At 61.7% G+C, this 53,867-nt stretch carries 66 protein-coding genes, 1 tRNA gene and 1 pseudogene (1 of these 68 running past the window's edge); 18 read left to right on the forward strand and 50 right to left on the reverse strand.

All coding sequences use genetic code 11. The features are described from left to right. Positions 1-230 precede the first annotated feature (230 nt). Positions 231-929, forward strand: a complete 699-nt coding sequence (locus tag AC2FMD_RS03290; RefSeq protein WP_496794656.1) for a cyclic nucleotide-binding domain-containing protein — start codon at positions 231-233, stop codon at positions 927-929. An 11-nt stretch (positions 930-940) separates the two neighbouring features. After that, positions 941-1,252 carry a carboxymuconolactone decarboxylase family protein gene (locus tag AC2FMD_RS03295; protein ID WP_496794657.1) on the forward strand — a complete coding sequence of 104 codons (312 nt, stop codon included), beginning with the start codon at positions 941-943 and terminating at the stop codon, positions 1,250-1,252. Between the two features lie 3 nt (positions 1,253-1,255). On the opposite strand, the gene AC2FMD_RS03300 is transcribed toward AC2FMD_RS03295, so the two are convergent. The 4 genes from AC2FMD_RS03300 to AC2FMD_RS03315 are packed head-to-tail and all read right to left on the reverse strand — an operon-like array spanning position 1,256 to position 4,312. Next, a complete protein-coding gene (locus AC2FMD_RS03300; protein ID WP_496794658.1) occupies positions 1,256-1,921 on the reverse strand; it encodes an NnrU family protein in 666 nt (221 codons plus the stop codon). 11 nt (positions 1,922-1,932) lie between these two features. Then, positions 1,933-3,138 (reverse strand): NnrS family protein, encoded by a 1,206-nt coding sequence (locus AC2FMD_RS03305; RefSeq protein WP_496794659.1) that lies wholly within the window; start codon positions 3,136-3,138, stop codon positions 1,933-1,935. Continuing rightward, positions 3,135-3,830, reverse strand: coding sequence for a 5-formyltetrahydrofolate cyclo-ligase (locus AC2FMD_RS03310; RefSeq protein ID WP_496794660.1), 696 nt, complete (start codon positions 3,828-3,830; stop codon positions 3,135-3,137). Before AC2FMD_RS03310 ends, AC2FMD_RS03305 begins: the two co-directional genes overlap by 4 nt. Further along, positions 3,827-4,312, reverse strand: coding sequence for a hemerythrin domain-containing protein (locus tag AC2FMD_RS03315; protein ID WP_496794661.1), 486 nt, complete (start codon positions 4,310-4,312; stop codon positions 3,827-3,829). Before AC2FMD_RS03315 ends, AC2FMD_RS03310 begins: the two co-directional genes overlap by 4 nt. 107 nt (positions 4,313-4,419) lie before the next feature. Between AC2FMD_RS03315 and AC2FMD_RS03320 the strand changes: the two genes are divergently transcribed. Next, positions 4,420-4,833, forward strand: coding sequence for an Rrf2 family transcriptional regulator (locus AC2FMD_RS03320; protein ID WP_496794662.1), 414 nt, complete (start codon positions 4,420-4,422; stop codon positions 4,831-4,833). A gap of 720 nt (positions 4,834-5,553) precedes the next feature. Here AC2FMD_RS03320 and AC2FMD_RS03325 read toward each other — a convergent pair. From AC2FMD_RS03325 to AC2FMD_RS03365, 9 genes are all read right to left on the reverse strand, one after another. After that, entirely contained in the window at positions 5,554-6,180 is a 627-nt protein-coding gene (locus AC2FMD_RS03325; RefSeq protein WP_496713459.1) for a hypothetical protein, read from the reverse strand. Between the two features lie 31 nt (positions 6,181-6,211). Further along, complete coding sequence (locus tag AC2FMD_RS03330) at positions 6,212-6,670, reverse strand: helix-turn-helix domain-containing protein (protein ID WP_496727647.1); 459 nt, start codon at positions 6,668-6,670, stop codon at positions 6,212-6,214. Positions 6,671-7,256: 586 nt separating this feature from the next. Beyond that, the gene (locus AC2FMD_RS03335) at positions 7,257-7,466 is read right to left on the reverse strand and encodes a MerR family transcriptional regulator (protein WP_496713463.1); all 210 of its coding nucleotides are present in this window, start codon (positions 7,464-7,466) and stop codon (positions 7,257-7,259) included. Between the two features lie 111 nt (positions 7,467-7,577). Then, positions 7,578-8,678: a hypothetical protein gene (locus AC2FMD_RS03340; RefSeq protein WP_496713465.1), complete on the reverse strand. Its 1,101-nt coding sequence runs from the start codon at positions 8,676-8,678 to the stop codon at positions 7,578-7,580. A gap of 26 nt (positions 8,679-8,704) precedes the next feature. Next, positions 8,705-9,871, reverse strand: a complete 1,167-nt coding sequence (locus AC2FMD_RS03345) for a tyrosine-type recombinase/integrase (protein ID WP_496794663.1) — start codon at positions 9,869-9,871, stop codon at positions 8,705-8,707. Between the two features lie 148 nt (positions 9,872-10,019). Continuing rightward, positions 10,020-10,096, reverse strand: a tRNA-Arg gene (locus AC2FMD_RS03350). A 64-nt stretch (positions 10,097-10,160) separates the two neighbouring features. After that, on the reverse strand, positions 10,161-11,495 hold the full coding sequence (locus tag AC2FMD_RS03355; RefSeq protein WP_496686955.1) for a sensor histidine kinase: 1,335 nt from the start codon (positions 11,493-11,495) through the stop codon (positions 10,161-10,163). A gap of 66 nt (positions 11,496-11,561) precedes the next feature. Further along, positions 11,562-12,980: a dihydrolipoyl dehydrogenase family protein gene (locus tag AC2FMD_RS03360; RefSeq protein ID WP_496742864.1), complete on the reverse strand. Its 1,419-nt coding sequence runs from the start codon at positions 12,978-12,980 to the stop codon at positions 11,562-11,564. Positions 12,981-12,983: 3 nt separating this feature from the next. Beyond that, positions 12,984-13,742, reverse strand: a complete 759-nt coding sequence (locus AC2FMD_RS03365; protein WP_496742862.1) for a TVP38/TMEM64 family protein — start codon at positions 13,740-13,742, stop codon at positions 12,984-12,986. A 268-nt stretch (positions 13,743-14,010) separates the two neighbouring features. On the opposite strand from AC2FMD_RS03365, the gene rpmH reads away from it, so the two are divergent. From rpmH to AC2FMD_RS03440, 15 genes and pseudogenes are all read left to right on the forward strand, one after another. Next, complete coding sequence (gene rpmH / locus AC2FMD_RS03370; protein ID WP_005980833.1) at positions 14,011-14,145, forward strand: 50S ribosomal protein L34; 135 nt, start codon at positions 14,011-14,013, stop codon at positions 14,143-14,145. Positions 14,146-14,171: 26 nt separating this feature from the next. Further along, positions 14,172-14,594 carry a ribonuclease P protein component gene (gene rnpA / locus AC2FMD_RS03375; protein ID WP_496686700.1) on the forward strand — a complete coding sequence of 141 codons (423 nt, stop codon included), beginning with the start codon at positions 14,172-14,174 and terminating at the stop codon, positions 14,592-14,594. Continuing rightward, a complete protein-coding gene (gene yidD, locus AC2FMD_RS03380) occupies positions 14,591-14,830 on the forward strand; it encodes a membrane protein insertion efficiency factor YidD (RefSeq protein WP_093965416.1) in 240 nt (79 codons plus the stop codon). The genes rnpA and yidD overlap by 4 nt, the downstream gene beginning before the upstream one ends. Positions 14,831-14,907: 77 nt before the next feature. Then, on the forward strand, positions 14,908-16,530 hold the full coding sequence (locus tag AC2FMD_RS03385) for an acyl-CoA dehydrogenase family protein (protein WP_496742861.1): 1,623 nt from the start codon (positions 14,908-14,910) through the stop codon (positions 16,528-16,530). Positions 16,531-16,572: 42 nt separating this feature from the next. Then, positions 16,573-17,466: a tRNA 2-thiocytidine(32) synthetase TtcA gene (gene ttcA, locus AC2FMD_RS03390; RefSeq protein ID WP_496742860.1), complete on the forward strand. Its 894-nt coding sequence runs from the start codon at positions 16,573-16,575 to the stop codon at positions 17,464-17,466. Positions 17,467-17,534: 68 nt separating this feature from the next. After that, positions 17,535-19,076, forward strand: coding sequence for a putative bifunctional diguanylate cyclase/phosphodiesterase (locus AC2FMD_RS03395; protein ID WP_496742858.1), 1,542 nt, complete (start codon positions 17,535-17,537; stop codon positions 19,074-19,076). A gap of 116 nt (positions 19,077-19,192) precedes the next feature. After that, positions 19,193-21,022, forward strand: a complete 1,830-nt coding sequence (yidC, locus tag AC2FMD_RS03400) for a membrane protein insertase YidC (protein ID WP_496679156.1) — start codon at positions 19,193-19,195, stop codon at positions 21,020-21,022. Then, positions 21,019-21,756: an MOSC domain-containing protein gene (locus AC2FMD_RS03405; RefSeq protein ID WP_496712275.1), complete on the forward strand. Its 738-nt coding sequence runs from the start codon at positions 21,019-21,021 to the stop codon at positions 21,754-21,756. Before yidC ends, AC2FMD_RS03405 begins: the two co-directional genes overlap by 4 nt. Beyond that, complete coding sequence (gene yihA, locus AC2FMD_RS03410) at positions 21,753-22,406, forward strand: ribosome biogenesis GTP-binding protein YihA/YsxC (protein ID WP_496679161.1); 654 nt, start codon at positions 21,753-21,755, stop codon at positions 22,404-22,406. Before AC2FMD_RS03405 ends, yihA begins: the two co-directional genes overlap by 4 nt. A gap of 70 nt (positions 22,407-22,476) precedes the next feature. Beyond that, positions 22,477-22,767, forward strand: a complete 291-nt coding sequence (locus AC2FMD_RS03415; protein WP_496794664.1) for a DUF2946 domain-containing protein — start codon at positions 22,477-22,479, stop codon at positions 22,765-22,767. 66 nt (positions 22,768-22,833) lie between these two features. Further along, positions 22,834-23,550: pseudogene (locus AC2FMD_RS03420) on the forward strand (PepSY-associated TM helix domain-containing protein); the annotation flags it as partial. Between the two features lie 299 nt (positions 23,551-23,849). Next, positions 23,850-24,713, forward strand: a complete 864-nt coding sequence (argB, locus tag AC2FMD_RS03425; protein WP_496794665.1) for an acetylglutamate kinase — start codon at positions 23,850-23,852, stop codon at positions 24,711-24,713. A gap of 57 nt (positions 24,714-24,770) precedes the next feature. Next, positions 24,771-25,565: a sterol desaturase family protein gene (locus AC2FMD_RS03430; RefSeq protein ID WP_496794666.1), complete on the forward strand. Its 795-nt coding sequence runs from the start codon at positions 24,771-24,773 to the stop codon at positions 25,563-25,565. Beyond that, a complete protein-coding gene (locus AC2FMD_RS03435; RefSeq protein WP_496794671.1) occupies positions 25,562-26,227 on the forward strand; it encodes a ferredoxin in 666 nt (221 codons plus the stop codon). Before AC2FMD_RS03430 ends, AC2FMD_RS03435 begins: the two co-directional genes overlap by 4 nt. Continuing rightward, a complete protein-coding gene (locus AC2FMD_RS03440; protein ID WP_496742851.1) occupies positions 26,212-26,709 on the forward strand; it encodes a SixA phosphatase family protein in 498 nt (165 codons plus the stop codon). Before AC2FMD_RS03435 ends, AC2FMD_RS03440 begins: the two co-directional genes overlap by 16 nt. A gap of 48 nt (positions 26,710-26,757) precedes the next feature. On the opposite strand, the gene AC2FMD_RS03445 is transcribed toward AC2FMD_RS03440, so the two are convergent. From AC2FMD_RS03445 to AC2FMD_RS03625, 37 genes are all read right to left on the reverse strand, one after another. Then, positions 26,758-27,549 (reverse strand): amino acid ABC transporter ATP-binding protein, encoded by a 792-nt coding sequence (locus tag AC2FMD_RS03445; protein ID WP_496679171.1) that lies wholly within the window; start codon positions 27,547-27,549, stop codon positions 26,758-26,760. A gap of 12 nt (positions 27,550-27,561) precedes the next feature. After that, positions 27,562-28,860, reverse strand: coding sequence for an amino acid ABC transporter permease (locus AC2FMD_RS03450; protein ID WP_496742850.1), 1,299 nt, complete (start codon positions 28,858-28,860; stop codon positions 27,562-27,564). 3 nt (positions 28,861-28,863) lie between these two features. Then, entirely contained in the window at positions 28,864-30,096 is a 1,233-nt protein-coding gene (locus tag AC2FMD_RS03455) for an amino acid ABC transporter permease (protein ID WP_496679174.1), read from the reverse strand. A 121-nt stretch (positions 30,097-30,217) separates the two neighbouring features. Continuing rightward, on the reverse strand, positions 30,218-31,234 hold the full coding sequence (locus AC2FMD_RS03460; RefSeq protein ID WP_496679175.1) for an amino acid ABC transporter substrate-binding protein: 1,017 nt from the start codon (positions 31,232-31,234) through the stop codon (positions 30,218-30,220). A 209-nt stretch (positions 31,235-31,443) separates the two neighbouring features. Next, positions 31,444-32,151, reverse strand: coding sequence for an ATP12 family chaperone protein (locus AC2FMD_RS03465; RefSeq protein ID WP_496742849.1), 708 nt, complete (start codon positions 32,149-32,151; stop codon positions 31,444-31,446). Then, positions 32,144-32,827, reverse strand: coding sequence for an HAD-IA family hydrolase (locus AC2FMD_RS03470; RefSeq protein ID WP_496679178.1), 684 nt, complete (start codon positions 32,825-32,827; stop codon positions 32,144-32,146). Before AC2FMD_RS03470 ends, AC2FMD_RS03465 begins: the two co-directional genes overlap by 8 nt. Next, positions 32,824-33,867, reverse strand: a complete 1,044-nt coding sequence (locus tag AC2FMD_RS03475; protein WP_496794667.1) for an RluA family pseudouridine synthase — start codon at positions 33,865-33,867, stop codon at positions 32,824-32,826. Before AC2FMD_RS03475 ends, AC2FMD_RS03470 begins: the two co-directional genes overlap by 4 nt. Positions 33,868-34,000: 133 nt before the next feature. Beyond that, positions 34,001-34,807, reverse strand: a complete 807-nt coding sequence (locus tag AC2FMD_RS03480; RefSeq protein WP_496743328.1) for a crotonase/enoyl-CoA hydratase family protein — start codon at positions 34,805-34,807, stop codon at positions 34,001-34,003. A gap of 96 nt (positions 34,808-34,903) precedes the next feature. After that, the gene (locus tag AC2FMD_RS03485; RefSeq protein WP_496743329.1) at positions 34,904-36,217 is read right to left on the reverse strand and encodes a replication-associated recombination protein A; all 1,314 of its coding nucleotides are present in this window, start codon (positions 36,215-36,217) and stop codon (positions 34,904-34,906) included. Positions 36,218-36,221: 4 nt separating this feature from the next. Next, the gene (locus AC2FMD_RS03490; RefSeq protein ID WP_496686670.1) at positions 36,222-37,607 is read right to left on the reverse strand and encodes a trypsin-like peptidase domain-containing protein; all 1,386 of its coding nucleotides are present in this window, start codon (positions 37,605-37,607) and stop codon (positions 36,222-36,224) included. Positions 37,608-37,775: 168 nt separating this feature from the next. Continuing rightward, positions 37,776-38,201, reverse strand: a complete 426-nt coding sequence (gene rplQ / locus AC2FMD_RS03495) for a 50S ribosomal protein L17 (RefSeq protein ID WP_496679187.1) — start codon at positions 38,199-38,201, stop codon at positions 37,776-37,778. Positions 38,202-38,319: 118 nt separating this feature from the next. Beyond that, entirely contained in the window at positions 38,320-39,336 is a 1,017-nt protein-coding gene (locus AC2FMD_RS03500) for a DNA-directed RNA polymerase subunit alpha (RefSeq protein ID WP_149775087.1), read from the reverse strand. Between the two features lie 114 nt (positions 39,337-39,450). Then, the gene (rpsK, locus tag AC2FMD_RS03505; protein WP_068344878.1) at positions 39,451-39,840 is read right to left on the reverse strand and encodes a 30S ribosomal protein S11; all 390 of its coding nucleotides are present in this window, start codon (positions 39,838-39,840) and stop codon (positions 39,451-39,453) included. Between the two features lie 14 nt (positions 39,841-39,854). Continuing rightward, the gene (rpsM, locus tag AC2FMD_RS03510) at positions 39,855-40,223 is read right to left on the reverse strand and encodes a 30S ribosomal protein S13 (protein WP_068344877.1); all 369 of its coding nucleotides are present in this window, start codon (positions 40,221-40,223) and stop codon (positions 39,855-39,857) included. Between the two features lie 199 nt (positions 40,224-40,422). After that, positions 40,423-41,064, reverse strand: coding sequence for an adenylate kinase (locus AC2FMD_RS03515; RefSeq protein WP_496679191.1), 642 nt, complete (start codon positions 41,062-41,064; stop codon positions 40,423-40,425). After that, a complete protein-coding gene (gene secY, locus AC2FMD_RS03520; RefSeq protein WP_149775089.1) occupies positions 41,061-42,425 on the reverse strand; it encodes a preprotein translocase subunit SecY in 1,365 nt (454 codons plus the stop codon). Before secY ends, AC2FMD_RS03515 begins: the two co-directional genes overlap by 4 nt. Before the next feature lie 109 nt (positions 42,426-42,534). Further along, positions 42,535-43,008 (reverse strand): 50S ribosomal protein L15, encoded by a 474-nt coding sequence (gene rplO, locus AC2FMD_RS03525; RefSeq protein WP_496679192.1) that lies wholly within the window; start codon positions 43,006-43,008, stop codon positions 42,535-42,537. Between the two features lie 149 nt (positions 43,009-43,157). Next, a complete protein-coding gene (locus tag AC2FMD_RS03530; RefSeq protein ID WP_496743330.1) occupies positions 43,158-43,985 on the reverse strand; it encodes a hypothetical protein in 828 nt (275 codons plus the stop codon). 171 nt (positions 43,986-44,156) lie between these two features. Beyond that, positions 44,157-44,372, reverse strand: coding sequence for a DUF1127 domain-containing protein (locus AC2FMD_RS03535; RefSeq protein ID WP_496679196.1), 216 nt, complete (start codon positions 44,370-44,372; stop codon positions 44,157-44,159). 212 nt (positions 44,373-44,584) lie between these two features. After that, positions 44,585-44,773, reverse strand: a complete 189-nt coding sequence (gene rpmD, locus AC2FMD_RS03540; protein ID WP_149775093.1) for a 50S ribosomal protein L30 — start codon at positions 44,771-44,773, stop codon at positions 44,585-44,587. Positions 44,774-44,785: 12 nt separating this feature from the next. Beyond that, positions 44,786-45,364 carry a 30S ribosomal protein S5 gene (rpsE, locus tag AC2FMD_RS03545; RefSeq protein WP_496679198.1) on the reverse strand — a complete coding sequence of 193 codons (579 nt, stop codon included), beginning with the start codon at positions 45,362-45,364 and terminating at the stop codon, positions 44,786-44,788. Between the two features lie 116 nt (positions 45,365-45,480). Beyond that, entirely contained in the window at positions 45,481-45,840 is a 360-nt protein-coding gene (gene rplR / locus AC2FMD_RS03550; RefSeq protein ID WP_005980751.1) for a 50S ribosomal protein L18, read from the reverse strand. An 11-nt stretch (positions 45,841-45,851) separates the two neighbouring features. Beyond that, entirely contained in the window at positions 45,852-46,385 is a 534-nt protein-coding gene (gene rplF / locus AC2FMD_RS03555; RefSeq protein WP_490361834.1) for a 50S ribosomal protein L6, read from the reverse strand. A gap of 11 nt (positions 46,386-46,396) precedes the next feature. After that, positions 46,397-46,789: a 30S ribosomal protein S8 gene (rpsH, locus tag AC2FMD_RS03560; protein ID WP_490361835.1), complete on the reverse strand. Its 393-nt coding sequence runs from the start codon at positions 46,787-46,789 to the stop codon at positions 46,397-46,399. 13 nt (positions 46,790-46,802) lie between these two features. Next, the gene (rpsN, locus tag AC2FMD_RS03565) at positions 46,803-47,108 is read right to left on the reverse strand and encodes a 30S ribosomal protein S14 (protein WP_005980746.1); all 306 of its coding nucleotides are present in this window, start codon (positions 47,106-47,108) and stop codon (positions 46,803-46,805) included. Positions 47,109-47,127: 19 nt separating this feature from the next. Continuing rightward, positions 47,128-47,688, reverse strand: coding sequence for a 50S ribosomal protein L5 (gene rplE, locus AC2FMD_RS03570; protein ID WP_496686665.1), 561 nt, complete (start codon positions 47,686-47,688; stop codon positions 47,128-47,130). Beyond that, positions 47,681-47,992 (reverse strand): 50S ribosomal protein L24, encoded by a 312-nt coding sequence (gene rplX, locus AC2FMD_RS03575; protein WP_149775099.1) that lies wholly within the window; start codon positions 47,990-47,992, stop codon positions 47,681-47,683. Before rplX ends, rplE begins: the two co-directional genes overlap by 8 nt. Before the next feature lie 2 nt (positions 47,993-47,994). After that, the gene (gene rplN / locus AC2FMD_RS03580; RefSeq protein WP_005621870.1) at positions 47,995-48,363 is read right to left on the reverse strand and encodes a 50S ribosomal protein L14; all 369 of its coding nucleotides are present in this window, start codon (positions 48,361-48,363) and stop codon (positions 47,995-47,997) included. 75 nt (positions 48,364-48,438) lie between these two features. Continuing rightward, positions 48,439-48,669, reverse strand: a complete 231-nt coding sequence (gene rpsQ / locus AC2FMD_RS03585; RefSeq protein ID WP_068344864.1) for a 30S ribosomal protein S17 — start codon at positions 48,667-48,669, stop codon at positions 48,439-48,441. Between the two features lie 12 nt (positions 48,670-48,681). Continuing rightward, positions 48,682-48,882 carry a 50S ribosomal protein L29 gene (rpmC, locus tag AC2FMD_RS03590; protein ID WP_149775100.1) on the reverse strand — a complete coding sequence of 67 codons (201 nt, stop codon included), beginning with the start codon at positions 48,880-48,882 and terminating at the stop codon, positions 48,682-48,684. A gap of 350 nt (positions 48,883-49,232) precedes the next feature. Continuing rightward, on the reverse strand, positions 49,233-49,853 hold the full coding sequence (locus AC2FMD_RS03595) for a 2OG-Fe(II) oxygenase family protein (RefSeq protein ID WP_496743332.1): 621 nt from the start codon (positions 49,851-49,853) through the stop codon (positions 49,233-49,235). 248 nt (positions 49,854-50,101) lie between these two features. After that, complete coding sequence (rplP, locus tag AC2FMD_RS03600; protein WP_005980704.1) at positions 50,102-50,515, reverse strand: 50S ribosomal protein L16; 414 nt, start codon at positions 50,513-50,515, stop codon at positions 50,102-50,104. A 12-nt stretch (positions 50,516-50,527) separates the two neighbouring features. Continuing rightward, positions 50,528-51,235, reverse strand: a complete 708-nt coding sequence (gene rpsC, locus AC2FMD_RS03605; RefSeq protein ID WP_149775103.1) for a 30S ribosomal protein S3 — start codon at positions 51,233-51,235, stop codon at positions 50,528-50,530. After that, positions 51,235-51,615, reverse strand: coding sequence for a 50S ribosomal protein L22 (rplV, locus tag AC2FMD_RS03610; protein WP_005980700.1), 381 nt, complete (start codon positions 51,613-51,615; stop codon positions 51,235-51,237). The genes rpsC and rplV overlap by 1 nt, the downstream gene beginning before the upstream one ends. Positions 51,616-51,618: 3 nt before the next feature. Further along, positions 51,619-51,897, reverse strand: a complete 279-nt coding sequence (gene rpsS, locus AC2FMD_RS03615) for a 30S ribosomal protein S19 (protein ID WP_496679210.1) — start codon at positions 51,895-51,897, stop codon at positions 51,619-51,621. 3 nt (positions 51,898-51,900) lie between these two features. Next, complete coding sequence (gene rplB, locus AC2FMD_RS03620) at positions 51,901-52,743, reverse strand: 50S ribosomal protein L2 (RefSeq protein ID WP_093965344.1); 843 nt, start codon at positions 52,741-52,743, stop codon at positions 51,901-51,903. Positions 52,744-53,020: 277 nt separating this feature from the next. Continuing rightward, a protein-coding gene (locus tag AC2FMD_RS03625) for a DUF3604 domain-containing protein (protein WP_496743335.1) crosses the window boundary here: on the reverse strand, positions 53,021-53,867 show its final stretch. It continues 1,070 nt past the right edge of the window; the window shows 847 of its 1,917 coding nt (coding positions 1,071-1,917); the start codon falls outside the window, past its right edge — the gene reads right to left on this strand; the stop codon is at positions 53,021-53,023.

Here is a 53,867-nt window from a genome sequence, read left to right on the forward strand (position 1 = left end):
TGTCACCCCTGCGAGGGGTTCAGTGCCAGACCTGACGCCGGAACGACACTCATGACTTGATCTAGATCATGAAACGACGAAAACGATAACGAAATAAATGGGTTAGAGAAATATATCATCTGGCGCGCGGTGGCGGATCAAGGCTGCTGCCGCGAAGGTCAACTGCCAGGTTGACTTTTATCAATTGATTTGGTGGCAATTGTTAAGCGCACAAAGTCGAGGGGGACGACATGCCCGATTCAGAATACCGCGAGATTCGAAAACTCGATCTCTTTGCGCAGATGGCGGATGAGAATTTCACGTCCTTGATGCGTGGCGCGTATGTGCAGAATTTCCCTGCGCAGATCGAATTGGTCACTGAAGGAGAGCCAAGCGATTTTCTTCACATCGTCATTTCGGGTTCGGTGGATCTGTTTTCGACTTGGAATGGCCGAGAGACCAGCATGGCGACTGTCCGCCCGATCTCGACCTTCATTCTTGCCGCGACCATCAAGGATGCGCCCTACCTGATGTCGGCCCGCACGTTGGAGAAAAGCCGGATCGCGCTGATCCCCAGTCAGGACGTTCGCGCGATCTTTGATGCCGACGGCAATTTTGCCCGTGCGATCGTCACGGAACTGGCGCAGTGCTATCGCTCTGTCATCAAGGCGCAGAAGGATCTGAAACTCAGAACCTCGCTCGAGCGGCTTGCGAACTACTTGCTCAGGCAACAAAGGCACGCCGGCGGCAGAGCCGTGTTCGAACTGGATTTCGAAAAGCGGCGCCTGGCCTCTGTGCTGGGCATGACCCCTGAAAACCTCAGCCGCGCCTTCAAGGGTCTGCAGCCCTATGGCGTTGCCGTGACCGGTACTCGCATCTCCATCGACAACCAGGCGGACCTTGAGCGCTTTGCGAAACCAAATCCACTGATTGATGACTTTTCAACCTGAGGGACTGACAGATGGCCAAATCCATGCCCGGCGCCGCCGGAAATCTCGCCGAGGAACACCCCGATGTCTGGAAAGCCTATGCTGCCTTGGGCAAGGCAACGGCCGATTGCGGCCCGCTGACGGACCGCGAGAAGCGTCTCGTCAAGCTCGCCCTCGCGATTGGCGCTGGCTCCGAAGGCGCGGTCCATTCCCACACCCGGCGGGCCAAGGCGGACGGGATAGAGGCTGAGGCGATCATGCAGGTCGCGATGCTGGCCATAGGCCCGCTTGGCCTGCCTCGTGCCGTCGCCGCGAAGACCTGGATCGAAGACATCAAGGATTGACGTTCAGGGAAGCGGGCTGATCCCAAAAAGAAATGGATGCGCCCAGAGCAGCGCCCCGTAAAGTGCAATGCCTGCCGCAAGCCGCAGGAGACTGCCCCCCGACAGGGACGCCGAGCGGAGCGGCGCCTCCGCCACGCGATTACGCATCCGATGCCACTCTGGCCCCATCTCGCGGCGCTTGCGCCGGTAGACCAGTCGGCTTCCCAGCAGCGCGAAGGCGGCGAAAGTGCCGAACAGGATCACATGGGCCAGATCTCCGTTGGGCACGACATAGGCCGCCGCCCAAAGCGCCAACGCCAGAAGCAGCGGATGACGCGACAAGCGAATGATGCCGGGCCGTGCCGGGTCGAACTGGTCGTTGCGTGCACCCCCGAACGAGAAAAGGTTGGGCCGGCCGATGGAGAGCGCAAGGATCAGGCAGACAGGCCCCATGACCGTCAGTGGGACATGGACCTGCCATGGCGCCCAGTCCCAAACGGCCAAATGCGGCGCGCGGCCTGCCGCACCGATCAACCAAGCCAGAACGACGAGCGACAGGGCGGCATAGGCCAGTGTGAAACCGGAAGTTCCAAGCCGCGCCTGAAGCCAGGGCCGCAGTGGCGGTCGCACGGGCAAGGAATGCGACAGAAAGAACACGGCATAAGCCGCGACGAATTCGAACCATCCCATCGGTGCGCGCCTCAGACCCGTTTGGCGGCGGGCAGGCGCAACAAGAGCGCACCGTAGACGATAGAAAAACCCCCGAAGCCCACGATCCACAACAGACCTGCCGCCGTGGTCAGCGGGCCGGAGACTTCGGGCCAGACCCCGCCAGCGACCCGCGCGAACACGGACAGGATCAGGGCTAGGTAGATTATAACCGTCCCCGCGCCGGCGGTGAGGTTCTGCCCTGTATGACCCAGCGTGGCGCGTGTCATCACGGCAAGCGTCATCAGCCCGATTGCGCCAGCCATCCAGAAATGTTGCGCGCCTGCCATTCCGAACGACCCCGGAGCAAGAATTTCCACAGCCAATGCCAGAGCCCCCAGTGGGACGAAGGCGTAGCCGGCATGCAGCACCGTCACCAGCGGTTCGGCAAAGGTCCGGTGTCCGGCCCAGCGGGCCAGGCGCAGGGCATGCAACACGCCTGCCAGCACAAGGGCCAGCCCGGTCGGCGTCTCGAGAGGCAGCACGACCCACAGCACAAGCGCCACCAGAAGAGCCGCCAGCGCCAGCTTGTCGAAGGACTGCATCGGCGGGACGGGCAAGGCTGTGCTGCGCCGTTTGACAAGCCAGTTGCGGGTGAAGGAGGGCACGATCCGCCCGCCGATCACGGCGATCATCATGATGCCCGCGCCAAGACCCAGCCGCAGGCCGTAGCCCTGGGCCGCGTAATCGTCCTTTGCCGCCTCCCAGTGGAACAGCGCGTTGCCGAGGATGAAGACCCCCAGCATCGCCAGCACGATCAGGTTGCGCCAGTTCTTGCCCGCCGCGATCTCGCGCGCGATCAGAAGCGCAAAGACAGCGTGAAAGGCAAGGTCTGCGAAGGCGACCAGCACGGCAGGGACGCTTCCCGAGATCGCGACCGCCACGCGGCCCATCAGCCACAAACCCGCGAGCATCCCGAGCCGCCAGCCGACGATCGGCAAGCGCCCGGTCCAGTTGGGGACCGCGGTCAGCAGAAACCCCGCGATTGCAGCACCGAGATACCCGAAGAGAAACTCATGGGCGTGCCAGGACACGGGATCGAAAGCGGTGGGCACCATCAGGTGCCCCGACAGCATCGGCACCCAGAGTGCCATCGCCAGCGCGGCCCAGACCGCTGCGGTGAAGAAGAACGGGCGGAACCCGAAGGTGAGGATCGCGGGTCCGGTCCACGCGCGCATCTGTTCGGTTGTTGTGGTCATCTTTGTGTCCTTGAGTCCCGCCTTCTTGCCGCGACGCCGTCCTCGGTCAGGATCAGGTCGAACGGGATGTCATGGGGCTGCGGATAAATCGTCGGCAGGCGGGCGGCGCTCAGCGCGATACCGATGGTGATGGGGCGTGGCGTCAGAGCGGCCAGCGTCCGGTCGAAATAGCCGCCACTGCAGCCCAGCCGATAGCAATCGTCGGTCCAACCGAGGCAGGGGGCAAGCGCGATATCGGGCAGTAGCAAATCGGCCTCGGGCGGGGGAACGGGGATACTCCAGCCACCGCGCGCCAGTTTCGTCTTTGGCGTCCAGCGGCGAAAGATCAGTGGTGCTGCGGGCTTTTCAACCACCGGAAGCGCGATGGTCACGCCCGCGCGGTGCAAGTCAGCCAAGACCGGGCGCAGGTCGGGTTCCCCCTTGATCGGCCAGTAGCCGGACAGGACGCATCCGCGCCCCACGCCGCCTTCGGTCAGCACCCTCCCCAGATGCCCCGCGACCCTGTCCAAGACCTGCGCCCGCCCGGCCTGGCCCAGGCCCTCCCTAAGCCCGGCCAGCCTTGCCCGTTCCGCCCGGCGCCAGCGCGCCACATCGCGCGCCTGCCCAAGGTCAACGCCGAGCGGGTCGAAATACGCGGGATCGACCTCGGCCGCCATGCAAGGTGGCGAGGCATATGTCCCGTCCTTGATCATCTTGCGGGCTCGAACCGGGGGAAAAGCACATCGTTCTCCAGCGCGATGTGATCAGCCAACTCGTCCAGCAGCGTTGCCGTACCCCCATAGAGCGACCGCCAGGACCCGCAGGCATGCTCTGGTGGCGTCAGGTCGCCCGTCCGCTTCCGGATCAACGCGATGGTCTCGGCGTGATCGTCATGGTCGGCGCGCATGACCGCAATGGGATGTTCGATGCCCGCCCCGCTGCCCGCCCGCATGGCCGGGAACAGGATCGTCTCTTCCTTGGCCATGTGATCCCCCATCTCACGCGATAGCCGGTTAAGGGCAAGGGCGAGACCTTTGGGGGCGTCGGGATCATCGGCGTGAACCTGTTCGACGCGCTCGGCGAGCGGCATGAGCGAGGCGAGATCCGCCCGGTGCATCTGGTGATAGTTGGTCAGGATGTGGTCGATCAGGGCGCCGGTTTCCTGCGGCACTACGGCGGTGGCATCGTCGTGCATGGCACGTCCCTTTTGCGGCGAATCGTCGGAACAAGATGAATAGGCATTTGATTTACCGATTAGACCGCAGTAATACGCATTGCAAATACCAAATCAGGAGCGCGGCCATGCGCCTCACGTCCTTCACAGATTACGGGCTTCGCGTGCTGATGCGCATGGCGGGCAAGCCTGACCGCGCCTTCACGGCTGCCGCCCTTGCCGCCGAGTTCCGCGTCTCGCGCAACCACCTGGCCAAGGTGATTTCGGCGCTTGCCGCGGCAGGTCTCCTGGAAACCCGACGCGGCGGCGGTGGCGGTGCGATCCTGGCCCGCTCGCCCGAGGACATTCGGCTGGGCGATGTGGTGGCGGTGCTCGAGGCCGATCAGGCGCTGGTCGAGTGCTTTGGCGCCGGGGCCAACGCGTGCACATTGACGCAGCGTTGCCGGTTGAAAGCGCGACTGGCCCATGCGGAGGCGGCCTTTCTGGCCGATCTGAACCAAAGCACGCTCGCTGATTGCGCCTACCGGCCCGAGAGTGCCTGAGGTGCCAACGGCGCTCTCAGCCCCCAGGCGGCGATGCGTAACGCAATCGCGACAGCCACGCGCATCTCGAAGACATCGCCGACATCAGTAGACTGGCGAAATCTACAGGGCCGACATCGCAGCGTAGTCCGCCTGCCGCTTGCAGATCCCGGATCGATGTACACGGCAGTTCTGAACCGAGCCGCAGGGAGCAGGACACAATACGCAATCCTGCGATTGAAACATGAACATCTACTGCACACGGCACTGTTTAAGACACTGAAATCGTTTCTAAATCACCACCATCCATCATTGGACGGACATAAAAACTATCCTTGAATGTCTGCTTAGCGGCTGTTCGCTGACCTTAGTTCGTATTGCAGCACTGGTGAGTTTGGGTTCGGTGCAGACATCCGACTAGTTCTGTCGAATGACTACTTTGTGTCGGTTACCAGCCCCTGCCCAATCAATGGATCAGCTTCTGCAGCGTCTTGTTTGTTCGGATCAATTCAGAGATGGCCTTTCGCGCGCGCTCGGATTCACTCGATCTTTCTCCGTGCCTCCAGGACGGATGGCTTGGCCCAGCAACGTGCCCACCTCTAGCCCCATGCATGCGACAGACACTCCAGCCTTGAACGGCGGGTGCCCGGCACCGCTTGCCAGTGGATTTCGCCGTAGCGGTGCATCTGGGCGCATCATTGAGCCGTTTGGTGGGGCTTATGAGGTTGTCGTTGTTTTTTTTCATTCACCCCGCCCCCTGTTTTGGACGTTGCCAACGATTGCCTGCCCACCTTCATTGACTTCCACGCGTTCGACCCGGACGGTTTGATCTGCCTTGGATCGATATCGTTTCAGGGTTTCAACCTGGCTGGTGAAGGTCCGCGCAAGTTTGTTGAGCGCTCGTTCCGCAGAATCTTGCTGCGGGAGAGTTCTTACATGGTTCAGGCGCCGTGCCATCATCATCGTGGCCTGATGGATCGCGCCCATCTGGATCGCAAGCATGGCTTCGATCTCGTCTTGCGGCTTAACCCCAGCGACAACCGACATCACAAAGTTCGATGCCGTCTCGGAGACAGAGCTGTCCTGTTGCCCAAGAGTCGCGACTTGATCCATGACGCCTTCGAAGAACCGGTAGTCTGCTGTGCCAAGCTCATGCATTGCCAAAGCAGAGGCCGCCGTCGGATCTTTTCCTTTGTGCCCAACCGTGAGCCGGCGTGTATCTTCATCGAAGTCCAACTTGATGTCCGGTGCCCGGACGCGTGATCTCTTCCGGTCCCTCAAATCGGCAACAGCAATGGTCTCCGCTTCGGTAAGCTCGGAGTTCTTTGTCTGCAGATCGTTGCCTTCGTCTTTCGGTGCCTTGGTCATTTCCGCCTCGCATAGCAGGGAGTGGTTAGTATTAGTGTTCCGTTTCGGAACCGAGGGACCTGATAGATACCGGCCTGACGGGTTCTGATTTGGAACCATGGGAGGTCTTTGGGTTCTCAAACGGAACCACAGAGGATGGTGACGGGTCCGTCCCAGAACCGCGTTTTGTTTTTTCGGGCTGCCAAAAGCGCCAGTCGTTTGTGGCGGCTTTCTTGCCGGACCGGGCCTGCGTCGCCTTGGTCGTCAACCGCCATTCATGCGCTCGCCGATGATACCAGTTGCCTTCCTGCTCCAGCACAAGGAAGCCTTTGTCCTGCAGATCCTCGAAAGCGCGTTGAACGGTGGCCTTGCCCAACCCCAAGGTTTCTGCCGCCTCGTTCATCGACAGAAACACCTTGCCGTTGTTGCCGCCATTGAAGCGGGTGTGAAGCTCCAGCCAGAGCTTCACCGCAGGTCCGGACAGAGCCCGCCACGCCGGGGACTTGATCATTGCGTAGGGCAGAGGGACGTATTGACCCTCATCTGATCGTTTACCCGCCGGAGATCTCCGCCTACTCATCGCGAGACCTCCGCGGGAAATGCTCGGGCAAAGCATCCAGTTCGGGTATGTCACAGCCGACATGTGCCCGGACGAGCCTAGTTAGGCCGGATTTGGACACACAGTAGCCGAGCGTGTCCCAGGCCGCTCCCCCGGCCGGAAAATGGGGTCTTTGACGCTGAAACAGCCATTGGACGCCATCTCGGCATACGGCAACTCGGTAAATGCTGACGCGAAAAAGCTCGCCGTTATAGTTCTCGGCGGTTTCCCGATGATCAATTTGTGGAAGAGGGCCTGTTTCGGCCCCTCTTGCGTGACTGGCATTGGTCGATTTGGAAAAGGACATATCAGCCATGCTCGATCCGTCCTTTCCGTACGATCACCCGTTCGACCGAGTGGCTCAGGGGCGACCAGTAGTACCGGCGCTCGTTTTGACTTGTCGGCGCGGGGCATCCTGTGGCATCAACTGTATTTGCTAGGGTGGCAGTCGATGTCACTGGAAAAGCCCCATCTCCGCGCTTGGAGTTGGGGTTTTTCATTATGCAGCCTCGTTGTTGGGATCGGTGCGCTGCGCCGCCAGCCAGGCGTTCAGATCGGCGCCGTGATAGGCGATCCGCCGACCGATGCGGATAAAAGCCGGACCACACATGCGGTGGCGCCATTGAGCGAGCTTCTCGCGGTTTCCCAGCAATTGCATTTCAGGGTCTCCTGGGAAATAGACCCGATCGTCATTGAAGACGTTTGCCATCGTTAGAATCCTCTTGGATCAGTTGCGATGGCTCCCGATTATGGGCAGCTTTGCCGAAGTGTCACCAGACTTTTTCCAGCGCTTAAGCGTCTTCCCGAAGTGAGAAAATGCTTAAGCGTTTTTCCTGAACACCGCTTCGTACCTTGATTTGAAAGGCTCTTCAGATCTCAGAGTAGTGAGGTAGTTTTCCGCCGTTTTATTGGACTGAGGCATTTGAGGGTTTTGTTTGCGCGCACGTTCAAAAGCCTCGGCCACAATGCGATCTTCGCTAATGAGACCAGCGGCACTTCCCAGTTTCTCGATCTCTTGCAACAGCACTTCCAGGTTGGCCAACCTGCGTTCCCGGGACGCACGCGCACCTGCGTCACCTGCCCTTTTTCGAATATTGGCCGACTGCATTCCTGCTATTGCTGCATCCTCGTAGCTGAACTTCCAGCGGTAATGTTCAACCATCCGACCCAATGCCATGAGTTCGCCGTACATATAGTGTCGCAATTGCCCAGCTAAGGTTTTGCTCAGCTCGCTATCCCTTGAACCATCATGAACGTAACTTTTAAACCCCGCTAACTCGTCTAGTATTTTGAACTCAAACCAGCGCTTGCTGAATACTGAATCGAGCTTCTTGAGCTCGAATGCCAACGCTTCTCTTAGTTTGTCTAGCGGACTCCTCGAACGCTGTGGAACTTCTTCGTAGTCGCTGAAGTCAAGAGGGTAGCTTCTATCAAAAACTGCGAGCGCGGCATCTATCTGCTCTTGGGAGTATTTGGTTTTGTTTAGTTTACTAACTCGAAGGATATGCCGAGCCTCTTCCAACTCATCTAGCGATGCAATGAGAAAGTCAAAATACTCTCTCATGTGGTCGATTTCATAGTTTTTTCGACATTGCTCCACGAAAAAATCCCAGAGGTCATCTATGGAAAACTGAAAGAAATTCATCTCCCACCATTTGGGCGCTGAACTAACCTGTCTTTCTTCCAAAATCTCGTTCAAAATTTGGATACGAACTTGATCTGGCAGCTCGTCAAAACCAATCCGGTCGAGCTCGGCATTCGCATCGGAAGGTAAATTCATTCGAGTTTCGAATAACCAGTCCTTCGATTTCCTGCCAATTGGAACTGGTTTCTTTTTGCCCTCGCCATGAACGAATGGGTTTAGTTCATAGGAAAGAACTCTGTTTAACCGTTCAATTTCTTCTTCCGAAAAACGTTCCAATAAACTCGTTTCCTCCGATCATGTCGTTAGCAAATGAACCTGCACCAGCGCTCAATCAATTCGCGCCGCCTTTCCAACAAATCCGACCGTGCATAGGCCCGCTCCACATCCGACCCGATCTGATGAGCCAAGGCCGCCTCTGCCAGCTCGCGCGGTGCGTTTGCAGCCTCCGCCGCCCAATCCCGAAACGAACTGCGGAAGCCATGCACAGTAACGCCATCCTGCCGCATCCGGCGCAGCAACATTAGCATTGACATGTTTGACAGGGGCTGATGCAGCTTTTGCCCCTCGAACACATAGTCAGAGGCCAACGCGCGCAGCGGTTCCAGAATGGCCAGCATTTCGTTGGTGAGGGGGACACGATGGACCTGCCCGCCCTTCATGCGCTCCGCTGGTATGGTCCACAGACGTGCGTCGACATCGACCTCCGGCCATTTCATCTCTAGGACCTCTGAAGTCCGACAGGCGGTCAGAATGGTGAACTGCAGCGCCTTGGCGGCCATGGCCGAGCGGGTCTGCAACTCGGCATAGAACGCGGGCACCTCTTGCCAAGGCATTGCGTCGTGGTGCTGGACCTTGGCTTTGACGGTGGGCAGCACCTTGCCTTCGCGGATCGCGGTCACCGGGTTCTCGCCCGAGCGGAAGCCCTTGGACTTTGCCACGTCGAGCACCGTTTTAATCCGCTGCGACAGCCGCTTTGCGGTTTCGTGTTTCTCAGTCCAGATGGGCGATAGGCACATCAGCACTTCGGGCTGATCGACGCTATCCACAGGCATTCGTCCGATCTTGGGGAACGCATAGTCGCGCAAAGTGTTGAGCCACTGCTGACCGTGTTTGGCATTCTTCCACGTCGGCAACCGGTCGATGTGAACCTGACGGCTGAGTTCTTCGAAAGTAGGAATTTCACGCTGGGCATTAAAACGAGGGTTCAACCCAGCTTTCGCCATTCGCCTGTATTCGAGCGCTCTTTCTCGGGCCTGGTTCAATGTGACGACGTCGGCGCCGCCCAAACCGAAGTCCGTTCTCAGCGGAGCGCCCTTGCGATTCTTCTGTCCTTTGACCGTTACGCGTACGATCCAACGCCGTGCACCTGATGGATCAACAACAAGGTACAAGCCAGAACCGTCGCCATGCCGGCCCGGGCCCAGATTCTCTACCAGCTTCTTTGTCAGCTTCCCGCTGAGCGCAGACATGAAAATACCACAAAATATACCACTCAATGGAAGTATACGAGTATGACTGGATAAAATCCAACAAAACCCAGAAGCACGACTATAGTCATAAAACACACAGTCTCAGGCGACTTAGTGTATCTCGTCGAAATCAGGGAGAATTACCAAGTGGCGGACCGAGGAGGATTCGAACCCCCGACCCCTTGATTCGTAGTCAAGTACTCTATCCAGCTGAGCTATCGGTCCGCGTTGGTGAGGCGCTATTTAGACCCGCCGCCCGAGACGTGCAACCCGATTCTTCAAAAATATTTCAAAAACCCGCATCGCCGCGCGGAAGCCTTATTTCAAAGGCCGTGCCATCGGGTCCGGTGCGGCTCAGCACCAGTTCGCCGCCATGTCCGCGCACCAATTCCTGCGAAATCGCCAGCCCCAGCCCCGACCCGCCCTTGCGCACGCCGCCCTGAAATGGCGTGAACAGATTCTCCTGCGCGCGGAGCGGCAGTCCCGGACCGGTGTCTTCGATGTCTATGAGCCAGGCGTCGTCGTCCTCGCGCGCGGACACGGTGATCCGGCCCGGCTGCCCTGACGCCACCAGCGCCTGTCGGGCGTTGCGTACGAGGTTCATCAGAACCCGGAACATCTGTTCGGGGTCAGCGCGAATGACCATGTCTTCGGGAACTTCGTTACGAATCTCGATACGCGCGTCGTCTACGGCCAGCGCCTCGCTGCCGACCACATCCGCCGCCACGTTGCGCAGGCGCACCATGGTCAGCGTCGGCGCCGGCTCTTCGGCGCGGCCGAAGGCCAGCGTGCTTTCACACAGGGAAACGGCGCGGGTGATCGAGTTGACCAGCTTGGGCGCCATGCGACGCACCAACGGGTCTTCGCTGGACTCGAGCCGGTCGGTAAACAGCTGGGCCGAGGTCAGGATGTTGCGAAGATCGTGGCTGACCTTGGCCACCGCACCACCAAGTTGCGCAAGCCTCTCGCGCTGTTTCAGGGCCTGGGTCAGGTCGGTCTGCAACATCTGCAGGGCTTCCTCGGCCTCGCGCAGTTCGGTCACCTTTGACTGGGGCGAAATGATCCCGCGCGCGTCTTCGGGCGCACGCGCATAGCGCTGCATGTAGCCCACCACGCCCTTGATCGGGCGAACAAGGACCACCCGCACAGCCAGAAACAGGAAAAACGCGGTGATGATCGAGATGACGAAGGACAGGCCGAGGATACGCAGACCGTAATCGATCATCGCCATCCGCAGGGGCGCCGTATCCATCGTGACCTCGATCAGCAGGCCGGCGTCTCGGACCGGCTGGCCGATCACGCGGATGATCTCGTTTTCGGGGGTGAACAGCCGCAGCATCGCATCGCGGATCAGAACCCACGGCCCCGCCTCGCGCAGATCAAAGGTTTTGGACACGTCGCCGGGAATGGGCGAGGACAGCATCAGCTGGCGCACCTCGTCCCGGCGCAGCACCACGTTGTAGACCCCGGCATTGGCTAGAAGCTCGGCCTCTAGCTCTTCGGCCAGCATGTCGTCGGCCAGCAGCGCCAGCGAGGCGATCTGGGCGCGTTCTAGCCGGTTCAGAAGGAAATCCTCGCGGAAGCGCGCGATCGACGGCACGAAGATCAGCACCTCGGCCAACATCACGAAGACCGTCGTCAAGATCAGGAAACGACCCGACAGCGAGTTCAAGTGGCGCTCCTTTCCCGATCAGGGGAGCCAACGCTGGACCAGCCTGACCACCCGTTCAACCATCTGATTTTCAAACAGTCTTGGCGAGAAATAGGCGCCCGCCACCCGTTTGTTAAGCTCTCCGATCGTGGGATAGGGCGACACCATCGCCGCGATCTGGCTCATCTTCAGGTTATTGGCCAGCGCCAGAGACCACAAGTTGATCAATTCGCCCGCCTGATGCCCCACGATTGTGGCCCCCACCGGGCGCCCCTTGACGACCATGACCTTGATGAACCCGGTCGTTTTGCGTTCGGCCACGGCACGATCGTTGTGGGCATAGTCGAACCGGGCGATCTCGACCTTGTCGCCGTGGCGGTCGCGCGCCTGCGCCTCGGTCAGACCAACCTGAGCCAGTTCGGGGTTGGTATAGGTCGCCCAGGGGATATGCGACGTCCTGGCCTTGGACGGCAGCCCGAACAGAGCCGACCGGATGATGACCCCGGCATGATACCCCGCCACATGGGTGAACTGCAGCCCGCCCGCGACGTCGCCGATCGCGTAGACCCTGCGGTTGGTGGTGCGCAGGCTGTCATCCACCTTGATGCCCGTGCGCGTCTGGTCGATGCCGGCAGCCTGCAGGTTCAGGCGGTCGACGTTGGCCTTGCGTCCCACCGCCAGCAGCAGGTGTGAGCCCGCGTGGACCGCGCCATCCTCGGTGACGACCTCGACCGCGCCGGCCTTCCCGCGCACCCGGGCCACCATCGCGTGTTCCAGAATTTCGACCCCTTCGGCGCGCAGAGCCTCCAATACCACTGCGGCCGCCTCGGGGTCATCATTGCCCAGCGCCCGCGCGCCTTCGATCACCGTCACCTTGCAGCCCAGCCGGGCATGCGCCTGCGCCATTTCCATGCCGATAGGTCCCCCGCCGATGATCAGCAGGTGGTCGGGCTTGTCGCGCAGGTCGAAGATGGTCTCGTTGGTCTCATACGGCACCTCATCCAGCCCCGGGATCGGCGGCACCAGCGGCGACGAGCCCGTGGCCAGCACCACGCGACGGGGGGTGATGACGAAATGGCCGGCCTGAACCTGCGTGGGCGACAGAAAGCTCCCCCAGTCACGAATGACGCGCACGCCGAAACCTTCGAACCGTTCCTGGCTGTCCATGGGCTCGATCTGCGCGATCACGTCCCGCACATGGTCTTTGGCGGCGGCATAGTCCACCTGTGGCGCGTGTTCGGCAACGCCGAACGGCGCGGTATGGCTCTGCGCATGGGCCAGCTTGGCGCTGGCCAGCAGGGCCTTGGACGGGACGCAGCCATAATTCAGGCAGTCGCCACCCATCTTGTGCCCTTCCAGCAGGATCACGTCGGCGCCCATCTGGCTGGCCCCAGCGGCCACCGACAGGCCGCCCGACCCGGCCCCGATCACCAGGATGTCGGTCTTGAGGTTTTGCATGGATCAAAGGCCCCTTCGGCCGCGAATGGTTTTGAGGAAAATCGGCAGAGCCGCCAGCGCGCACAGCCCCAGGATCGGGCCGATCACGAAGGGTTCGGTCAGCAGCGACAGGTCTGGCGTCTCGCCCCGGTCGAACACGCCGCCCAGGCCGACGCCGATCCAAGTATAGACGATGCCGCCCGGAATGATGCCCAGCGCCGTGGTCAGCAGAAAGTTCCGGAACCTCACCCCCACCAGCGCCGGGATCAGATTGGCAACGAAAAACGGCACCACCGGCACCAGCCGCATCAGGAACAGCACCGGGATCTCGTTCTCGCGCAACCCGTCCTTGATTCGCTTGACGGTGCCTTCCGAGGCCTCCAGCCGCGCCGTCAACGCCTCGCCCAAACCCCAGCGGGCCGCCAGAAAGATCGCCGAGGCACCCAAGGTTGCGGCAAATACGTTGAACACGGTGCCCGCGAACAGCCCGAACAGGAACCCGCCCGTCATCGAGGCCACGGCCGCACCGGGCAAAGAAAAGGTGACGATCAGGACATAGACCAGGATGAAAACCCCCGCCAACGACCAGTAGTTGGCATCACGCCAGGCCAACAGCGCCTCGCGATTGTCGCGCAGGGTTTCAAAAGTCAGGTAGTCGCCCAGCGCAAAGAACCCGACGACGGCAACCGTCAGGATCACGATCAGGGGAATATGTCGCGCCAGCCCATTGCGCGGCACCTGGGTGGTTTCGGTCATTTCGTGGTCCGGGTTCGAATGCTTCATCTGACCCACAAGATGCGCGCTTGGCCTCCTGTGCAACAGGGTCTTCACGCCGGGTTGAACACGCACCGGTTCAATGTGAGAAATCCGCCATCCACGGGCTGATTCTGAAACTTTTTCCCGGTCGCCCGACAGAATTGTTGCAAAAGGCGCGAAAACCGTTGCGATGGGGTTTGACTTGCCCGCCGGTTCCCAGTACAGGACGGGCTTCGAACACCACGGGCAGGCGAATCCGCGCCGCACCCGACCGCCAAAGATTGGAGACGGAGCGATGAAACGCACCTATCAGCCTTCGAACCTGGTTCGCAAACGCCGCCACGGTTTCCGCGCGCGCATGGCCACCAAGGCCGGCCGCAAGATCCTGAACGCTCGCCGTGCCCGCGGCCGCAAGTCGCTGAGCGCATAAACCGCGCGACCTTTCAGGTTTAGAAGATGACGCCGCCGGAGGCCCCTGTGGATGGCACTGACCACCCCGGGGATATGCCCCCGGCGGTGTCCGTTTGCGCGCCTGCCTTGTCGGTACTGCGCAAGCGCAGCGATTTCCTCAGGGCCGCACGGGCGCGCCGACAGGGCACGCCTTCCATGATGGTGCAGGCCCGCAAGCGCGCACCGGATGAGGCCGAGGGCATCCGTGTCGGGTTCACCTGCTCGAAGAAGGTCGGCAATGCCGTGGCCCGCAACCGGGCCAAGCGCCGGCTGCGCGAGGCGGCCCGCGCCGTTCTTCCGGACCATGGCCGGGACGGGTGGGATTACGTCTTGATCGGTCGGGTCGAGGTGACCGCCGCCCGCCCCTTCGGCGCTCTGCTGGACGATCTGCGCCAGGCCCTGCGCAAGATCCACAGCCCGCGCAAATGACCCCTCTTGCCCATATCCTCGCGCTGCCAATCCGGGCCTATCGGCTGATCTTCAGTCCCTGGGTGGGGTTCAACTGCCGCTATCAGCCGACCTGCTCGGCCTATGCGCTGGAAGCGCTGGAAAAGCACGGTCCGATCAAGGGCGCTTGGCTGGCCGCGCGCCGTATCGGGCGCTGCCACCCCTGGGGGGGTGACGGCTATGACCCGGTGCCCGACGACAAACCCGACGCGCCCTGATCTGACACCCCGTCACGCTTGACCCAAGGGGGTGCGCCGCTGAACATCGGTTTCATCAACAACCGTCCGAGGCGCCCATGTCCAGATCCAACGCCCGCCAGTCTCTGCCCACGCATGAGGTGACGAACCAACCGCCCGAGCGCGGCGACGTTGACCTGTGGGCCTCGGACCCGGTTCTGAGGGACTGTGCCACGCGCGCCGGGGCGCGGACGGCCCCGCTGGCCGCCTACGGGGCCGCTCTGGGCCGGGCCGAAACGCGCGACGCCGGGCGCGACGCCAACCTGCACCCGCCCGAACTCTGCCTCTTCGACCGGGGCGGCCGCCGCCTGGACGAGGTACGGTTCCACCCGGCCTATCATCACATGATGCAGCTGAGCCAATCAGCAGGCTATGCCGCGCTGGCCTGGGACGGAGCGCCGGGCGGTCACGCCACTCATGCCGCGATGGTCTATCTGGCCAGCCAGGTCGAGCCGGGCCATTGCTGCCCGCTGACCATGACCTATGCCGCCGTGCCGGCGCTGGCCGCCAACCCCGAACTGGCCGATATCTGGCGCCCGAAACTGACCGCCAACACCTATGACCCAGCCCCCCGCCCGATCGGAGAAAAACGCTCGGCGACCTTGGGCATGGCGATGACCGAGAAACAGGGCGGCTCGGACGTGCGTGGCAATACCACCACTGCCACCCGTGACGGCGAGGCCTGGCGGCTGCGCGGCCACAAATGGTTCTGCTCGGCCCCGATGTCCGACGGGTTCCTCACGCTGGCGCAGGCTCCGGGCGGGCTGACCTGTTTTCTGCTGCCCCGCTGGCTGGAGGGCGAGCGCAACGCCATCCACCTGATGCGCCTCAAGGACAAGCTGGGCAACCGCGCCAACGCCTCGTCCGAAGTCGAGCTCCACGACGCGCTGGCCTATCAACTGGGGGACGAGGGGGCCGGCGTACGCACGATCATCGAGATGGTGCATCACACCCGGCTCGACACCGCGATGGCACCCGCCGGCCTGATGCGTGCGGCCTTGTCCGAAGCGCATCACTGGGTTAGCCACCGCAGCGCCTTTCAGCGCCGCTTGATCGACCAGCCGCTGATGCGTGCCGTTCTGGCCGACCTTGCGCTGGACTGGGAAGGCGCCCTGACCCTGGGCCTGCGCGTGGCACGCGCCTTTGACGGGGACACCGCCGAAGACCGCGCGTTTGCCCGGATCGGGGTGGCGCTGGCCAAGTTCCTGTCGAACAAGCGCTGCCCCGTCGTTGCGGTCGAGGCGATGGAGGTGCTGGGTGGCATGGGCTATGTCGAGGACACGCCGATGCCGATGATCTATCGCGAAGCGCCGCTGAACGGCATCTGGGAGGGGTCCGGCAACGTGATCTGCCTGGACATTCTACGCAGCCTTGCGCGCGACCCGCTGGCCGGCCAGACAGTACAGGCCGAACTGGACGCGGCAACCGGAGCCGACCGCCGCTATGACGCCGCCCTGAAGGCGCATCGCGACCGTTGGCCCACCCTGCCCCCCGAGGCCGAGGCCCGCTGGTTCGCCGAGGCCACCGCGCATCTGCTGACCGCCGCACTGCTGCTGCGCCACGCGCCCGGTGCGGTGGCCGATGGATATATTGCCACGCGGGTTCTGGGCGAAAGCGGGCGCATACCCGGATCGGTCTCGGGGCTGGACACCGACGCCCTGCTGGGCCGGCTGTCCGGCTAGGCGGGCCTTGCTCGGTCGGCGCATCTGCGGTAGGGGCTGCGCATGTTCGACGAAGCCGACGATATCCATCCGCTGTTTGCCGGTGCGCCCTCGACCACCGAGTTCAAGAAGCTGCGCAAACGCATCGTGCGCCAGACGCGCGAGGCGATCGAGCAATACGGCATGGTTGACCCGTCGGCCCATGACAAGGATGGCAAGCCGCCGCGCTGGCTGGTCTGCCTGTCGGGCGGCAAGGACAGCTATACCCTGCTGGCCGTTTTGTACGAGCTGAAGTGGCGCGGCCTGCTGCCCGTGGAGCTGCTGGCCTGCAATCTGGATCAGGGGCAGCCGGGCTTTCCGGCCACCGTGCTGCCCGAGTTTCTGGAACGCATGGGCGTACCGCACCGGATCGAGTACCAGGACACCTATTCCATCGTGGTCGACAAGGTGCCGCAGGGCCGCACCTATTGCGCGCTGTGCTCGCGCTTGCGCCGCGGCAACCTGTACCGGATCGCGCGCGAGGAAGGGTGCTCGGCTGTGGTGCTGGGTCATCACCGCGATGACATCCTGGAAACCTTCTTCATGAACCTGTTCCACGGCGGCCGTCTGGCGACCATGCCCCCGAAACTGGTGAACGAGGATGGCGACCTGTTCGTTTATCGCCCTCTGGCCCATGTGGCCGAAGCCGATTGCGAGAAATTCGCCAAGGCGATGAACTATCCGATTATTCCCTGCGACCTGTGCGGCAGCCAGGACGGCCTGCAACGCCAGCAGGTCAAACAGATTCTGGACCAATGGGAAAAGAACAGTCCCGGCCGCCGGCAGGTGATGTTCCGTGCGCTGACCAATGCGCGTCCGTCCCACTTGCTAGACCCTGATCTCTTCGACTTTGCCGGCCTTTCGCTGAAACCCCGAAAAAACCCGGATGATCAGGGCGAAATACCGCGGTTGCGTTAACTTCTGACTCAGATTGGTTTTCTACCCTCGCCCTGCACGACAACGCCAAGGACGAGGGCCGAAACCCGATGCGGACCCATACTTTCTTCAGACAGATCCGGCACGCGCTGCTGACCGTTCTCTCGATTCCGCAGGGGCTGGCATTCGTTCCCGCACTCAGCCTCGCCGCATTCTGGCTGGGTGGAGAAACCGCGCTGATCGTCGCGGCCCTTGGCCTGCCCTTGGCCTTTCTGATCGCCCTGCGCCTGACTGACAATACCTTGCCCGACGGCCAGAATATCTCGGGCCTGGTTTCCAACGACGCGTTCCGAACCCGGCTGGAGCAGATGCACCTGGCGGCGCGGGAGACCGGGTGCGATGCCGCCTGTCTGGTCGTCGCCGTGGATCAGTTCGACGACCTTCAGGAACTGCACGGTTCCGCCGCCGCCGATTTCATCGCACAGCGATTCGGCGACCGGGTTCTATCGGTCATACGCAGTCAGGACGTCGCGACCCGCATTTCCCGAAATACGTTCCTGATTGGCATGCACCCCTCCACGCAGCTCGGGCTCGAGGCTTGCATTCAGGCAACGGGCCGCATTCAGAGCGTTGTCGAGGAACCCGTTCCGCTCAACAGCGTCAGCGTCTACCTGTCCTGCTCGATCGGGTTCTGCCTGCAGTCAATGGTTCCCGATGGACCGGCGTCCGACTGGATCGAGGCCGCACAGGCCGCGCTGTCCGAAGCGCAGCGCAACGGGCCGTCGACGATCCGGGCCTTTTCCACCGAGACCCGGCGCCGGTCTCTGATCCATGTCAATCTCCGCAAAGAGCTTGAGGCGGCGCTGGACAACGGCGAAATCCAGCCGTGGTTCCAGCCACAGGTTTCGACCGATACGGGGGACGTCACCGGTTTCGAGGCTCTGGCGCGCTGGAATCACCCCACCAAAGGGTTACTGCGCCCGCAGGTCTTCCTTCCTTTCGCAGAGCAGGCCAACCTGATGGGAATGCTTGGCCAGGCCATTCGACACCAAGCCTTTTCGGCCATGCGCGATTGGGATCGCGCGGGGGCGGTGGTGCCCAGGATCGGCATCAACTTTTCGTCGGAGGAACTGCGCGACCCCAAGCTGATCGACCGCCTCAAATGGGAACTGGACCAGTACGACCTGACCCCGGAGCGGCTGGCTGTCGAAGTTCTCGAGACAGTGTTCGCCCGACATCCCGACGATATCATTGCGCGCAACGTGGCGCAGATGTCCGCCATGGGCTGCCATATCGATCTGGATGACTTTGGCACTGGCCATGCTGCTTTTGCATCGATCAAACGTTTCAACGTGAACCGCATCAAGATCGACCGGTCCTTTGTCACCAACGCCGACAAGGACCCTGAACAGCAACAGCTCGTCGGCGCGATACTGACGATGGCCGAACGCCTGAACCTGGAAACTTTGGCCGAGGGCATCGAGACCCCCGGTGAACATGCGCTGATGGCGCAGTTGGGCTGCCACCATGTTCAGGGCTATGGAATTGCCAAACCGATGCCCTGGGAAGAGACCGTGCGGTGGATCACCAACCACCGCAACAGCCTCAAGGGAGCGCCCGCGATCGGACGGAAAATGGGAGGAGAATCCTGAAATCGCCGCCTGCATTGCGGCTGCAACGGGCAAACAGCGGCGATTCCGCTTGACCTTTCGGGCTGCACTCTGTTGAACCCTGCGGTGTCTTTCACTGCTCAAGGTGGCTGTCCCCGATGGACGATCAGAACAAGAATCTCATCCTCGCAACCGCGCTCAGCTTTCTCGTGATCCTCGTGTGGTTCGTGCTGTTCCCTCCGCCGGAACCCGCCACGAACCTCGACCGAACCGAGATCAGTGCGACCGATGGTGACGGGCTCCAAACACCGAGCGCCGCCGGGCCTTCGACCATTGGCGAGACCACCTCGGAAGCCGCTGAAGCGGCCCCCGAGTCCAACGCGCCGCGGCTCGAGATCGACACTCCGCGCCTGACGGGCAGTCTTTCGCTTTCGGGTGGTCGGATCGATGAGCTGTTTCTGAAGGATTACAAGGTCTCGCTCGAAGAAGACGCGCCCATCGTCGAACTTCTGTCGCCGGTCGGATCGGAATCCGCATATTACGCGCTGTATGGTTGGGCCCCCGGCGCCGGACTTGCTGGGGCCGACGTGCCCGGCCCGAATACCTTGTGGGAAATTGAGAGTGGCGAAACGCTGGGCGTGGACAGCCCGGTCACTTTGGTCTGGAACAACGGCAAGGGCCTGACCTTCCGTCGCACGATCGCGGTGGACGAAGACTATATGTTCACGGTGACCCAGTCGGTTGAGAACGCGAGCCAGACCGAGGTCGGCATGGCGCCGTATGGCATCCTTGCCCGGCATGGCATGGGCGAGGATGGCGATCTTCCGGGATTGAAGAATTTCTTCATCCTGCACGAAGGCGTCATTGGCATGGCCGACGGGACGTTGTCCGAAGTCGATTATGGGGATGTCCGAGAATTCGACATCGACCCGAACGAACGCGCCCAGGCTGAGGTCTATCAGGTGAAGGAAAACGGCTGGATCGGCTTTACCGATCACTACTGGATGACCACACTGATCCCCGAGCCGGGCTCGGCCTTCAAGGCCGCCGCGAAATACGACGCCCGCCGCAAGATCTATCAGACCGAAACAGTACTGCCGACCTTGACGGTCGCACCCGGCGAAACCTCCCAGGTTACCACCCGGCTGTTTGCGGGGGCGAAGGAATGGGAAACCATCCGCGAATATCAGGCGCAGGGCGTTCAGAAATTCATCGACAGCATCGATTGGGGCTGGTTCTTCTTCCTGACCAAGCCGATCTTCTGGCTGCTGCACAACATCAACGCCCTGATCGGCAACATGGGTTGGTCGATCATCGGGCTTACTCTGATCATCAAGGCGATTCTGTTCCCGCTGGCCTTCAAGTCCTATGTCTCGATGGCCAAAATGAAAGAGCTTCAGCCGCAGATGGAAGCCCTCAAAGAGGCCGCTGGCGACGACCGCCAAAAGATGCAGCAGGGCATGATGGAGCTGTACAAGAAGGAAAAGGTCAACCCGGCTGCCGGCTGTCTGCCGATACTGCTGCAAATTCCGATCTTCTTCTCGCTGTACAAGGTGATTTTCGTCACCATCGAATTGCGCCACGCGCCCTGGTTCGGCCCGTTCCGCGATCTGAGCGCGCCGGACCCGACCTCGATCATGAACCTGTTTGGGCTGCTGCCCTGGGCCGGTCCCGAGCCGGGAACCCTGATGGCGACCATCTTCATCGGGATCCTGCCGCTGTTGCTGGGTATCTCGATGTGGCTGCAGCAAAAGCTGAACCCGGCGCCCACCGATCCGACCCAGGCCATGATCTTTGCCTGGATGCCTTGGGTCTTCATGTTCATGCTGGGCAGCTTCGCCAGCGGGCTGGTGATTTACTGGATCGCGAACAACACGATCACGTTTACCCAGCAGTACCTGATCATGCGCAGCCAGGGCTACAAGCCTGACGTGTTTGGCAACATCAAGTCCGGCTTCAAGCGAACACCGAAAACGGACGGCAAATGACGGGGGCGGTCACCGAAATCTGGCGGCACCCGATCAAGAGCCACGGCAGGGAAACCCTGCCCGAAGTCACCCTCATCCCCGGGCAGACCATGCCCGGGGATCGTGTTTGGGCGGTGGCGCATGAAATGTCCGAGGCCGACGGATCCGAATGGGCGCCCTGCGCAAATTTCAGCCGCGGTTCGAAGGCACCCCGCCTGATGGCGATCTCGGCCGTTCTGGACGGGGATCGCGTGACACTCAGCCACCCGGATCGGCCAGATCTGACCTTCCACCCAGACACCCAGCAGGATCTGTTTCTGGATTGGGTCCGCCCGCTCATGCCCGCCGACCGCGCGGCCTCGGCCCGGATCGTCCGAGTTCCGGGGCGGGGCATGACCGACAGCGACTACCCCTCGATCAGCCTTTGCAATATGGCCTCGCACCGCGCGGTCGAGCAAAGACTGGGCCGCAAGCTGTCGATCTGCCGCTGGCGGGGCAATATCTGGTTCGACGGCCTTCCTCTGTGGGAAGAATTCGACTGGCTGGATCGCGAGGTCCGGATCGGTGATGCCGTTTTTCACGTCAAGGAGCGGATCACCCGCTGCCTGGCAACCACTGCCAACCCCGAGACCGGCCAGCGCGACGCCGACACGCTGGGCGCGCTACGCAGTTGGGACCACCAGGATTTCGGCGTCTATGCGACTGTGATCCGCGGTGGCACGATCCGGCGCGGAGACGAGGTGCAGGTCCTATGAATACATTGCCTTTCCCTTTGGCCCCCGAGCCCGACGCATTCGCGTTGGAAAAAGGCCGCAAGCTGTTTGCCGGGCCGTCCGAATTCGTCAAGGGCGTCGTGGCGATGAACGGCCTTCCCGCCCCCGACCGGATCGAGGTCTGTTTCGCCGGCCGGTCGAACGTGGGCAAGTCCAGCCTGATCAACGCCCTGACCGGCACCAAGGGGTTGGCCCGCGCCTCGAACACGCCGGGCCGCACGCAAGAGATCAACTTCTTCACCCAGGGCCCCGACCTGTATCTGGTTGACCTGCCCGGCTATGGCTATGCCAACGCTCCGGTCAAGGTGGTCGAGAAGTGGCAGCGCCTTCTGAAACAGTATCTGAGCGGGCGGCAGACCCTGCGCCGGGCCTTCGTACTGATTGATTCCCGCCACGGAGTGAAGCCCGTGGATGACGAGATCATGAAGCTGCTGGACACCAGCGCCGTGACCTTTCAATGCGTGATGACCAAGGCCGACAAGGTCAAGGCCAAGGACCGCGAAAAGGTTCTGGCCCAGGTGCGCGGCGCCTTGTCCAAACACCCCGCCGCCTATCCCGAGATCGTGCTGACCTCGTCCGAGAAGGGCGACGGCATCCCGACGCTGCGTTCGATCATCGCCAATCTGGAATGATGCTGCTGCGCGTCATATCGGTGCTGACGCTGGTTGCTGTGATGGTACCCGGTGCAATCCCGATGGCTGGATGTCCACGCGCAACTCGGACGGGGCGATTCTGATGGTGATCTGCACCGGCGACGGCCTGGTCGAGCGCTGGATCAACCCGGGCGAGGACGCCCCGGACCACGACGAAACCGACGAACGCAGCGCCTGCCCCTGTGGCGGGGTGAATCTGGCAGGCCAATTGCCCGAAGTGGGAGCGGTGCTGCCGGCCGACTGGCCGATTGCCGCGCGTTGGGCGCATGTGGATTTCACCCATCGCAGCGCCGGGTTCCACACCCGGTACGATGCCCCGGGTCCGCCCCACCTCTCTTGAGACCGAGAACAAGACTTGAAACCTCAGCCGCCCGGCCGGCGATGTTCCGAATTTCTGGAGACTGAAATTGTACAAGACGGCCAAACCGGTGGCGCTCAGGCGAGCCGGCGCGAACAGGCGCAAAAATTCTACCTGGCCGCCTGGCGGTGGCACTTCTATGCGGGGCTTTTTGTTCTCCCCTTCCTGATCATCCTGCCGGTGACCGGCCTGATTATGATGTTCATTACCCAATCCGATTGTCGCGACGGAGAAAAGATCGCAGTCGAGATCAAGGGCCAGGCGATGCCCGCATCCGAACTGGCCGACATAGTTCAGGCCCGCGTGCCGGGCCGCGTGGTCGAATGGATCGGCCCCAAGGCGCCGAATCTGGCAACCGTGTTTCGCGTCAAGGCCGAGACCGGTCAGCGCATGGTGGCCATCGACCAGTATTCCCGCGAGGTGATCCAGGTCTGGGACCGTCGCGCGGGGTGGTACGATCCGGCCGGCAACATCTACTCGACCCTACTGATGGGCGATACCGGCGACCGGATTCTGGAAATCGCGGCCGGGATGGCGCTGCTGCTGGCGTTCACCGGCCTTTACAGGTGGTGGCCCCGCGGAAACGTTGTGGCGGCCCTGGTGCCTGACCTGCGGGCGCGGGGCCGGGCCTTGTGGAAATCGCTGCACGCGGTCGCCGGGTTCTGAATGTCGCTGCTGCTGGTCGGGTTCCTCATCTCGGGCATGTCATGGGCCGGGATCTGGGGCGGCAAGTTCGTGCAGGCCTGGAGCAGCTTTCCGGCCGAGATGCCCGTGTGGAAGGGCGCGGTGCTGATCGGGCTGTGCACGGCCATGGCCTTCCCACTGGTTGAGCTGACGCTGCTTGCGGCGCTGGCCGTCGACCTGCTGGTCGTCAGCAACATACCTACGGTACGGCGCGCATTCAACTGACCGGTTCAGGCGGCGCCGCGTGGCGTTGTCCGGTTGCGTGGCGCGGCAGCGTCCCCCTTTTGGCGCGCCACGCAACAAAACCTGCGGCCTGCCCGTTCCGGGCTTGGCAGGTCCGGCCAAAGGCCCTAACAGGGAAGGCCAGAGGGACGACAGCCATGAAGAAACAGGACATGAACCGGGATTGGATAGCCACCGCCGCCACGCTCAACAGCGCCCTGCCCTATCTGCAGCGTTATGACGGGGCAATCGTCGTGATCAAGCTGGGCGGGCACGCCATGGGCAGCGACGAAGCGATGGAAAGCTTTGCCCGCGACGTGGTGCTGATGCGTCAGGTCGGCGTGAACCCGGTGATCGTGCATGGCGGCGGGCCGATGATCAACGCGATGCTGGACAAGCTCGACATCCAGTCCGAGTTCGTGAACGGCAAGCGCGTCACCGATGCCGCCACGGTGGAAGTGGTCGAAATGGTGCTGTCCGGCGTGGTGAACAAGCGCATCGTGCAGGCGATCAACGATCAGGGCGGCATGGCCGTCGGCCTTTCCGGCAAGGATGCCAACCTGATGATCTGCGACCAGACCGATGCCTCGTTGGGATATGTGGGCACACCCGCCGAGATGAATCCCAAGATCCTGCACGACCTGTTCTCGCATGACGTGATCCCGGTGATCGCCCCGCTGGGGGCGGGCCGCAGTGGCGAGACGTTCAACGTGAACGGCGATACAGCCGCCGGGGCGATTGCCTCGGCGCTCAAGGCCGATCGCCTGTTGCTACTGACGGACGTGTCCGGCGTCAAGAACGCCGCAGGAGAGGTCGTGACCGAGTTGAAAGCGGGCCAGATCCGTGAGATGACCCGCGAAGGCACAATCGCCGGCGGCATGATCCCCAAGACAGAAACCGCGCTGGACGCGCTGCACAGCGGGGTCCGCGCCGTGGTGATCCTGGATGGCCGCGCGCCCAACGCCGTGCTGCTGGAGCTGTTCACCGAACATGGCGCCGGCTCGCTGATCCGTCCCGACTGACGGCTTCTTGGCGCAACTGGGCTTGTGATTCTCAATCGCATGCCCAATTGTGAATGTATGGAGCACGAAGCCACCATTCGCCTGGGCGTTTTCCTGGGGCTGTTTATCATCTTTGCCTGTGCCGAGGCGCTTTTGCCGCGCCGTCCGCGCCAATACGGGCGGCCGAAAAGATGGGCCACCAACCTGTCGATCACGATCCTCAACACCGTCGCGCTGCGGCTCATGGCGTTCGGATTGCCGCTGCTGGCGGTCGGTGCGGCGCTGGATGCGGGCCAAAAGGGCTGGGGCCTGTTCAACCATCTCTCTTGGCCTGTATGGGTCGAGGTGGCGCTGTCCATTCTTATCCTCGACTTTGCCATCTGGGCGCAGCACCTGGTCACGCACAAGGTGCCAATCCTGTGGCGCCTGCACCGGGTCCACCATGCGGACCGTGACATGGACGTGACCACGGCGGTCCGTTTCCATCCGGTGGAAATCGCGCTGTCGATGCTGCTCAAGATCGGCCTCGTCTACCTGCTGGGGCCCAGTGCACTGGCCGTGGTACTGTTCGAAGTCCTTTTGAATGGCACGGCAATGTTCAACCACTCGAACCTGAAACTCCCTCTTGCTCTGGATGCGGTCTTGCGTAGGCTGCTGGTAACGCCCGACATGCACCGGGTGCACCATTCGCGGCTGAGGGAGGAACACGACAGCAATTATGGGTTTGCCCTGTCGATCTGGGACCGCTGGATGGGAACCTATGTGGCGCAGCCCGGAAAGGGGCATGACGGCATGACCATCGGTCTCGAATGGCAGGACGACCGCCCGACAAGACTGGGCTGGAGCCTGTCGCTGCCGTTTCGCAAGAAATGATCTATGACGAGGTTGAAAAGGCGGCGCACGAACACGGGCTGATCGTGATGGGCGCCCAGCATCCGCGCCTGAGCGGTGCCAAGGGGCTCGACGGCGGTACCCTGATCCTTTTGGGCGCTGCCGGGGCGTTCTGGCCTGCGCTCAAGGCCTCGCCCGAATGGCGCGACGGCGACCCTGACCCGGTCGATCGCTGGTCAACCCGCGTTGTCAGCGCGATGGCCGAGAGCCTCGGGGCAGAGGCGCATTTCCCGTTCGGCGGACCGCCCTACATGCCATTCATCGACTGGGCACTGAAATCTGGTCGCACCTTTCTTAGCCCCGTCGGTGCAATGGTGCATGATACGGTGGGCATGATGATCTCTTATCGGGGCGCGCTGCATTTCGCAGAAGAATTTTCGATCCCCGAGGCGACGGCCCCTTCGCCTTGCCTGACCTGTCCTGCCCCCTGCGCCACCGCTTGCCCGGTGAAGGCGCTGAACGCCACGACGTTCTATGATGTTGAGGCCTGCCACGGTTATTTGGACACTGCCGAGGGGCGGTCCTGCATGACCGGAGGCTGCGCCGCCCGGCTGGCTTGCCCCCTCAGCGCAGGCGCCGGGAGAGACCCCGAGCAATCGGCCCACCACATGCAGGCGTTTCATCCACCATGCCCCGCACATTGATCCTGACCCGCCACGCCAAGTCCAGCTGGGACAACCCAGACCTGAGCGACCATGCACGCCCGCTGAACAAGCGGGGCCGAAAATCGGCGGCGGCAATCGGGGCCTTGCTGAAGGAAAAGGGATGGTTGCCGGACGAGTTGCTCTGCTCCTCATCCGTTCGCACCCGCGAAACCTGGGAGCTGATGGGGCTCGAGGCGGAAAAGCTGACCTTTACCGACGAGCTATACCATGCTTCGCCGGATCGGATGTTCCTGCTTCTGTCTTCGGCAACCGGGGAAACCGTGCTGATGCTGGGGCACAATCCAGGAACTGCCGGGTTTGCCGGCGCCATCGTGGAAGAGGCCCCGATGCACGGCCGGTTCTTCGACTACCCGACCGGCGCCACAACCGTGGTCCGCTTTGACATCGACGATTGGCGGGATGTGAACTGGCGCAGCGGCACGGTGAGGGGTTTCGTCATCCCGCGCGAGTTGACGGAATAAAAAAAGGGCGGGATGCCCCCGCCCTTTGCTGTTGTCTTTCAGCCCGCGTCAGTGCCCCAGGATCTGGCTGAGGAACAGCTTGGTGCGTTCGCTCTGCGGGTTGTTGAAGAACTCTTCGGGTTCATTCTGTTCGACGATCTGGCCGGCATCCATGAAGATCACGCGGTTGGCCACCTGACGCGCAAAGCCCATCTCGTGCGTCACGCAAAGCATGGTCATGCCTTCCTCGGCCAGCTCGATCATGGTGTCGAGCACCTCTTTGATCATCTCGGGGTCAAGGGCCGAGGTCGGCTCGTCGAACAACATGATCCGCGGCATCATGCACAGGCTTCGCGCAATCGCCACACGCTGTTGCTGACCACCTGACAGTTGGCCGGGATACTTGTTGGCCTGATCCGGAATTTTCACCTTTTCCAGGAAGTGCATAGCGCGTTCTTCGGCCTCTTTCTTGGGCGTCTTGCGCACCCAGATCGGGGCCAACGTGCAGTTTTCCAGAACCGTCAGATGCGGGAACAGGTTGAAGTGCTGGAACACCATCCCGACCTCGGAGCGGATCTTGTCGATGTTCTTGAGGTCGCTGGTCAGCTCGATCCCGTCCACCACGATCTTGCCGGCCTGATGCTCTTCCAGCGCGTTGATGCAGCGGATCAGGGTCGATTTGCCCGAACCCGACGGCCCCGCGATCACGATCCGCTCGCCCTGATTGACGGTCAGATTGATGTCGCGCAGCACGTGGAAGGACCCGTACCACTTGTTCATGTTGTTGATTTCGATGGCGACTTCGTCGCTCACCTGCATTTTCGAACGATCGATTTCGCGATCAATGGCAAGTTCAGACATGTGTTGAACTCCTTAACGGTGATCGGTGGCAAGGCGACGCTCGAGCCACTGTGAATATTGAGAGATGCCGTAGCAGACGACGAAAAACAGAAGCGCGGCAAAGCCCAAAAGCTCCCAATAGACGCCATTCCACTCGGTCGATGCCAGGATCGGGCCGCGGATCATGCCAACGAGGTCGAACATCGAGATGACCGAAACCAGCGTCGTATCCTTGAACAGGCCCACGGCCACGTTCACGATACCCGGGATCGAGATCTTCAGCGCCTGCGGCAGGATGATCAACCGCATTGCCTGGGCATAGTCCAAACCAAGACTGTCTGCGGCCTCGTACTGTCCACGAGGAAGCGCTGCCAGACCGCCGCGGATCACCTCGGCGATGTAGGCAGCCGAGAACATGGTGATCATGATCACCACGCGCAGGAACAGGTCGACCGTGCTGTCAGGCGGGAAGAAATACGCCAGCATCACCGAAGCCACGAACAGCAGCGTGATCAGCGGCACGCCCCGGATGAACTCGATGAAAATGACGCAGACCCACTTGATCAAAGGCATGTCGGACTGGCGGCCCAACGCCAACGCGATGCCAAGGGGCAGTGACAGCGATACACAGGTCACCCCGAGCATAAGGTTCAACATGAACCCGCCGAGGTCGCGACTGGGAACAGCGGTCAACCAAGCATTTTCCGATGCATCTTCGGGGATCAGCGCGCCGCCGACGTTCCAGACGACCAGCGCGACGACGATCCCACCGAAGAACCCGGCGGCAAAGCTGTTTTTTCCGTATTTCTGGAAAACGACCGCCGCTGCGACGCAGCCCAACAACGCCACCAAGGGGACAAGAACGGTGCCACCCCAAATCAGCCAGAAGGCAACAAACGGGTAAACCGCAGTGAACAAAAGCATCTTTCGAGGCAGATCGAAGAACAGAACCGGCGCTGCGGCCACCAGCATCAGCACGAACGCGAGGTTCGGGCGCCAATAGGCTTCCACGGGATACTTGAACCCGTAGATCAACTGGTTCCACCGCTCCGTCAGAACGGCGAAACACGCGCCGGTCTTGCCGTCCAGGATCTCACGGCACTGCGAAAGCGAGTCCGCATTCCAAACTCCGTTGAAGATCCATGGCAGCGTGTTCTTCAGCAAAACATAGATCAGCAGCACGGAGAGAATGGTCAGAATGGTGTTCCCTACGCCCGAGAACAGGTTCTCGCGCAGCCATTTGACCACGCCGGTTTCATTGGCCGGCGGCGGCGAAGGCGGAATCGTCCCCTCGGCCACGAATGCGATCGAGTTGGTGGTTTGATCACTCATGGCTCAGCGCTCCTTCAATTTGACGGATGCGTTGTAAATGTTCATCACAGCCGAGATCAGCAGCGAAGCCGTCAGATAGAACAGCATCAGCAGCAGAACACATTCGATCGCACGACCGGTCTGGTTCAGCGAGATCCCACCCAGGGTGGCGGTAATGTCCGCATAGCCCACGGCGATCGCCAGAGACGAGTTCTTGGTGATGTTCAGGTATTGCGAGATCAACGGCGGGATGATCACCCGCAGCGCCTGGGGCAGGATCACGAGTTTCATGATGCGCCCCGGACGAAGACCCAAAGCGGCCGCAGCCTCGGTCTGACCTTTCGAGATTGCCTGGATGCCTGCGCGCACGTTCTCGGCGATGAAGGCCCCCGTGTAGATCGACAGGGCGAACCACAAGGCGATCAAGGGACCGCCCACCTTGATGCCACCGCTGAAGTTGAAGCCTTTCAACGCGGGCACATCCCAGGTCAAGCCCATCAGGACCATCAGGGTCAGGAAGGGTACCAACCACACGGCCAGTTTTACCAGGAAGGTCTTGGGACGTTCACCGGTTTGCTCCTGCTTAAGGGTCGCACGCTTTTCAACTTCGTGCGACGCGAACCAAGAGCCGACCAGACCCGCAAGCACCAGAAGCCAGTTCAAGATCGTGGAGCTGAAAAGACCGTTGCTGAATTCCGGCCGCGGGATGTAAACACCGCGGTTCGTGAAGGCGAACAGGTCGAACAGCATGCTCGAGGTCGGGTTGTCACCCCGGAACGCCCGTGGCCCCGGCAGCACTGCCGTCATGATGGTGAAGATGATGATGATCCAGATCAGAACCGGAATGTTCCGGAAGATCTCGACATAGATCGCCATCAGCTTGGAGACGAGCCAGTTGTTCGACAACCGCAGGACACCTGCGATCACACCGAAAATGGTGGCCGTGACACAGGCAAGAAACGCAACCAGCAGCGTGTTGAGGATACCAACGATCGCCGCGCGTCCATGTGAGGACTGGCTGTCATATTCGACCAGGCGCTGGTTGATGTCGTAACCGGCCGGGTCGCCTAGAAATGCAAATGAGATGTTCAGGCCAGCAGCCCTGAGGTTCTGGATCAGGTTGTTGCCAAGATACCAGATGCTGAGCGCAATAACGATGGCCGCAATCACTTGGAAGGTCAAAGAGCGATAGCGGGTATCGTTTATGAGCATCGACAACCGAAAATCAGCTTTCGGTGGGTCAGTCATAGTCGACATGTTTTGGGATCCCCGTGGCTTGCGGATGCTTCTGATTTGGCAGGGTATTCCCTGCTCCCGAGCTGTCCGCAGCTATTTATGAGAAATGGGCGCAGGAAACCCTGCGCCCTTCTCGGTTTTCTTAACGGAACGGCGGCGAGTACAGCAGGCCACCATCGGTCCACTGGGCGTTCAGCCCGCGTGCCAGACCGATCGGGGTGTCTTCGCCGATGTTCTTGGCAAACACTTCGCCATAGTTGCCGCCCGCCTTGATCGCGCGCATGGCCCACTGGGCGTCCAGACCCAGCATCTCGCCCAGGGTGCCTTCGCTCCCAAGCAGGCGGTTGATTTCCGGGTTCTCGGTGCCGGCTGCCATCTCATCGATATTGGCCGAGGTGATGCCCAGCTCTTCGGCCGAGATCATCGCGTTCAGGGTCCAGCGAACCACGTCGCCCCACTCGTTGTCGCCGTGACGGACCAGCGGGCCCAGCGGCTCTTTCGAGATGATTTCGGGCAGCAGAACATGGTCACCGGGGTTTTCGAACGTGGCGCGGGTTGCGGCCAGGCCCGATGCGTCGGTGGTGTACACGTCACAGGCACCGGCCAGGTACTGCTGCTGCGCTTCGGCGTTGGTTTCGATCGGCACCGGCTCGTAGCTGATGTTGTTCGAGCGGAAGAAATCCGCCAGGTTCAGCTCGGTGGTGGTGCCGGTCTGGATGCAGACGGTTGCGCCGTCCAGTTCCTTGGCCGAGCTCACGCCCAGCGACTTGGGCACCATGAAGCCCTGACCGTCATAGTAGTTGACGCCGACAAATTCGAACTTCAGGTCAACGTCGCGGCTGAAGGTCCAGGTGGTGTTGCGCGCCAGCATGTCGACCTCGCCCGACGCCAGAGCGGTAAAGCGGGTCTTGCCGGTGGTGGGCACGAATTCGACAGCGTTCGCATCGCCCAGGACGGCGGCGGCAACGGCGCGGCAGACGGCCACGTCAAAGCCTTGCCATTCGCCGTTAGCGTCGGGTGCCGCAAAACCGACCAGACCGGTGGTCACGCCGCAGTTCAGCTTGCCGCGCGCCTTAACGTCGTCCATGGTTCCCGCCGCGGCCGCGCCAGCAGCCAGACCAGCAATCGTCGCCGCGCCCAAGATTACGGATTTTTTCATTTTTACCTCTTCCTGATTTCCCGCCCCGATCCGGGACGGGCTTTTATCCGACACGCAAGGTAGCCGGACCGGTTACCCAAAAGGTGTCTCCCCTTTAGTGCGCCCGAGTTTGGGCGCATTCATAAACAAACGTCAAGGGCCGGATCATGGAAATCGATGAGATCAAGCAGGCAGCGTAGGCAAGTCTCTCAAATCGGGACCAAAAAGGCTCAGACCGATAGATCGTAGAACTTTTTGGCGTGCAGGAAGGCGGCCCTTTTGATCTCGGCGGCCTGAACGGCTTCTGCGTCGTCGCCCCATTGCTCGGCCTGCCACGATTCATCCAGCCGCGAAATGCGCCATATATCGTCCGGTTTGCGCCAATTCCGGGCAGCTGCAAAACCCAGAATCAGCGACCCCGACAGGCTCACCAGATCGTGAAAGGCCGCCAGACGGAACGCGTCCAGCGCGTGCACCATGTCGCGCAACCTGTTTACGGCTTCCGCAGGCTGCGGCTGATGCACCACGCCCGCAACCGTCTGCAGACGCGCCCCCAACGTTTCGGCGGCCCAGTCCAGCGCCGGGTCCCATTGTTCGGCCTGACGCTCGGCCAGCTCCCGAGGATGGGTGGCGCGATAGCACAGCAGGTCAGAGTCGCCATAGTCGGCCAGCATGTCGGCCACCTCGGCATGTTGATGCGTCACCTTGTCGATCGCGGCATTGGCCGAGCGGGTAAAGGGCATGGTCGCGGGGTCGACTTCTTTTTCCTGCGCGTCCCATTCCCGCGCGACCGCTTCGGCCATGGCCCGGGTGGGCAGCACCAATGGCGCCTTGGCCGGCGTCTTCACACGACGCCCGTCCAGCTCGACGGCATAGCCGTCATCGGCTGCGACCACGGCGCTTGATGTCCAGAAGCGTTTCGGTTTCCAGTCACTCATGCTCTTGTCCCCAGAATTCTGTCAGCGCGTCGGGCAGTTGATCGAAACTGTCGATCACCCTGCGCGCGGCCACCAGACGCGACCGGTCGTGATAGCCCCAGGCCACTCCGATCCCGTGAACGCGCGCCGCCTGCGCCATTTCCATGTCGAAACTCGTGTCGCCGATCATCACCGCATCCGCAGGTGTGACGCCAGTCTCGGACAGGGCCGTTTCGATCATCGAGGGATGCGGTTTCGACGGGTGATGGTCGGCCACCTGCCGGGTGACGAAAACGTGCCCGAGGTCGTGCGCCTCAAGCAGCGCGTCCAGCCCGCGCTGTGACTTGCCCGTGGCCACGCCCAGCAGGATCTCGGGGGTGGCGTGCAGCCGATCGATGACGTCGCGGGCGCCGGGGTACAGGGGCGAGCCGGCGGCGCCCTGCTGAAGGCGCTGCGCGTGGTAGGCTTGCTTGTAGCCATCGACCAGCCGGGCCTGCATGCGCGGCGGCTGCTCGGGCACGAGGCGCGCAATCGCAACCGGCAGGGAAAGACCCACGATCGACAGGATCGCGGCGCGATCCGGCACCGGCAGCGACACCGCCTGGAAACTGGCGGTCATGGCCGACACGATGCTGGCCTGGCTGTCCACCAGCGTCCCGTCCACATCGAACAGAACCAGTCGCAGGTGCGCGGTCATCGCAGCGCCTCGAACGGGTCCTCGGCGGCCAGATCCTCGGTCCAGCCCAAGGTGTCCCAACTGTCTTTCATGTGCGGCGGCAGCGGGGCGTTGATCGTGATTTGCTTGCCGGTCATCGGATGCTTGAATGACGCGGTTCGGGCGTGCAGATGCAACTTTTTGCTGATGACCCCACCCAATTGTGCGCCCCAGCCATCGCCCAGATTTTCCTGACCCGAGCCGCCATATTTCCCATCCCCGATGATCGGGTGCCCGATGGCCGCCATATGCGCACGCAGCTGATGTGTGCGACCGGTGACGGGCTCCATCGCCACCCATGATGCACGGCTGGCCACCCGATACAGCGTGGCATAAAGCGTGTGCGCCCGTTTGGCGCCCGGCGTACTGTCGATTTCGTTCAGGTGGAGGGCGATCATCTTTTCGCCTTCGCCCTGCTTGCCGTGACCGGGGGCCTTGACCAGCCCGGTCTTGATCTCGCCCAGATACGGGGTCGGCACACCAGCCACCAGCGCCCAGTAGATCTTGCGTGTGTTGCGATGCCGGAAGGCCGCGGTCAGGCCCTTGGCCGCTTCGCGCGTGCGCGCCATCAGCAGCACGCCCGACGTGTCCTTGTCGAGCCGATGCACGAGCCGTGGGTTCTCGTCATAGCCAAAGCGTAACGCTTCGGCGAGGCCGTCCACGTGCCGGGCCTGGCCGCTGCCGCCCTGAACGGGCAGGCCGTGGGGCTTGTTCAGCGCCAGCACGTGGTCGTCCCGGTAGATCACGCAGGCCTGGATCATTTTCGCATCGGCATCCGTCACGCGGGGGCGGGCCGGGGCAGGTTTGTGATCCGGGTCGGGCAGGGGCGGCACACGCACCACCTGCCCCGCCCGCAGCCGGGTCGAGCCCTTGACCCGCCCGCCGTCCACGCGCAGTTCACCCTTGCGGCACATCTTTTCGATCCGGCCCTGGCTGACATGCGGGAACAGGCGCCGCAACCAGCGGTCCAACCGCTGGTCGCCGTCGCCCGGCTCGACCGTGATCATCTGTACGCCGCTCATGCCAATACCCCTTGCAACCGGATGCTGCGCGCCCGGAAAATCGCCCGTGTCAGTGCCTCAGAAAACATCCGCGTCTGTCGCGCGCCGCAAGGCAAGAGTCAAGCAGGCTGACGGGCTCGCGGGCCAAGGCCGCTCAGATATCGTTGAAATCCCCGTGCCGCCCCGCCCCATCGCGGAACCGAGCCGCGCCGGACGTACCCTCGCGGCGGATGGCGTCCAGCCCGTTGGCCCATTCGACCTTCAACGCCTCGCGCAACGGCATCCCCCGGGTTTCGATGATCGAGCGGCGGTCGGCGCCGACGGCCTCCTGCGGGAAGCGGGCAATTTCGTGCGCCATCGCTTCGGCCGCGATGCGGGTTTCACCCTGCGGCACGATTTTCTCGGCCAGCCCGATCCGTTCGCACTCGTCAGCCATGACCGTGCGCCCGGTCAGCGCGATCTCGAGTGCCTTGCCCTGCCCGACCAGCCGCGGCAGCCGCACCGAACCGCCATCCATCAGCGTGATTCCCCAACGGCGGCAATAGACGCCCATATAGGCGTCCTCGGCCATCACCCGGATGTCGCACCAAAGGGCCAACTCCATGCCGCCGGCAACAGCGGCGCCTTCGATCGCGCCAATGACCGGCTTTGACAGCTCCAGCCGCGATGGGCCCATCGGGCCCAGCAGCGACGGCGCGGCCCCGATTGGAAAAGCGTGCCTGTCGAAATAGGGCTCGCGCAGGTCCGGGTCAGACAGCGTGGCTGCCATCTTGAGGTCCCAGCCCGCGCAGAAATTGCCGCCCTTTCCCCAGAACACGGCGACCTTGGCCGCGCTGTCCTCGAAGGCAATGAAGGCCTCGGCCAGGGCTGCCGCGTGTTCGGCATCTACGGCGTTTCTGGCCTGGGGCCGGTCGTGGATGATGGTCCACACGTCGTCTGTCTTGTCGATGGAAACGGTCATCTGCGCTCCTCCCTAGCGGCATGTAATCCTAGGGAACCCCGGGCGCGCCTTGAGTGTCCCGCGAAACGCGACGGAACGGTCCGAACTGACCCTGCGTCACGACCCGTTGCGTTGACTGCGCAGTTTCGAAAAGTAGTCCAGACGCTTTTTCAACTCGCGCTCGAACCCGCGTTCGACCGGCTGGTACAGGACCGGGCGCTTCATGGTCTCGGGAAAGTAGTTCTGCCCCGAGAACCCGTCCTCGGCATCATGATCATAGGCATAGCCCGCGCCATAGCCCTGATCCTTCATCAATCCCGTCGGCGCGTTCAGGATGTGTTTGGGCGGCGGCTCGCTGCCCGACTGCTTGGCCAGGCGCATCGCCGCCTTGTAGCCCACATAGGCCCCGTTGGATTTGGGCGCCAGCGCCAGATACACGACCGCCTGCGCCAGCGCCAACTCACCCTCGGGCGACCCGAGCCGCTCGTACACCTCCCAGGCATGCAGGCAGATCGACTGGGCCTGCGGATCGGCCAGACCGATATCCTCGACCGCCATCCGGGTGATGCGGCGGGCCAGGTATCGCGGATCCTCGCCCCCGGTCAGCATCCGTGCGAACCAGTACAGCGCCGCATCCGGGTCGGACCCGCGCACCGATTTGTGCAGCGCCGAGATCAGATTGTAGTGCTCGTCCCCCGACTTGTCGTATTTCGCGGCACGACGCATCAGGCGCTTGGCCAGCGCGTCGGGGTCCAGCGGCGCGTCCACCGACCAGGCCGCGATTTGCTCGATCAGGTTCAACAGCGCCCGGCCGTCTCCATCCGCCATTTCCTGCAGCGCGTCCCGCGCTGCGGGTGTCAGAGGCAACGCCTTGCCCAGCTCTTTTTCGGCACGCTGCGTCAGGCGTTCCAGATCGGCCAGGCCCAGCCGTTCCAGCACTAGCACCTGCGCGCGGCTGAGTACGGCGGCGTTCAACTCGAACGATGGGTTTTCGGTGGTCGCGCCCACCAGAAGGATCGTCCCGTCCTCCATATGCGGCAGGAACCCGTCCTGCTGGGCCTTGTTGAAACGATGGATCTCGTCCACGAACAACAGCGTCCCCTTGCCGTTCCGCCGCCGCAACTTGGCAGCCTCGAACACCTTCTTGAGGTCGGGAACGCCAGTGAAGATCGCGCTGATCTGTTCGAAATGCAGGTCGGTTTCTTTGGCCAGCAGCCGCGCGATGGTAGTTTTGCCGACCCCCGGCGGCCCCCAGAAGATCAGGCTGGACAGGCTGCCCGACGCCAGCATCACCCCCAGCGGCGCCTCGGGGCCCAGAACCTGTTGCTGCCCGATCACCTCGGACAGCGCCCGGGGCCGCAACCGGTCTGCCAGCGGGCGGTTCGGGGCCGGTTCGGAGGCCTGCCCTTCGGTGTCGAACAGGTCACTCATGCCATCAGAGCCTGAACCGCAACGACACGGGCTTACCGCCGCGCACCAGATCGATCTGCACCCGCCGGCCCGGGTCGCGCAGCGCCCGAACGACGTCGCGCGGGCGTTCGGCCTTTCGCCCGTTCACGGCATTGATTACGTCGCCGGGCCGCAGCCCGGCCCGCGCGCCATAGGGGCCGGGGTCGACAACGACCACACCGGTTTGAGACAGGGGCAGCCCCATCTTGACGATCAAAGCCGGGTTGATTCGCGCAACCGTCATCCCCGGCAGAACCGTGCGGTCGTTCAAAGTGGTTTCCTCGGCCGTCGGCGTTTCAGGCGCAGCCATCAGCGCCACACTGACATCTTTCCTGTCACCACCGCGCAGCCGGGTCAGAACGGATGTCCCACCAACACCCGCCACCGACATGCGAAACTTCATCTCGGCGGGCGAGTTCACCTCTTCACCATCCACATGCGTGACGATGTCGCCCACCCGCAAGCCAGCCTCGGCCAATGGGCTGAGCGGATGGAGGTCCGAGATCACCACGCCCTGCGGCAGCGAAAGCCCAAGCGATTCCGCGATGTCGGCGCTCATGATCTGACCGGCCATGCCGGCCCAGGGGCTGACGAATTCCGTGTTGCCCGCCTTAGCCTGACGCAGGAATTCCGCCACCAGATTGGCCGGAATGGCAAAGCCGATGCCGTTGGACCCGCCCGACCGCGTGAGGATCGAGGTGTTGATGCCGATCAGATCTCCGTTGACGTCGATCAGAGCGCCCCCGGAATTGCCCGGGTTGATGGGCGCATCGGTCTGAATGAAATACCCCCGCGCATTGCCCGTGGCAGTTCCCGACCGCGCCAGCCCCGAGATGATGCCCGACGACACGGTCTGCCCCACGCCGAACGGGTTGCCGATGGCCAGAGCCAACTCGCCAACCTCGACCTGATCCGAATCGCGCAGACGCAGGAAGGGCAGGCCCTGCGCGTCCAGCAGGCGCAGGATGGCGATGTCGCTTTCCTCGTCGCCTAGGACGACCTCGGCGTGAAATTCACGACGATCCGTTGTGACGACCCGGATCTCGGTCGCGGTGCCGACGACGTGGTAGTTCGAAACGACGTAGCCATCCTCGGTCAAGATGACGCCCGACCCCAGAGAGTTCTGCACCCGTGGACGCGGCGTACCGAAGCCGCCACCGAAAAAGTCCTGAAAGAACGGGTCTGCGAAAATCGGGCTGCGGCGTCCGGGCCGGACGATCTTGGCATAGATGTTCACCACCGCCGGGGCCGCCTTTTTGACCACCGGGGCAAATCCCATCGAAATCTCGGCCTGCGATTGCGGAACCCGCGTCTCGGCGCCGGCCTGGGCGGCCAGTGTCATCAGACATACAGCCAGTATCGTGCGTATCATGACAGCTCCGTTCTTCCTCCGCCGAAGATATGCGGAGCGCGGCGTGCGAATGCAATAGAGCGTGGCGCTCCGCCGCCGGCAGGGTCGTTTCAAAGCCCGCAAAGCAATTAAAAACCCCTGCCCGGACGATCCGGACAGGGGTCAAGAGTTCGGCCATTCAGCCGGGTCTTATTCTTCGTCAGCGGCCGCTTCTTCGGCAGCAACGCGGGCCTTGTCGGCCGCGCCCTTGGCATCGACGTCGCGATCGACGAATTCGATGATCGCCATCGGCGCCATGTCGCCATAGCGGAAGCCGGCCTTCAGGATACGGACGTAGCCGCCCTGACGGTCCTTGTAGCGCGGGCCCAGAACCTCGAACAGCTTGGCGACGTCCTTGTCTTCCTTCAGCTGAGCTGCGGCCTGACGGCGGGCGTGCAGGTCGCCGCGCTTGCCCAGAGTGATCAGCTTTTCAACGATCGGGCGCAGCTCTTTTGCCTTGGGCAGCGTCGTCTTGATCTGTTCGTGCTCGATCAGCGAGCCGGCCATGTTCGAGAACAGGGCCTTGCGGTGCTCATGAGTACGGTTCAGGCGGCGGTAACCACGTGCGTGACGCATTTTTCAATTCCTTCTTTCGCGTTTTGCTTTGTCTGGCCGGCGATGCGTGTCACCGGCTCTCCTTGGGGCGGAAATGCCCATACGGTCCCCGGCAGCCCGGGCATTGGCGAAGACGCGCTTAGAACGCGTCTTCGAATTTTTTGGCCAGATCTTCGATGTTGTCGGGCGGCCAATCCTCGACATCCATGCCGAGGTGCAGGCCCATTCCGGACAGCACTTCCTTGATCTCGTTCAGCGACTTGCGGCCGAAGTTCGGGGTGCGCAGCATCTCGGCTTCGGTCTTCTGGATCAGATCGCCGATATAGACGATGTTGTCGTTCTTCAGGCAGTTTGCCGAACGGACCGACAGCTCCAGCTCGTCCACCTTCTTCAGCAGCAGCGGGTTGAACTCCAGACCATCGTCCTCGTCCTGGCGGCCCGCCGATTCCGGCTCGTCGAAGTTGACGAAGATCGACAGCTGATCCTGCAGGATGCGGGCGGCGAAGGCCAGCGCATCCTCGGGCGTGATCGAGCCGTCGGTTTCGATCTTCATGGTCAGCTTGTCATAGTCCAGAACCTGACCTTCGCGGGTCGGCTGAACGTCATAGGCGACCTTCTTGACCGGCGAATAGATCGCGTCGATCGGGATCAGGCCGATAGGCGCGTCTTCGGGCTTGTTCTTCTCGGCCGAGACATAGCCCTTTCCGGTGTTGACGGTCAGTTCCATGAACAGGTCGGCGCCATCGTCCAGGTGGCAGATGACGTGATCGCGGTTCAGAACCTCGATGCCGGCGCTTTCGCTGATGTCGCCTGCGGTGACGACTGCGGGGCCTTTGGCATTGATCGACAGGCGCTTGGGGCCTTCGACTTCCATGCGCAGAGCGACCTGCTTGAGGTTCAGGATGATGTCCGTGACGTCTTCACGCACACCTGCGACCGAGCTGAACTCGTGCAGGACGTTGTCGATCTGGACGCTGGTGATGGCCGCGCCTTGCAGCGAGCTCATCAGCACGCGGCGCAAGGCGTTGCCCAAGGTCAGACCAAAGCCGCGTTCAAGCGGTTCGGCGACGATGGTGGCCTGGCGCGCGGGATCATTGCCCGGCTTGCCGTCAAGCTGGGTCGGCTTGATCAATTCAGCCCAATTCTTGTGGATCATGTAATCCCTCCATTCCTGTCTGCGCCCCATGACCAACAAGGTGCAGACGCCCGAGGTTCAAAATGACGTGCTGGGGCCGTGCGAAAACACAGCCCCAGCTCAATTCCAAATTGCTTAGACGCGGCGGCGCTTCGGCGGGCGGCAACCGTTGTGGGCAATCGGGGTCACGTCGCGGATCGACGTGATGTTGAAGCCCACGGCAGCCAGCGCGCGCAGCGCCGATTCACGGCCCGAACCGGGGCCCTGAACTTCGACTTCCAGCGTCTTGACGCCATGTTCCTGCGCCTTGCGGCCAGCGTCTTCGGCGGCCATCTGCGCGGCGTAGGGGGTCGACTTCCGCGAACCCTTGAAGCCCATGGTGCCGGCCGACGACCACGAAATGGCGTTGCCCTGCACGTCCGAGATCAGGATCTTGGTGTTGTTGAAGGTCGAGTTCACATGGGCGACGCCCGATGCGATGTTCTTGCGCTCTTTGCGTTTTACGCGTGTCTTGTCACGTGCCATCGGTCAGACCCTCCTTACTTCTTCTTGCCCGCGATCGGCTTTGCGGGGCCTTTGCGGGTACGAGCGTTGGTGTGGGTGCGCTGACCGCGAACCGGCAGGTTGCGGCGGTGACGCAGACCGCGATAGCAGCCCAGGTCCATCAGGCGCTTGATGTTCATCTGCACTTCACGACGCAGGTCGCCTTCGACGGTGTAGTTGGCGTCGATGTGCTCGCGGATGGCCAGAACTTCGGCATCCGACAGTTCGTTCACCCGGCGGCTCTCGTCGATGCCCACGGCTTCGCAGATCGCCTTGGCCGAGGTGTTGCCGATTCCGGTGATGTAGGTGAGGGCGATAGGTACCCGCTTTGCAGTCGGGATGTTTACGCCGGCAATACGTGCCACGTGTCACTTTCCTTTCGTTGCGGTTCCGTAATTCCAGAACCTTTTTTCACAACGCCCAACCGTGGCAGTGTGGCCAGAGGGTTCAGCATCATTCGAGGTGGTCTTGGCATGCGGGACGAATCCCGCACACGCGGTTGATTCCCCAAGGGGATGGGGGTCGATATGGGCTTTTGGACTTGGCGTCAAGCCCCTTGCTGCCTCAGCCCAGTATGGCCTCGATCGAGGCCCGGACTTCCTTGATGTCCGCCAGCCCGTTCACCGGACGCAGATCACCTTTGGCATAGTAGTAACCGATCAACGGAGATGTCTTCTTGTAGTACTCCATCAACCGGGTCCGCAGGCTGTCTTCGTTGTCATCGGCCCGGCGTACCATGTTGGTACCGCCACATTTATCACATTCCCCATCGACCGCGGTGGGCTTGGTTTCGTCGTGATAGACCTCGCCGCAATCGCCACAGGTGAATCGGCCGGTGATCCGCTTGACCAACGCATCGTCATCCACGCGCATTTCGATCACGGTGTGCAGCGACTGACCCAGCTTGGCCAGCAGGGCGGACAAGGCGTCAGCTTGGGCCAAGGTACGCGGGAAGCCGTCGAAGATGAATCCAGCGCCCTTTTCGGTGGTCAGCTTTTCTTCGATCAGGCCGATAACGATCTCGTCGGTGACAAGCTTGCCCGCATCCATGATCGCAGCCACCTTCTTGCCCATCTCGGTTCCCGAGCTGCGGGCCTCGCGCAGCATGTCACCGGTGCTGAGCTGGATCATGCCCCGCGTTTCAACCAGGTGACGTGCTTGCGTACCCTTGCCTGCCCCCGGGGGGCCCAGAAGAATGATATTCATCGACGAGCGGGTCCCTTCCTGCCGCGTTTCTTGCCTTTGCCGCGCAACTGGGACTTTTCGATCAGCCCTTCGTATTGATGCGCCAGCAGGTGGCTCTGAACCTGTTGGATCGTGTCCATGGTCACAGAGACGATGATCAGAACTGAGGTGCCACCGAAATAGAACGGAATGGCGAACTGGCCGCGCAGGATCTCGGGCAGCAGGCAGACCGCCGCCAGATAGGCCGAGCCCAGCACCAGCACGCGGTTGACCACATATTCCAGATACTCGGCGGTTTTCTTACCGGGACGGATGCCGGGCACAAAGCCGTTCTGCTTTTTCAGGTTGTCCGCCACGTCATCCGGTTTGAACGACACGTTGAACGTGTAGAAATACGCAAAGAACACGATCATCGAAGCGAAGAACAGCAGGTACAGCGGCTGTCCCGGTCCGAAATTGGCCAGCAGCCACGACATGATCGGTCCGTTCGCCGCGCCCGACGAGAAGGTCGAGATCGTGACCGGCAGCAGCAGCAGCGAGCTGGCGAAGATCGCCGGAATCACGCCGGCAGGGTTGACCTTGACCGGCAGGTGGCTCGAGCCGCCTTCATAGACCTTCATGCCGACATTGCGGCGCGGGTACTGGATATGGATCTTGCGCAGCGCGCGCTCCATGAACACCACGAAGGTGATCACAGCGATCACCATCACGATCACGCCGACGATCACGGCCGGGCTGATCGCACCGCTACGGCCTGAGGCGAAGAACTGCGCCAGCGCCGCCGGAACCTCGGCGATGATACCGACGAAGATGATCAGCGAGATGCCGTTGCCGATGCCGCGCGCGGTGATCTGTTCGCCCAGCCACATCAGGAACATGGTGCCGCCCACCAGCGTGATCATCGTGGACAGGCGGAAATACAGACCGGGATCGGTCGCCAAATCGCCCGATTCCAGCGAAACCGCCAGGCCATAGGCCTGCACGGTGGCCAGCGCCACAGTGCCGAAACGGGTGTATTGGTTGATCTTCTTGCGGCCCTGCTCGCCCTCTTTCTTGAGTTGTTCGAGCGCGGGAACCATCGAGGTCAGCAGCTGCACGATGATCGATGCCGAGATATAGGGCATGATGCCGAGGGCAAAGATACCCATCCGCCCCAGCGCCCCGCCGGTGAACATCGAAACCATCCCACCGATGCCCTGCCCCGCCTGCTCCATGAACTCGCGCAGCGCCTGCCCGTCGATCCCCGGCACCGGAATGAAGGTGCCCAGACGATAGACGATCAGCAAACCCAGCGTGAACAGGATGCGGTTGCGCAGATCGGTGGCCTTGCCCAGGGCAGCCCAGCTTGTGTTGGCTGCCATTTGTTCTGCTGCTGATACCATAAATCGGTCTCTCTTATGAAAACGCCGCCCGGAACCGTTTTCCGGCTCGGGCGGCGTCTTGGAAAACTCTGAGGTCTATGTAAGCGGGTCGGCGCCCGCTCACAAGCGCTTACTCTGCCGCAGCGGCTTTTGTGACCTTCAGTGAACCGCCCGCTTTTTCCACGGCTTCGATGGCCGACTTCGAGGCGCCGGTCACTTCCAGGTTCAGCTTGGCGGTGATTTCACCCTTGGCCAGAACGCGGACGCCGTCCAGCTTGCGGCGGACCAGGCCCGAGGCAATCAGAGCGTCCTCGGTGATCGCGGCCTTGGCGTCCAGCTTGCCGGCGTCGACGAATTTCTGGATCAGGCCCAGGTTCACAACGGCGTATTCCTTGCGGTTCGGCTTGTTGAAGCCACGCTTGGGCAGGCGCTGATACAGCGGCATCTGGCCGCCTTCATAGCCGTTGATGGCCACACCCGAACGGGATTTCTGGCCTTTGATACCACGGCCACCCATTTTACCCTTGCCCGAGCCGGGACCACGGCCAACGCGGGTCCGTTTCTTGACGGCGCCGGGATTGTCGCGCAGTTCATGCAGTTTCATGTCGCTTCTCCTTAGCCGGATATGACCCCGAAGCGTGATGGGCCAAACACGGCATTTCTTGATTTTGATTCTCGTGGCCGTCATGCCACCGAAGCCCGATACAGCGTCAGGCCTCCGGTTGCAAGTTTTGATTGTCCGATCGCAACGAGTCAGCCCTCGGGATCGGAGATCGGCGCGTCTTGCGGAACGATACCATGTTTGGCCACCAGTTGCCCGACCAAGCTGTCGGGGTGCGGAACGCCGCCGTTCTTGCGCATGATCGCGCGCATCCGGCGTCCGTAGAGATGGATCGAAACCGTATCTTCGTGGAAAAACCGGTCGAGATTCGTATTCGGCCGTGCCATGGCGCGGCGGCGCGTGAAATTGATCGGATAGAACACATGCTCTGGCAGGGCGTATTTGATCTCGCCTGTTTCCTTCAACGCCCAGGTGAACGCCTTTGGCCCCCACACACCCCACAAAAACTCGGGAACGTTGGTGGGATTTCCGGCGTCCCGCGCCTCTTCCAATGGCCGCCGGTGGCGCGGAGGCAGCCAAGGCGGTATTCGATACGGATCATTCGTGTACTCGATCAGCTTGGCCAGAGTTTCACTGTCATGCGGCAGCCCCAATACGCCGATGGCTACCTCACCCTCGAGATACCCGTAGTAATGGCCATTCGCCGTTGAATAGGGTTTCAGGCAATAGGCATCAGTGTCGGCCCAAATCAGGTCGGGTTCCTGCGCCAGCATCCGGTATCGGAACTTGTCGGAATGCGGCGCCGGGCTTTGGGTGCGGTCATGGGTGATGAATTCGGAATCGGGCAGGATCTCTCGGGCGTCCCGCTGCTCCACCCCGTCGGGAATGTTGGTCACGTTGTTGTAGGTGTACAGGCGCACGCTGTGGCCCATGTCCAGATAGGACTGGATGCAAAGCAGCTCGAGGAAACTGAGCGGCCCCTCCACCCACAGCATTCCGATCTGGTAGTCCCTCGCCATGCCCTGCCCTTTCACCCGCAAAATCGCGTTGTTCAGGAAGTGGCGCAATTCCCGGTCCCATGCAACGGTGCAGTTGGCGCCCCTTGGAAATTCTTGAGGAGACAGACGCCCAAAAAGGAAAAGGGCGCCCGTCCGGCGCCCCACCTGCATCGCGAAGAAGGCCTTTGCCACTTACGAGCAATAAGCGTGCTCGCGTGCGATATCGGCAATGTCGCAGCGGCGGATGCCGATGTCGTTGAGTTCACGGTCGCTCAACCGCTGCAGCTCGGAATAGGTCTTGCTGTATTCTCGCGCGCGGGTCTGGGCGCGCTTGATGCCGTCGATCAGGTCGCGGATGCGGGCGGTCAGGTTCAGGCCGCCATGGGGGATGTTCAGTGCGTGTGCCATATCTGGGCTCCGTTCTTGCCGGGGCGTATTCCCTGGCGCTGTGAGTGTCGTTCCTTTTGGACACTCCACAGATAGGCCCGGATGTTACCGCAAACAATCCAAGTCTCGGTCTACCCGTCATGCGCCAGATGCATGGCAAGCCATGCAGACGGCGCAAAGAAAAACGCCCCCGAACGGGTCGGGGGCGTTTTCGAGTTGGGTCCGAGACGCGATCAGTCGCGTTCTTCGATGATCTCCACCAGATGCGGGATCTTGTTGACCATGCCGCGGATCGAGGGGGTATCCTCCAGTTCGCGGGTCTTGTGCATCTTGTTCAGGCCCAGGCCGATCAGGGTTGCGCGCTGGTCGGCGGGGCGGCGGATCGGCGAGCCGATCTGCTTGACGACGATGGTTTTTGCCATGGTGACGTCTCCTTACGCTTCTTCGGCGACTTGCGCCGATGCGGCCGGTGCTTCGTCCCGCTTGGGCAGGATGTCAGCAACCTTCTTGCCACGACGTGCGGCAACCGAACGCGGGCTCTGTTCTTTCTTCAGGCCGTCGATGGTGGCGCGGATCATGTTGTAGGGGTTCTGCGAGCCCAGCGACTTGGACACCACGTCCTTGACGCCCAGCATCTCGAACACGGCACGCATCGGACCACCGGCGATGATACCGGTACCTTCCGGCGCGGTGCGCATGACGACCTTGCCGGCGCCGTGGCGGCCTTCGATGTCGTGGTGCAGGGTGCGGCCTTCGCGCAGCTGCACGCGGATCATGTTGCGTTTGGCCTGCTCGGTGGCCTTGCGGATGGCTTCGGGCACTTCTTTCGCCTTGCCCTTGCCAAAGCCGACGCGGCCTTTCTGATCGCCGACAACCACCAGAGCGGCGAAGCCGAAGCGCTTACCACCCTTTACAGTTTTCGACACGCGGTTGATCGCAACCAGGCGATCTGCGAATTCCGGTGCTTCCTCGCGCTCGCGACGGTTGCCCCGGCGGTTTTCACGTTCTGCCATTTCGGCATCCCTTTCTCTGATGGCGCGTCAGCGCCGTTACTTCAATCCAGGTGAGCCCCGGCCCGCGGCCGAGGCTCCCGGATCATCGGGGTGGCCGCATGGGCCACCCACAGGTCTTAGATCTTCAGACCGCCTTCACGCGCAGCGTCGGCCAGAGCCTTCACCTTGCCGTGGAACAGGAAGCCGCCACGATCGAAATAGGCCTCTTCTACGCCGGCCTTCTTGGCCCGCTCTGCGATGGCCGCGCCCACCTTGGTGGCCGCTTCGATGTTGTTCTTGCCGACAACGCCCAGATCCTTTTCCAGGGTCGAGGCCGAGGCCAGGGTCACGCCGCGCACATCGTCGATCAGCTGGACCGAGATGTTCTTGTTCGAGCGGTGCACCGACAGGCGCGGACGCCCGGCGTTGACCTTGCGAAGCTTGTTCCGAACGCGCAGGCGGCGCTTCAGAAACAGGGTTCTTTTGCTGTTTGCCATTGTGTTCGTCCTTACTTCTTCTTGCCTTCCTTGCGGAAGATGAACTCGCCCTTGTAGCGGATGCCCTTGCCTTTGTACGGCTCGGGGCGGCGCCAGTCGCGGATCTTGGCCGCCACTTCGCCCACCAGCTGCTGGTCGATGCCTTCCACGACGATCTCGGTCTGCTTCGGCGCGGTGATTGTGACACCTTCCGGCGCAACGAAATCGACATCGTGGCTGTAGCCCAGGTTCAGCTTCAGGGTGTTGCCCTGCATCTGAGCGCGGTAACCCACACCCTGGATCTCCAGCTCTTTCTTGAAGCCGTTGGTCACGCCTTCAACCAGGTTGGCAACCATGGTGCGGCTCATGCCCCACTGCTGACGTGCACGCTTCGAGGTGCCGCGCGGAGTGATCTTGACCACGTTGTCTTCGACCGACAGGGTGACGTCGTCGGTTGCGGTGAAGCTGCGGGTACCTTTCGGACCCTTCACTTCGATGGTCTGGCCGGACACAGCAGCGGAAACGCCGCTGGGCAGCTCGACCGGTTTTTTACCAATACGAGACATTCCAGACCTCCTTAGAAGACGGTGCAGAGCACTTCGCCGCCAACATTGTTGGAGCGAGCGTTCGCGTCCGACATCACGCCCTTGGGCGTGCTGACAATCGACACGCCCAGACCCTGACGGACCTGCGGAATGTCATTGACGCCCATGTACACGCGACGACCGGGCTTCGAGACCCGCTTCAGTTCGCGAATGACAGGGGTGCCTTCATAGTATTTCAGGCTGATCTCGAGCGCCGGATGGCCATTGGCGCCGGTCACTTTTTCATAGCCGCGGATGTAGCCTTCGTCCGCCAGCACGTCCAGAACCCAGGCGCGCAGTTTCGACGCCGGAGTGGTCACGGTGGACTTGCCGCGCATCTGCGCGTTGCGGATACGGGTGAGCATATCGCCGATAGGATCGTTCATATCACTCTCTCCCTTACCAGCTCGATTTCACCATGCCGGGGATCTGACCAGCAGAGCCCAGCTCGCGCAGCGCGATACGGCTGATCTTCAGCTTACGATAGTAAGCGTGCGGACGGCCGGTCAGCTGGCAGCGGTTGTGCAGACGGGTTGCCGAGCTGTTGCGCGGCAGTTTCGCCAGTTTCAGTCGCGCCTTGAAGCGCTCTTCCATCGGGCGGCTCTCGTCATTCGCGATTTCTTTCAGCTCGGCGCGTTTTGCGGCGTATTTGGCCACCAGGCGCTCGCGCTTCTTTTCGCGCTCGATCATTGCTTTTTTAGCCATGTCTCTTTCCTCCCGGCGCTTACGCGTTGAACGGCATGTTGAAGTGCTTCAACAGTGCCTTTGCTTCAGCGTCGGTTTTCGCTGTGGTGGCAATTACGATGTCCAGGCCCCAGACCTCGTCGACTTTGTCGAAGTCGATTTCCGGGAACACGATGTGCTCTTTCATGCCCATGGCAAAGTTGCCACGGCCGTCAAAAGCCGGTTTCACACCGCGGAAGTCACGCACGCGCGGCAGCGCGATGGTGATCAGACGGTCCAGGAATTCGTACATCCGGTCGCCGCGCAGGGTGACCTTGGCGCCCAGCGGCATGTCTTCACGGACGCGGAAACCCGCGATCGACTTCTTCGCCTTGGTCGCCACGGCCTTCTGGCCGGCAATCGCAGTCAGATCCTCGACGGCGGCCTTCGCCTTCTTCGAGTCCTTCACCGCCTCGGCACCACAGCCGATGTTCAGAACGATCTTCTCCAGCTTGGGGATCTGCATATCGTTCTTGTAGCCGAACTCTTCCTTCAGAGCGGCGCGGATCTTGTCGGCGTACTGAGCTTTCAGACGCGGGGTGTAGGTTGCAGCATCAAGCATCGATCACGTCCCCCGTGGTCTTGGCGTAACGAACCTTCTTGTCACCTTCCATGCGGAAGCCGACGCGGGTTGCCTTGCCGTTCTTGTCCAGCAGAGCCAGGTTCGACAGGTCGATCGGCATCGCCTTGGGCAGGCGGCCACCTTGCGAGGTCTGCGACTGGCGGGTGTGGCGGATGGCGATGTTGATGCCATCAACCACGGCTTTGCCAGCCTTGGGGTCGACCGAGGTGATCACGCCCTCTTTGCCCTTGTCCTTGCCGGCCAGCACGACGACCTTGTCGCCTTTGCGGAGTTTAGCAGCCATGATTACAGCACCTCCGGAGCCAGCGAGATGATCTTCATGAAGTTCTTCGCGCGCAGTTCACGAACGACGGGGCCGAAGATACGGGTACCGACGGGCTCGTTGTTGTTGTTCAGGATGACGGCGGCGTTGCGATCAAAGCGGATCGCGGTACCGTCTTCGCGACGGACTTCCTTGGCGGTGCGCACGACGACGGCCTTGCGGACGTCACCTTTCTTCACGCGGCCGCGCGGGATGGCTTCCTTCACCGAGACGACGATGATGTCGCCGACGGAGGCGTATTTACGCTTGGAACCACCCAGGACCTTGATGCACTGAACTCGGCGTGCGCCGGAGTTGTCAGCGACATCCAGATTGGTCTGCATCTGGATCATGTGGTTTCTCCCGACCTGTGGGGGCTGGTCTAGTTAGTTCCCCCAGGGTTTCGACAAATGGAAAGTTCCGGGGGCTTACGCCTCCAGAACCTCCCAGCGTTTCGTCTTCGATTTCGGCGCGCATTCGATGATGCGTACGGTGTCGCCGACCTTGAAGGCGTTCTTTTCATCGTGAGCCCGGTATTTCTTGGACTTACGGATGGTCTTCTTCAGAACAGGGTGCGTGAAGCGGCGCTCCACCAGCACGGTGACGGTCTGTTCGTTGGCGTCGCTGGTCACGGTGCCTTGCAGAATACGTTTGGGCATCTCTCAGGCTCCTCAGTTCGCAGCTTCAGCAGCTTTTTCGTTCAGCACGGTCTGGATGCGGGCCACGTCGCGGCGCACGCTCTTGATCCGGGCGGTGTTCTCGAGTTGTCCGGTCGCCTGCTGGAAGCGCAGGTTGAATGCTTCCTTCTTCAGGTTGACCAGATCCTCCCGGAGCTGGTCCGGGGTCTTGTTACGCAGTTCCTGGGCGTTCATCGCCTTTTCCTTTGCTCAAAACACCAGAAGGCCCCTTCGCGGGTCACCTTTGACCTGGTGGATGAATGACAGACATGCGAATCGCCCGACGCAGTCGGGAGATCGCAGGATGCCGCCGTATAAGGGTTTGAGGGGTGGGTGGCAAGGGAAAGTTTCAAACCTCCAACCCGTCACCTCCAGAGGTCACTCCAGCAAGCAAATCTTCGCGCTCAACTTCCTTCAAGCCCGAGCGTCGGGCTACATGAAGAAGTCGCAGGATCATGACCTCTTCGGGCTTCCCCGCAATCCAGCGAGGCGCGGCTGAAAGAGACTCCTGATCTTCTATTTTGACCGCGGAAATCCCACTTGCCTCAATCCCACCTGTAGTTGAAGCTTACCGAGATCCTCTCTTCTTCGGCCATGTTCATCGGCACCTCGTGGCGGAGCCAGCTTTCCCAAAGCAACACGTCACCGACCTCGGGCTTCATATAAATGAACGGTTGCAATTCCCGCCGTGCGCCCTTGCGGCGCACCGGCGCGGCCATCATCCGACCTGAGCGCGGGTCCTCCAGCTTCAACGCGCTGGCTCCCTCTGGCATCGAAACATAGGTCGTTCCGGATATCACACTGTGTGGATGGATATGGCTGGCATGCATTCCGCCTTCTGGCAGAATGTTGATCCAAAGATCCTCGAGCCTCAATCCGCGCCCATCCAGATCGAATTCCAAGTCTTCGGCAAACGCGGCCACATGTTGGTCCAGCACCTTGACCAGATCGGCGAAGATCGGGAAGCGCCACGGCAAGTCGGTCAGCGAGGCATAGCTGGTGTAGCCAGGATAGCCGTTTTCTTCGCACCATTCCTGGCCGGCTTCGTCGTCCTGGGCGATGACCAGACAGGAGTTCTCCAGTTCCTCCGGTTCGATCCTGGGATCGAACTCGGACAGAGCGGCGCGGTAAAGTCGGGTGACGAAGAGCGATTCGATCTGTGGCATGATCTCGTCCTAATGCAGCGTCGCAACGAAAGCCATGGAAGTTTTGCGAGGCTCTGCCTCGCGCTCCGGGATATTTGCGGCCAGATGAATCTCGCGTGAATCTCGCGGTCCATTCTTCATCAGGCAAGAAATATCCCCGGGGGAGCCGCGGCTTGCCGCGGTGTGGGAAGCGCCCCCTCGAAAAAAGCCATACCCCCGCCGGTTTCCCAACGGGGGTAGTATTGTCGCGGCGGGATTATACCAGCCGCTTACCAGTCCTCGCGGACGACGACGCGGGTCTTGATCGGCAGCTTCATCGCAGCCAGGCGCAGGGCCTCGCGAGCGATTTCATCGTTGACGCCGTCGATCTCGAACATCACGCGACCGGGCTTCACTTTGGCTGCCCAATAGTCAACCGAGCCTTTACCTTTACCCATACGGACTTCGGTCGGCTTCGAGGTCACGGGGGTATCCGGGAAGATCCGGATCCAGACACGACCTTGACGTTTCATGTGACGGGTCATGGCACGACGTGCAGCTTCGATCTGACGCGCGGTCACGCGCTCGGGCTGCAGGGCTTTCAGACCGTAGGTGCCAAAGTTCAGATCAGAGCCGCCCTTGGCTTCGCCCTTGATCCGGCCTTTGTGCATCTTGCGGAATTTCGTACGCTTTGGTTGAAGCATCTCAAATCCTCCTTAGCGACGGCCGCCTGCACCACGCGGTGCCGGACCATCCTGGAGTTCCTGTGCTTTACGGTCACGTGCCTGCGGATCGTGCTCCATGATCTCACCTTTGAAGATCCAGACCTTGATCCCGATGATCCCGTAGGGGGTCATCGCTTCGGCATGTGCGTAATCGATGTCGGCACGCAGGGTGTGCAGAGGCACGCGGCCTTCGCGGTACCATTCGGTCCGTGCGATTTCGGCACCGCCCAGACGACCAGCGACGTTCACCCGGATACCCAGGGCGCCCATGCGCATGGCGTTCTGAACCGACCGCTTCATCGCGCGGCGGAACGAAACGCGGCGCTCCAGCTGCTGAGCGATCGACTCGGCAACCAGCTGCGCGTCGAGTTCCGGCTTGCGCACTTCGACGATGTTCAGGTGCAGTTCGCTGTCGGTCATCGCAGCCAGCTTCTTGCGCAGAACTTCAATGTCCGCGCCTTTCTTGCCGATGATGACACCCGGACGTGCGGTGTGGATCGTGACGCGGCACTTCTTGTGCGGACGCTCGATGATCACACGGGCCACGCCGGCCTGCTTGCACTCTTTCTTGATGAACTCACGGATCTTGAGGTCTTCCAGCAGAAGATCACCGTAGTCCTTGGTATCTGCGTACCAACGGCTGTCCCAGGTGCGGTTGACCTGAAGGCGCATGCCGATCGGATTGACTTTATGTCCCATTAGGCTTGCTCCTCAACTTGACGCACCTTGATGGTGATCTCCGAGAACGGCTTCATGATCTTGCCGAACCGGCCGCGGGCACGCGGGCGGCCGCGCTTCATGACCAGGTTCTTACCAACCCAAGCCTCGGCGACGATCAGCTCGTCGACATCCAGGTTGTGGTTGTTCTCGGCGTTGGCGATGGCCGACTGAAGGCATTTCTTCACGTCCTGCGCGACACGCTTGTTCGAGAAAGTCAGGTCGGTCAGAGCCTTCTCGACTTTCTTGCCGCGGATCATCGCTGCAACCAGGTTCAGTTTCTGCGGGCTGGTGCGAAGCATACGGGTCTTGGCCATTGCTTCGTTTTCAGCCACGCGGCGGGGGTTCTTTGCCTTGCCCATGACTTACTTCCGCTTCGCTTTCTTGTCCGCGGCGTGACCGTAATAGGTCCGGGTCGGCGAGTACTCACCGAACTTCTGACCGATCATGTCTTCCGTGACGGATACAGGGATATGTTTCTGGCCGTTGTACACACCAAAGGTCAGACCCACGAACTGGGGCAGAATGGTGGAACGACGCGACCAGATCTTAATGACTTCGTTGCGGCCCGACTCGCGCGCTGCTTCGGCTTTTTTCAGCACGTAAGCGTCGACGAAAGGACCCTTCCAAACAGAGCGAGACATGTCTTAACGCCCTTTCTTCTTGGCGTGCCGCGAGCGGATGATCAGCTTCTGGGACGCTTTGTTCTTGTTGCGGGTACGCTTACCCTTGGTGTCCTTACCCCAAGGCGTAACCGGCGTACGGCCACCCGAGGTCCGGCCTTCACCACCACCGTGGGGGTGATCGATCGGGTTCATGGCAACACCACGGACCGACGGACGCACGCCCTTGTGGCGCATACGACCGGCTTTGCCGAGGTTCTGGTTGCTGTTGTCGGGGTTCGATACGGCACCGACGGTGGCCATGCATTCCTGGCGCACCATGCGCAGCTCGCCCGAGCTCAGACGGATCTGGGCATAGCCGCCATCGCGACCGACGAACTGGGCGTAGGTGCCCGCGGCACGCGCGATCTGACCGCCCTTGCCGGGCTTCATCTCGATGTTGTGCACGATGGTACCGATCGGCATGCCCGAGAACGGCATCGCGTTGCCGGGCTTGATGTCGGCCTTGGCCGAAGCGATGACCTTGTCGCCAACCGCCAGACGCTGCGGCGCCAGGATATAGGCCTGCTCGCCGTCGTCATATTTGATCAGTGCGATGAATGCGGTCCGGTTCGGGTCGTATTCGATCCGCTCGACGGTTGCCGCCACATCCAGTTTGTTCCGTTTGAAGTCAACGATCCGGTAGAGACGCTTTGCGCCACCGCCACGGCGGCGTGAAGTGATCCGTCCGGTGTTGTTCCGGCCGCCCGATTTGGTCAAACCCTCGGTGAGAGACTTGACCGGACGTCCTTTCCAAAGCTCCGAACGGTCGATCAGCACCAGCCCGCGCTGGCCCGGCGTCGTCGGTTTGTACGACTTGAGTGCCATGCTTTCTGTCTTCCGTTTAGCAAGCGCGAGGATCAATCCCCGCTATGTGAGAGGCCCCCGTAGGTGCCCAGGTTATAGGGCCCCGAAGGTCCCCGGCTGCAAATATCAGAGGCCCCGGAACGAATCCGAGGCCGCAAGATTGGGAGCGTGTAGCAGGGTTGGGGGTGGGTGTCTATAGGTAGTATCCCGATTTTCTTCACCCTTTGCTCACACCGAGCGCAGAAGCTACGCGACCCTTGCTCGCCACGTCACACAGAGCCCCTGTCTGTCCCGGCGCTTAGTTCTGGCTCGTGTACCAGATCGGCGAGGTATAGGCTCGGTCTTGTACGGTGGGCGGCACCACTTCGGGCAGCGGGACACCATAAAATGCCGCGTCGAAGGTTGTCCATCGAGGCTTCGGTATCTCGATTACGCGAACGTAATAGAATGCGTCTTCGGCAGGGTCGAACGCAGGGTCCTCCCAATAGCCGGACAGAGCAGCCGCACCGATGGAATTGGTGTAGGTTGCGCTCTTGATATCTACCGTGTTCCCGACCGGTTCGCGCGCACGCCCATCATCTCCGATTTCGCGACCGCCCGACACTGCGACGTCATAGATTCGTTCGTGGGATTTACCGTCGGAATCCAGCCACCCCTTGATGATCTGCACCCGATCCAAGTTGGCGCCATCAGGATCGCGTAAGGCCCTTATCAGAAACCGAGGCGAAGCCCCTTCGGGAATATTCGTCAAATCGCCGCCCATCGGAACCCCGTTCTGATATCCATTCGACACGAAATCGGATGCGTGCAGATCGGCCTCCGCGAACTCCCAGCCGCCAAAGACACGCACGCGAATACGGCTTCCGGTCGTGGCATAGGCCTCTTTACGGGTGATTGCGCCAAAAACCTCTTGCCGGGTATTTTCCCGCGCCCAGACAGCCGTCAAGCCAGCGGCAGACTCCTGCGCGGTTATGATCCGCAGAGCTGGATCTTCGGCCGGGATGACGTCGATGTTATGGCGATTGGCTGACGGCTCGGTGTGCTGGTATTTGCCAAAATAGTTGTCTTCCCGCGTGGTGGGGATCGCGGTGTGCGTGTCGGTCGTGCCGTAGAGGCCGAACTTGTAGGGGTTCACACCGATCTCG

This window comes from Ruegeria sp. BHSC276 (assembly GCF_059612945.1).

Excerpts from the sequence above, each read along its gene's own strand:
- rplR (WP_005980751.1), bottom strand. The coding sequence starts at position 45,840 with ATGGCAAACAGCAAAAGAACCCTGTTTCTGAAGCGCCGCCTGCGCGTT.
- AC2FMD_RS03345 (WP_496794663.1), bottom strand. The coding sequence starts at position 9,871 with ATGTCTGCGCTCAGCGGGAAGCTGACAAAGAAGCTGGTAGAGAATCTG.
- AC2FMD_RS03315 (WP_496794661.1), bottom strand. The coding sequence starts at position 4,312 with ATGCACGACGATGCCACCGCCGTAGTGCCGCAGGAAACCGGCGCCCTG.
- rpsH (WP_490361835.1), bottom strand. The coding sequence starts at position 46,789 with ATGAACGATCCTATCGGCGATATGCTCACCCGTATCCGCAACGCGCAG.
- AC2FMD_RS03405 (WP_496712275.1), top strand. The coding sequence starts at position 21,019 with ATGACGGGGGCGGTCACCGAAATCTGGCGGCACCCGATCAAGAGCCAC.
- yidD (WP_093965416.1), top strand. The coding sequence starts at position 14,591 with ATGACCCCTCTTGCCCATATCCTCGCGCTGCCAATCCGGGCCTATCGG.
- rplF (WP_490361834.1), bottom strand. The coding sequence starts at position 46,385 with ATGTCTCGTATTGGTAAAAAACCGGTCGAGCTGCCCAGCGGCGTTTCC.
- rplN (WP_005621870.1), bottom strand. The coding sequence starts at position 48,363 with ATGATCCAGATGCAGACCAATCTGGATGTCGCTGACAACTCCGGCGCA.
- AC2FMD_RS03530 (WP_496743330.1), bottom strand. The coding sequence starts at position 43,985 with ATGGCGAGGGACTACCAGATCGGAATGCTGTGGGTGGAGGGGCCGCTC.
- rplX (WP_149775099.1), bottom strand. The coding sequence starts at position 47,992 with ATGGCTGCTAAACTCCGCAAAGGCGACAAGGTCGTCGTGCTGGCCGGC.
- AC2FMD_RS03460 (WP_496679175.1), bottom strand. The coding sequence starts at position 31,234 with ATGAAAAAATCCGTAATCTTGGGCGCGGCGACGATTGCTGGTCTGGCT.
- AC2FMD_RS03320 (WP_496794662.1), top strand. The coding sequence starts at position 4,420 with ATGCGCCTCACGTCCTTCACAGATTACGGGCTTCGCGTGCTGATGCGC.
- AC2FMD_RS03305 (WP_496794659.1), bottom strand. The coding sequence starts at position 3,138 with ATGACCACAACAACCGAACAGATGCGCGCGTGGACCGGACCCGCGATC.
- AC2FMD_RS03470 (WP_496679178.1), bottom strand. The coding sequence starts at position 32,827 with ATGACCGCGCACCTGCGACTGGTTCTGTTCGATGTGGACGGGACGCTG.
- AC2FMD_RS03595 (WP_496743332.1), bottom strand. The coding sequence starts at position 49,853 with ATGCCACAGATCGAATCGCTCTTCGTCACCCGACTTTACCGCGCCGCT.
- rplQ (WP_496679187.1), bottom strand. The coding sequence starts at position 38,201 with ATGCGTCACGCACGTGGTTACCGCCGCCTGAACCGTACTCATGAGCAC.
- AC2FMD_RS03295 (WP_496794657.1), top strand. The coding sequence starts at position 941 with ATGGCCAAATCCATGCCCGGCGCCGCCGGAAATCTCGCCGAGGAACAC.
- AC2FMD_RS03355 (WP_496686955.1), bottom strand. The coding sequence starts at position 11,495 with ATGTTGGCCGAGGTGCTGATCTTCGTGCCGTCGATCGCGCGCTTCCGC.
- AC2FMD_RS03475 (WP_496794667.1), bottom strand. The coding sequence starts at position 33,867 with ATGAGCGGCGTACAGATGATCACGGTCGAGCCGGGCGACGGCGACCAG.
- AC2FMD_RS03325 (WP_496713459.1), bottom strand. The coding sequence starts at position 6,180 with ATGACCAAGGCACCGAAAGACGAAGGCAACGATCTGCAGACAAAGAAC.
- secY (WP_149775089.1), bottom strand. The coding sequence starts at position 42,425 with ATGGTATCAGCAGCAGAACAAATGGCAGCCAACACAAGCTGGGCTGCC.
- AC2FMD_RS03330 (WP_496727647.1), bottom strand. The coding sequence starts at position 6,670 with ATGATCAAGTCCCCGGCGTGGCGGGCTCTGTCCGGACCTGCGGTGAAG.
- AC2FMD_RS03535 (WP_496679196.1), bottom strand. The coding sequence starts at position 44,372 with ATGGCACACGCACTGAACATCCCCCATGGCGGCCTGAACCTGACCGCC.
- AC2FMD_RS03445 (WP_496679171.1), bottom strand. The coding sequence starts at position 27,549 with ATGTCTGAACTTGCCATTGATCGCGAAATCGATCGTTCGAAAATGCAG.
- rpsK (WP_068344878.1), bottom strand. The coding sequence starts at position 39,840 with ATGGCACGTGACAAGACACGCGTAAAACGCAAAGAGCGCAAGAACATC.
- AC2FMD_RS03515 (WP_496679191.1), bottom strand. The coding sequence starts at position 41,064 with ATGAATATCATTCTTCTGGGCCCCCCGGGGGCAGGCAAGGGTACGCAA.
- AC2FMD_RS03430 (WP_496794666.1), top strand. The coding sequence starts at position 24,771 with ATGGAGCACGAAGCCACCATTCGCCTGGGCGTTTTCCTGGGGCTGTTT.
- AC2FMD_RS03500 (WP_149775087.1), bottom strand. The coding sequence starts at position 39,336 with ATGATCCACAAGAATTGGGCTGAATTGATCAAGCCGACCCAGCTTGAC.
- rplV (WP_005980700.1), bottom strand. The coding sequence starts at position 51,615 with ATGGGCAAGGCAAAGAACCCCCGCCGCGTGGCTGAAAACGAAGCAATG.
- rpmH (WP_005980833.1), top strand. The coding sequence starts at position 14,011 with ATGAAACGCACCTATCAGCCTTCGAACCTGGTTCGCAAACGCCGCCAC.
- AC2FMD_RS03465 (WP_496742849.1), bottom strand. The coding sequence starts at position 32,151 with ATGAGTGACTGGAAACCGAAACGCTTCTGGACATCAAGCGCCGTGGTC.
- rpmC (WP_149775100.1), bottom strand. The coding sequence starts at position 48,882 with ATGAACGCCCAGGAACTGCGTAACAAGACCCCGGACCAGCTCCGGGAG.
- AC2FMD_RS03455 (WP_496679174.1), bottom strand. The coding sequence starts at position 30,096 with ATGTCGACTATGACTGACCCACCGAAAGCTGATTTTCGGTTGTCGATG.
- rpsE (WP_496679198.1), bottom strand. The coding sequence starts at position 45,364 with ATGGCAGAACGTGAAAACCGCCGGGGCAACCGTCGCGAGCGCGAGGAA.
- AC2FMD_RS03300 (WP_496794658.1), bottom strand. The coding sequence starts at position 1,921 with ATGGGATGGTTCGAATTCGTCGCGGCTTATGCCGTGTTCTTTCTGTCG.
- AC2FMD_RS03335 (WP_496713463.1), bottom strand. The coding sequence starts at position 7,466 with ATGGCAAACGTCTTCAATGACGATCGGGTCTATTTCCCAGGAGACCCT.
- AC2FMD_RS03385 (WP_496742861.1), top strand. The coding sequence starts at position 14,908 with ATGTCCAGATCCAACGCCCGCCAGTCTCTGCCCACGCATGAGGTGACG.
- AC2FMD_RS03290 (WP_496794656.1), top strand. The coding sequence starts at position 231 with ATGCCCGATTCAGAATACCGCGAGATTCGAAAACTCGATCTCTTTGCG.
- ttcA (WP_496742860.1), top strand. The coding sequence starts at position 16,573 with ATGTTCGACGAAGCCGACGATATCCATCCGCTGTTTGCCGGTGCGCCC.
- rpsN (WP_005980746.1), bottom strand. The coding sequence starts at position 47,108 with ATGGCTAAAAAAGCAATGATCGAGCGCGAAAAGAAGCGCGAGCGCCTG.
- AC2FMD_RS03310 (WP_496794660.1), bottom strand. The coding sequence starts at position 3,830 with ATGATCAAGGACGGGACATATGCCTCGCCACCTTGCATGGCGGCCGAG.
- AC2FMD_RS03440 (WP_496742851.1), top strand. The coding sequence starts at position 26,212 with ATGCCCCGCACATTGATCCTGACCCGCCACGCCAAGTCCAGCTGGGAC.
- rplP (WP_005980704.1), bottom strand. The coding sequence starts at position 50,515 with ATGCTTCAACCAAAGCGTACGAAATTCCGCAAGATGCACAAAGGCCGG.
- rplE (WP_496686665.1), bottom strand. The coding sequence starts at position 47,688 with ATGCTTGATGCTGCAACCTACACCCCGCGTCTGAAAGCTCAGTACGCC.
- AC2FMD_RS03395 (WP_496742858.1), top strand. The coding sequence starts at position 17,535 with ATGCGGACCCATACTTTCTTCAGACAGATCCGGCACGCGCTGCTGACC.
- AC2FMD_RS03360 (WP_496742864.1), bottom strand. The coding sequence starts at position 12,980 with ATGCAAAACCTCAAGACCGACATCCTGGTGATCGGGGCCGGGTCGGGC.
- AC2FMD_RS03485 (WP_496743329.1), bottom strand. The coding sequence starts at position 36,217 with ATGAGTGACCTGTTCGACACCGAAGGGCAGGCCTCCGAACCGGCCCCG.
- rpsS (WP_496679210.1), bottom strand. The coding sequence starts at position 51,897 with ATGTCTCGCTCTGTTTGGAAGGGTCCTTTCGTCGACGCTTACGTGCTG.
- AC2FMD_RS03490 (WP_496686670.1), bottom strand. The coding sequence starts at position 37,607 with ATGATACGCACGATACTGGCTGTATGTCTGATGACACTGGCCGCCCAG.
- yidC (WP_496679156.1), top strand. The coding sequence starts at position 19,193 with ATGGACGATCAGAACAAGAATCTCATCCTCGCAACCGCGCTCAGCTTT.
- rnpA (WP_496686700.1), top strand. The coding sequence starts at position 14,172 with ATGACGCCGCCGGAGGCCCCTGTGGATGGCACTGACCACCCCGGGGAT.
- AC2FMD_RS03450 (WP_496742850.1), bottom strand. The coding sequence starts at position 28,860 with ATGAGTGATCAAACCACCAACTCGATCGCATTCGTGGCCGAGGGGACG.
- AC2FMD_RS03365 (WP_496742862.1), bottom strand. The coding sequence starts at position 13,742 with ATGAAGCATTCGAACCCGGACCACGAAATGACCGAAACCACCCAGGTG.
- yihA (WP_496679161.1), top strand. The coding sequence starts at position 21,753 with ATGAATACATTGCCTTTCCCTTTGGCCCCCGAGCCCGACGCATTCGCG.
- AC2FMD_RS03480 (WP_496743328.1), bottom strand. The coding sequence starts at position 34,807 with ATGACCGTTTCCATCGACAAGACAGACGACGTGTGGACCATCATCCAC.
- argB (WP_496794665.1), top strand. The coding sequence starts at position 23,850 with ATGAAGAAACAGGACATGAACCGGGATTGGATAGCCACCGCCGCCACG.
- rpsC (WP_149775103.1), bottom strand. The coding sequence starts at position 51,235 with ATGGGACATAAAGTCAATCCGATCGGCATGCGCCTTCAGGTCAACCGC.
- rplO (WP_496679192.1), bottom strand. The coding sequence starts at position 43,008 with ATGAAACTGCATGAACTGCGCGACAATCCCGGCGCCGTCAAGAAACGG.
- AC2FMD_RS03435 (WP_496794671.1), top strand. The coding sequence starts at position 25,562 with ATGATCTATGACGAGGTTGAAAAGGCGGCGCACGAACACGGGCTGATC.
- rpmD (WP_149775093.1), bottom strand. The coding sequence starts at position 44,773 with ATGGCAAAAACCATCGTCGTCAAGCAGATCGGCTCGCCGATCCGCCGC.
- rpsQ (WP_068344864.1), bottom strand. The coding sequence starts at position 48,669 with ATGCCCAAACGTATTCTGCAAGGCACCGTGACCAGCGACGCCAACGAA.
- rplB (WP_093965344.1), bottom strand. The coding sequence starts at position 52,743 with ATGGCACTCAAGTCGTACAAACCGACGACGCCGGGCCAGCGCGGGCTG.
- AC2FMD_RS03415 (WP_496794664.1), top strand. The coding sequence starts at position 22,477 with ATGTCCACGCGCAACTCGGACGGGGCGATTCTGATGGTGATCTGCACC.